Source organism: Spirosoma liriopis (genome assembly GCF_023196085.1).
Classification (GTDB): Bacteria; Bacteroidota; Bacteroidia; order Cytophagales; family Spirosomataceae; genus Spirosoma; species Spirosoma oryzicola.
Genome location: NZ_JALPRF010000012.1, coordinates 56,147 through 98,356, shown reverse-complemented (window position 1 = coordinate 98,356; position 42,210 = coordinate 56,147). Strand labels below are relative to the sequence as shown.

Here is a 42,210-nt window from a genome sequence, read left to right as displayed (position 1 = left end):
AGCTTCTCAACCCAAACGGCGACGGTCTTTACGTTTTACGTTTCCCAAACCGACGTCAACGGCTGCGAAAGCCCCCGCCAACCCGTCTCCGTCTCCGTCGTAGCCACGCCGTCGGCACCAGCAGTCAGCAGCGTTTCGCTTTGCCAGGGGGCTACCGGTCAGTTTTCAACCACCATCCCCGGTGCACTCTGGTACACAGCCGCAACGGGGGGAATCGGCTCGAACCAGCCCCCGACGCTCAACAACCAGACCAGTGGCGACCAGATTGTTTACGTTTCGCAGACTCTCAACGGTTGCGAGAGTCCCCGAACGGCCGTCAAAGCGACGATCTATCCCATTCCGGCAGCACCGGCTGTGCTAACGTCCCTGTCGCTATGTCAGAATTCGCCCGCTAGCTCGCTTACTGCCACCGGATCTGGGCTGATCTGGTACGGTCAGTCAGGCCAACTAACTGGTGCGCCGACACCCAACACGTCGATCGCGGGAACCCAGTCTTTCTCCGTCAGCCAGACGGTCAGTGGCTGCGAAAGCCCTCGTACACCGCTTACCGTCCGTATTTTGACACTTCCGGCTTCCCCAACAGCCGATCCAGCCCAGTTTTGCGTCGGTACGACACCAGGGTCACTCAGTGCAACGGGATCGTCATTGAAGTGGTATACGGGCTCAGTAGGCGGTGTTGGTTCGGCTGGCTCTCCCAGCTTCTCAACCCAAACGGCGACGGTCTTTACGTTTTACGTTTCCCAAACCGACGTCAACGGCTGCGAAAGCCCCCGCCAACCCGTCTCCGTCTCCGTCGTAGCCACGCCGTCGGCACCAGCAGTCAGCAGCGTTTCGCTTTGCCAGGGGGCTACCGGTCAGTTTTCAACCACCATCCCCGGTGCACTCTGGTACACAGCCGCAACGGGGGGAATCGGCTCGAACCAGCCCCCGACGCTCAACAACCAGACCAGTGGCGACCAGATTGTTTACGTTTCGCAGACTCTCAACGGTTGCGAGAGTCCCCGAACGGCCGTCAAAGCGACGATCTATCCCATTCCGGCAGCACCGACAGCCGCGACCACGTTCTTGTGTCAGTTTAGCAGTTCTGGCTCGTTGAGCGCGACGGGTCTTTCTCTGACCTGGTATAACCAATCGGGAAGACTGGCGGGTGCGCCTGTTCCTAATACGTCGCTTGCTGGCACTCAGTCTTATTCGGTCAGCCAAACGGTCAATACCTGCGAGAGTCCACGAACAGCGGTCAGTGTTGTTATCCGACCTGCTCCATCGACACCCACCGCTGGATCAATCAGTTATTGTATCAACGACGTTCCTCGATCACTTACCGCAGCAGGATCGAACATAAAATGGTACACGACAAGTACAGATGGAACAAGCTCACCTTCGTCACCCGCCTTCTTCACGGAAGCCGCGAAAGTCTATACCTTTTACGTAACCCAAACCGACACCAGTGGCTGCGAGAGCGTACGTCAACCAGTTTCCGTATCGGTTGTTGCTCCGCCTTCGGCACCCACCGTCACGGCCATTCAACTTCTGTGCCAATCGAGCCAGGCAAGTCCATTAACGGCTTCTCCTAACACAGGGCTGATCTGGCAGGGGCCGGGTGTTACAGCTATTGACAAGGCCCCTACACCGATCACCTCGCAGCCTGGCGCATTTACGTACTTAGTTAGCCAAAAAGCAGGCAGTTGTACCAGTCCAGCCGCTCAGATAGTTGTAACCGTATCTGCAACACCAGATGCTCCAAGCGTTACATCTTCCGTCGCGTTCTGTATTGGCGATGTACCGACTCCCCTATCTGCCACCGGCTCAAACTTAACTTGGTATACGAACGCGGAGCGCATGGGTCCGTCGTTGACCCAGGTAGTACCCAATACCAATCAGGCCAACATAACAACCTATTACGTTACGCAGAAAAATGCCAACAACTGCGAGAGTCCAACGAATCGGGTTGAGGTACGCGTATCCAAACGAGCAACGGCTTCCCTATCAGGCGATGGTTACATCTATCCTGGCGACAGTACAGCGATCCGAATACGCTTAACGGGTGATGCACGATGGACATTGCAAGCCGATTGGCTGTCTAAACCGATTGTTATTGATGATCCTAAAGATTCACTGCACGTAGAGTGGGTTCATCCAACTAAAACGACTACGTACGCGATCACGAGTTTGAGCACGGCCTGCGGTTTGGGGGAATCCGTAGCTCCGTATACAGTACGGGTCATCTCCCCGCTCAGTGCGCAGCCCATAGCAGAACCCATGTGGGTCAACGCCTATCCTAACCCGACGACCGGAGAAGTGTCTGTCAACTGGAGTTCGCCGACAAAACAAACGGTTACGCTACAAATCGTGAACGCCACCGGTACCATTATCAAACAGGTAACCCGACAATCGACAAGCACACCGCAGACCGAAGTTTTTCATATCGATACCCAGCCCGCAGGTATGTATTTCATACAACTCAAAAGCATATCAAATGGCGTAATGACAAAGCCAATTATAAAGCATTGATAGAACTTAAATTAAACAGTCATAATCGTATGATTAAGTTGCTTATAAATCCTCTAAGTTGGCTAGCTGAACTGATTAGCATTGTAACAAGTGGTCTTGCTAAATTATCTTCCGGACAGTTGGGGCTTACTCTCGTAGCGGCATTTGGTATAACAGCATTATGTGCATGGTTATGTCTAAATTATGTGCAGCTATGGAATAAACGTTTTCAACTTACAGTAACACACAAAACATTTACAGCTTTTGCGTGTACTTTAACCTTCTTTTTTGTTTTAGCTTTTTCTGCTTTGACATTTCTCAAGGAAATTACTCTTGTACGCATTACTATTTGGCAGGCAGCTATTAAGTTAGATCAAGGTTGGGCTCAGGAAACACTAGGTAAGACTTATGATGAGGTAAAAAAAAACGGCTTAGAAGACTTTTCTTTATATCCTAATGTAGATGCTGGTGTACCCATAACGAAAAGCCAATCAAGATTCATAGCAGCAAAAATTAATGCTGATGGGGCATGTCATCACTTCAGCCAGCAACATCCATTTTTAAGTAAAATTATTTGGACTTCGCCTACCCTTCCAGCTAAAATTGTCCAAGATGATGTTGAAGAGTATTTTTCTTCAACCCTGAATCGCTCATATCCACAAGAGCGAGCAGTAGATTTGGCGGCTGAGTATATTAAAACACAGCTTGTTCAACAAGCTCCACGTGTGGTTACACTTTCTCGAATTGGACTGGTACTAGCTTTTTTACTCGTACAACTAATTCCTTTTGGCTTGATTGGATATGCTGCATACACAGATATTAGAAGTAGCTTTTAACCTTATCTCATAACAGGATACTCACGCATTTACTTTGTTAGTCATGGCGAACCATTTACTTATTGTTTCAGGCGGTACGGGCGGCAAGATCGTCAGAGCTTTTAAAAAAACGGTCTATCAACAGTTTCGAAGTCATTCTCCGAACAACATTGAGTATCTATACATCGATTCCAGTGGCGACGAAATGAGTAAGTCGACAGAATGGGAAGTATTAGGCGAATCGATTGCTCTGGGAACAAGTAATTTTCTAGAATTAAAATCTGATAATCTTGCAACTAAGTTTGCAGAAATAGAACGATATCCAGGTGTAAAAGACTTTGTTGGTAACAAGCAAGATTGGATCGACCTGATTAATGATGCGAGAGGGCAAAAAACAGCTGGTATGCAACGTCGACGTATGGGCAGAATTCTTTATGCTAGCAATGCAAAAGAATTTAACAATGCATTAACCGATAGAGTCAGAAAGCTTCAAAGTAATACAAAAGAATCTGATGTCACATTTCATGTTTGCGCTGGGCTAGCTGGAGGTACAGGCAGTGGCTCTATAATAGATATTGTTACACAAATTCGTAATGCTTACCCAGCGAATAATACAGAGTACACAATACTACTATATGTCTACTTACCAGAAGATACAACAAATTGGAACACTGAGTTAGACTTTTATCATGCTAACGGCTATGCTGCTTTATTAGAACTAAATGCTCTCAGTACAGGTGCATTACGGCCATTTGATGTAACAGGGGAAAAAGGCCAACTTAGCGTAGATACTCCATTTACAGGATGTTATGTATTCACCAACCAAAATGAAAATGGAATTACAGTTAATAAAGAAACTGAATTGCCAGAGATTGTTGCTGATTTTATTTATCAAAAAACAATAGGCCTAAACCAAATTTCAGCCGAACTACATCGAATTGAATCAGGAGAGAATGGTGATCCAACTCCAGAAATGGCCACTGATAGTAAAATAGCAGAGCGCAGCAAACGGTTCTTGAGTTTTGGTATTAAGCGTATCGCCATTCCTGAACAAGAAATCAGAGAATACTTGACGTTTAACTTCGCTAAGCAGGCTGCGCTTCAACTACGATTTAACAATTGGATAGACGTATCAGGTTTTGTAGAGAGTCCGAAAAATATCAACTTTAATAGCCTTGTTCAACAGGTCGATAAACTCGATGGATGGAATCTCAGCTTGAAGCATCTTACATTATCGGAAGCGGTATTGATTGACGACAGTAGTCGAAGGTGGAAATCGTTCGAAATTCATTGGCGTGATAAACTTAATTTCTTCAAACCTTTAGCAAAGCAAAAAGTAAAAAAAGAATGGATTGATGCTTTAAAGTTATTGGCGTTGAAAGAGTATGAAGAAGATTTTAGAAAATCTAATGGAGTAGTTAAATTTTTTGAAGCTAAACGTAAGGATAAACGCGACATGGCTCGCGAAATACGCAGGAAGATCGAAGCAGAATTCTTCGAAGAATGGAGAAATGGCGATTTGTCAATTTATGATTTAGGAAGAAAAATAAACGCATTAATTGATTATATAAGAACAGATATATTAAGAAGTCTAGAAGATAAAATAGATTCACTTAGAAAATTAGAAGAAAGAGCAAAGGAATTGATCCGCCTGAATGATCAGAATTGGGCTAAGATTGGAATATTTTCAGATCTTCTTAATAAAAGAGATGAAATTTTTGAAGCCCAAGTATTAGCTATTCAAGATGAGTACCGCATTCGTACGGAAATAGATGGCCTTAAATTCGCTCGAGAATTTGTACCAGAAATTTTAGAGCAACTTGACTTATTAAACCATGAGATTATTACTGCTAGCGGGACAGTTAATGACGTAATAAATATCTTTGAGCAAAATATTTTGTCACGCTGTAATGATCAAGAATGGACCTCAGAAACCTCATCTGATAGTGTAGATGTGTTCAAACAGCAACTAGTTCCCTTTTATGAATCAAGCCGAGTAAAGGCTATTGTTCGTCGCTTCAATCGAGACCAAAAAGTTCAAGGTCCTCAAACAGCTAAAGTTCGGGAAGCATTGACAAAGGTGCTCGGGAATGATCGATTGAACTTTGTTGATTTTAATCATCGCTTACAGAAAAATGCATTCGCGACAGAACTTGAAAAAGTTTGCCAGGAAAACGCTATGGCTTTGGAAAAAGACTTAGCTAATCAAGAGCGATTACTCGGCATGAATGTGATTGAAAAATTACAGCGACATTATGAAGGCAATAAGCAAGCCCTTCGCAATTTAGCAGGGCAGCTAATGAAATATGCTGGTTGCTACGTGCTTTTCAATCAAAATGAGATTAGTAAATCAGGAGAAGGGCTATCAACTGGAGCAGCAAAACGAACACTTTTTGTCATTCTACCTAAAAATTCAACTACGAACTATAGTACCTTCATAGGAGATTTGAAAGAAGCATTTGAGTTTAATAAAAGCTCACAAATCGAACTCAAATTCTTAGAAGCAGATACAAGCGAATACCGTATAACACTTATGACTGTTACTAGTTTATTTCCGCTTCGTTATTTGACACAGACCGAACGCCTACGTGACAAATATAATATGCGTCTCCAAAAACATGATGCTATTAAAGCTAAGATGTTATTACACATTCAAGATGATTGTATAGGTTTGCCCAATCTATTTGCACCTACTCAGCAGGAATTAGCGGATATGATTTATAAGAAGCGTATCAGTGCAGTTTCAAATCTTTTACTGGCACACGCTATGGGGCTTGTAAAGGAAAAAGAAACCGAAGAAGGATATAAAAAACTAGCACTAGTTAAAATTGATATGTTTGGAGATGAGGACCCTGTGTTCTTTATGGACAAGAGTTTAAGTAACTCATGGAAGGTATTAACGGACAGAGACATAAATCAACTTTATACAGCCGTTCAACAAGAACGTTTAGTTAATTATAAACACAAAATCCGTAAAGAAGAATTATCCGAGCAAATTAAGAATATTATAATGAAACTAAAAGAAGAAGCTAGTGAAACTGATTATAAGATATTTAAAGATTCCGCTCTTAATTTAATTAATGAACTACAAAGAGACAACTAGTACTAACGAGCCTGTAAATCAAAAAAATAATGATTAGATACGGTATTTGTACAAATACAGATTATAACTGCCCCAATGCTAATTCAGGCGACGTTATACAAGTGGATGGAGCACAGGAGTTTATTTGCCCTGAATGTAAAAAAGAGTTATTTGAAGTATCAAAGCCTCCGTCTAGATATTCAAAATGGTTCAAACCGGCTCTGATAGTAGGAATGCTTTTATTACTATGTTGTCTTATTTGGGCTTTTTGGCCACAACCTTCAATAACAACAGTAGAAGTAAAAAGTTGGGACTGTCAGACAGGTGTACTTTCGTTAACATCAACGGGTGGTAATGGAGATCAAATAACATACAAGGTAGAAGGAATAAATATGGTTAAGAGCAACAATGAGTTTATTATTCCTAATGCCTTTCGAAATGGTAAAGTTCTTTCAGTTTTTGCCATTCAAAATGGAAATCGAGTTAGCAACTCCTTTACCACTACATGTATTAACCATACATCTCTTAATTTAGAAGCTGCCTCCGATTGCCAAAAAAGGTTGATAACATTGACTACTACTGGTGGCAATGAAAGTCCAATCACTTTTATTGCCAAAGGATTAAGTTCAGGTGAAAGTAATAATGTTTTTATAATCCCTAAAGACCAACCTGTTGGTAGCACTCTCACATTCTTTGCTGTTCAAAACGGAGACACAGCTAATGTTCAGTATAAAATAGAATGTCCGCAAGCCCCCCAGCCTCCGGGGGATGGGGGCGATAGAAAACCAGCAGCTTTAGTAATTAAATGGACTCGAGTAGATAATAGTGAATTCTGCGATCCTGGCACTTGCACGCTTCTTTACAGCGAAACAGATAAACTAGGTCATACTAGAGAAAGACGAATAGAAAACTATGCTAAGTGTTGTCCAGCAAACAAGTAATGTAAGTTAAAACTACACTTTAAATTAGACTCTAAACCTTTTCCATAAAATGGATTTCAAAGATCAAATTAAACAGCATGGCGAACGGGTTGCTCGTTTGAAAGAATCAATCCAAACCGAAGAAGCGACAAAAACAGCACTCATTTTACCCTTTCTACAAACGCTTGGGTATGATGTATTTAACCCATTTGAAGTAGTACCTGAATTCATCAGTGATATTGGCACGAAAAAGGGCGAGAAGGTCGATTATGCCGTGCTGAAAGAAAAACCCAATGGCGGTCCCGCTGAGCCCTGTATTCTCATCGAGTGCAAACACTGGAAACAGGCACTTACCCTGCATGATAACCAGCTACTACGCTATTTCCACGTAACCAAAGCTCGCTTTGGCGTTTTGACGAATGGGGTCGTTTATCGATTCTACACGGATTTGCAGGAGCCAAATAAAATGGATGAAAAGCCATTCCTGGAAATCAATATGCTTGATCTACGTGATAATCAGGTAGAGGAACTCAAGAAATTTCACAAGTCTTATTTTGACGTTGAGACTATTATCTCGACAGCCAGCGAACTGAAATACACGGGTGAGCTAAAAGTCCTTATTCAACAAGAATTGACGCATCCATCAGATGCTTTGGTACGGCACTTTGCTCGCCAGGTGTATGGAGGGACTCTTACAGCAAAAATGATGGAGTACTTCACTAACTTAGTACGCAAGTCTTTCCAACACACGTTTTCTGACCAGATTACAGACCGCCTAAAGACAGCTTTAGGACAGGAAGAAATGCCAGCCCCACAACCTGTTGCAGCAGATCCCCCCCTTGTCCCTAATGTTGATGAAAAGAAAGAGCCAAACATTGTTACAACGCAAGAGGAGTTAGAAGGCTTTTACATTGTTAGAGCTATTCTTCGAAGCGTGATTGATGCTAATAGAATAGTCCACCGCGATGCACAGTCCTATTTTGCTATTCTTCTTGATAACAACAATCGTAAACCAATCTGCCGACTACATCTGAATGGCAGTAAAAAAGCAATTACTGTTTTTGATGAAAACCGCGCTGAACAACGACACGAAATAGCTACCATAAACGATATCTTCCTTCACAGCGAGGCATTGACTAAATCTCTTTTAGCCTATGAAAAGCCGGTTACCTTGTAACCTTGTTTAAACTGAAGTATGAAAGCAGCTTTGTAGAATGCTTTCATACTTCTCTAAGTCATATGAGTGTTTTACATACAAAGTATTTTAAGCAGATTATTAATGTGATCCTTATTAATCACCTGGTGTATGCTTGTGGGGCTTCAAACCGGGGTGTTTCGGTTGAGTCTCTGGAGTAACCCGTCGTCTTTTGTCAGGTGTACCGTCTGGTTTGTTGGGTTTTGGGCCTGGCTTGAGAGGCATAATAATAGATAGTTTTAGATTGAAAATTTATCTGCAAAGTCTTGAAATAGAAAGACTTCTTCCTGTTAAGGAAACAAACTAAGATAAAAAACTTTTGGCAATATGAAAATTACTATCGCTCATTACCGTGTATCCACTAATCAGCAGGACAGAAGTGTTTTAGGGCTATCAGCCTAGCGTGAAGAATACGCAAATCTGAAACAGTTGTTAGCTGATAATCGCTAATCTGATTTGGCCATAATGAGTAGAGCTTACAAACCAGGAACGACCCATGCAGATTTGTTATCCCAATTGCATTTAGTCAACTTGCTTGTAGGCAGCTTTGTAATCCTTGCTTGTGAGTTTTAACAAGCTTAAACAATATTGAAAAACTTGAAATGGAAGTTTTCATAAGTCATAGTAACGAGGACGTAAAAATTGCAGAGGCGGTAGTGAATTTGATTAGGAAAGCTACCAATATTAGCCCCTCCGTAATTCGGTGTACAAGTTTACCTGGATATAAATTACCCGTTGGGGCGTCTACGGAAGAACAGTTAAGACAAGAGATAGAAACCTCAAAAATATTTATCGGCTTAATAACCAGCCGTAGTGTCAAATTAACATTCGTCCTATTTGAACTCGGAGCGAGATGGGCGACTAAGGCTAAACTCCTCCCCTTAATATGTGACCCGGCAGGAATATCCTTGTTAGAAGGTCCACTAAAGAATATCAATGCTCTCAAAGCAACTGATCCTTCAGATGTACTACAATTTATCGAAGAAGTTGGCAAATACTTAAATATAATACCTGAATCGGCCAGCTCATACATAAACGAAGTCGACTATCTAAAGAAACTTTCAAGCGATACCGATCAGAATGTGATCGATGATAGAGACCCGAAACAAAACGTAGATAGGGGTAATAACCCGAATAAACGCAGTGAAACTCACAGTCAGAAAGCGGATAAAGAATTTGACGAGATTGATGCTATCATTAAATCGGAAGCACAAAAGCTGTGGACTGACGACTACGAGATGCAGATAGACCATATTAAACGACATAAAAACGCCTACAAAAAATTGCAGCAAGGAAGACCCTCCGATGTATCGGAACAAGAGTTTTTTAAGATCAGGGAAAGAGCGCAAGCGGCTTGGCCACTTGACTTTGAAATGCAGCTAGACCAGGAAGAAAGGCAAATTGATAGCCTAAGGCAATTGAAAGGAATGTAAGTTAATAACCAGTTTTCTTAGTCCACCTCATGAAATTATTATTTATCATCTACCCTTTGTTTTTAGTTTTTGGTTGTTCAGATAAGAACCAACAGCAAAAAATTGATCAGCTTGAACAGACCGTACAAGACTTAAAAGCGCAAAAGCAGCTGGTATCACAACCTCCAGCAAATACTAGCCAATCCCCCCCAATCAGTGATGCCACCTGTCAGGCAACCAAAAAAGGTGGATTCTATCTTTTCGTTGACGCCCTGCCTGTCCGAAAGTATAATTTAGTGGGGGTTATTAGTAGCGAGGAACTCGGCCTTAATTCATTAGGCCGTCAGCAATATACCGACTTGCGAGACAAATTCATTGATAAGGCGGTGCAGCAATATAGCGGTCAGGCCGACGGGTTGATCTTCAACTTTTGCGCGGGTTGCATTGATAAAGTGAATGTAATTAAGTTCGAGTAATTGCTGTTCACGTTCTATAATGAACGCCTTACAAAGCTCTGTTTAAAGAGTGAATAGGAGCGGCGAAGGTATAATATAGAGGTATACATTATACTTTTTACTCTGTTCCTTGCTTTGTTAATACGTAGCCGAAAAGACACTCAATCTAGGCAAGCGGCAAGTGATTGGCAGAAAGATGGTCAACAATTTTATAAAATGATTCGGCAAATGGCTCTTTATGCGAAATTTGACGAAACAAAACGGAGCCGGACCAGTCCTAACGAAGTCATTGACGTGTCAATGTTCGAGTTCATTTATAAGTAGGTTAACGATGCATTTATCTTGGTGGAAAAGCAACTGTTTGGAAGCCAAGCCACAGTGCAATAGGCTATCGAGATTGCAGGAGCATTAAATGATGAATACGTATAACTCGTAATGCTCGTAAGCAGGATAGGAAGATGTAAGCTTGTGTTATAACCTAGCTTCATTAAGATAAGCAAACGCTGATATTTACTTTAGATAAATAAACTCAAGCAGGATACGTGTTTCTATTGTTATATACGGCAGTTTAGCAAGTTCATTCGATAGCCTATTTCACCATTAGTTTAAAGGGATGAACATAAAAGCTTTTCAGTCGATAGGAAGCTATAATACTAAACATGTGTAACAAAAATCTCTATGTTTTTAATAGAAGTTTTTGTTTTTTCGATTTCAGAATAATTTCAAATAATAGTTTACCCTTATCCACCCATGAGCAAAGAACTACCTTTACTGCTACAAAGCATTGCTTTAGGCGCACTAGCTAGTATCAATCAGCAGGCGGCAGCGAATACAGAAATCACACTACATGAAGCGATTCCTCAGAAAAATCGGTTAAGCCTGAAAACACTGAAAAGTACCCTGCAAAAACCGAGTTTTATTCTCCGGGCCATTGATGCCAGTTCCGGTACATTTGAGGGAACCTATCATACGTCGCATCGCTCGCATTCGTCTCATCGTTCGCACTCATCCCATTCATCGCATTATTCTGGTTATAGTAGTGGCAGTACCTACTCATCCGGTTCATCAACTAGTTCTTCGTCCTCTTATTCGTCAGGGAGCTACACTGCCCCAGCAGCTTCATCCCCCAGGCCATATGCCCCCAGTCAGATAAGTCCTCCACCTGCCGCAAAACCGAAACCTGCTCCCTTATCATCTTTGACTCCTGAAACTCAACCAGCGAATACCAGCCCCTATACCAAAGTCGTAACTACAAATCATCGACTTGGTAGCCGGATTCTATACTTAGGTATAAAGGGCGATGATGTGTATGAACTTAAGAAACGACTGATAAAAAAAGGCTACTATACTCCAACCAGTCAGACTACGTTAACCGATGTTTTCGATGAGGAGACAAGAACCGCGGTAGGAAAATTGCAGCACAAGTATCAGCTGCCCCAAAATTATATTGTTGAACAAAATGCGTTGGCTTACTTGGACTTGGACGATACGGTTGAAACAACTCCGTCTAAATCCCTTTTGGGCAATCGACTCCTCCAGTGGGGCATGACGGGAGCGGACGTGGTTGAGCTAAAAACGAAGCTTATTCAGAAGGGGTATTTGAAGGCAACACCTGGCCAAGCGGTTAGCGATCGATTTGACGAGATTACTGAACAGGCAGTGAAATCCTTGGAGCAGGCTAATGGGATGACCGTGACTGGTAAAGTTACGGATTCGGTTGTAAAGCTTTTGCGCTAAATCAGTTATGTTAGGCCCACTAATTTGCCATCCATTTACATTTACCTTCCTGGCAACACGTAACCAGATGGCGTGCATACGCACAGAAATGGATCAAAGTGGTGAATGAATGAGATCCTCAGTAAAGGGTTTGATGTACTGACTAGGCTTTTTTAAGTTCCAAGTGAACAGGCCTCCGCATTCGCTCAGCCGGGCGCAGCGGTTACATTCCGGCAGATAGCTGTTCTTCCAATCGGAAATTGATTTTCGGGCGTAAGGCCAAAGCGAGGTGGGTAGCAAACAGAGCTGCGTATTATAAATGGATACGTGCATACCACGTACCGCCAGGAATTCAATGGCCTCCTCTAACTCCTGCATATAATTAAAGGGGTCAATCCAGAGCTTATCAATATTATGGGGCGTATAGCCAATATATTCTAAACCCATGAAGGCTACGTGCTCAGCAAAAGGCAGGTTCTTATAAATATAATGGGCTAGTTTGACGAGCCGGGGCACCGACAGTTTGTGTAAGACGACGCGTATCTCGACGCGCTGGTCGTAGCGGGCTAGATTGTGCAGCCCCAGAACGGTCTGGTCAAAAGCGTCTTTTGCCTGTACAATGTAATCATGTTCCTGATAGTAATCCGAATATAGAGGGATGCCAAACATGACCCGCTGATGATTAATAGCAGCCAACCGTTGCGCTACCTGGTGCCAGGCGAAGGTTCGGCCATTGGTCAGTACATGAATCTCGGTATCCGGCAATTCCTGTTTGAGCTGTTCCAAAAGGGCGAAAAATCCCTCGCCCAGTAAGGTAGGCTCGCCCCCCGACACCCCTAATTCGGGACAATCTTTAGGAATCAGCGGAATCAATCGTCGGTGCAGTTCGGCCAGACGCGGAATATCGTTTTTATCCTTCGGTGGCTGTGAACACATCAGACAGTTGCTGTTACATCGTTCAGTAGTCAGCAAGCTATTGTGAGGAGAGTGAATACGGTAAAGCGTATTAATAATGCCGTCCCCATTCACCGAGACAATATCTCCATCCACCAAATGGTCGAAGGTAGGCACCTGATAGATGACGGGTAACCGGGTAGTACTCAGCACAGATGGCTGTTTGGTGAGAACTGCCTGATAACCCGCTTGAATCAGCGGATCAGCCGGGGCCTCCTCCTCCACAATTAGAAATGATGATCCGTCAGCCAGATCGGGGTTACGGGTGACCCGACCGACCATATCATACGCTACATTAAAGGGTATTCCACGCGTTTGTAATAGCATAGGTAGTTATGGGCGGGGTTTGATCCAGCTCTCAAAAATGGCCTTCACCGTTGGATCGGTTTCCATGAGGTCAATCAGGTAGCGAATTATTTCCATGTTTTTCTGACAGAAGGTACTGGTGGGCCGGTACCCCCACAGGTCCCCTTGGGTGGCATGGTTATGAATCGGGTCAGCCCCGCAGTAACTTTGAAAAGCGCATTCCGAGCAGCCAGGCAGGCTCTCATTGGTCCAGGCCTGGGTCAGCTGCTGGGTTTTGGGACCGTAAAAAATATCGGCGTACGAGTGGGTATCCAGATGGCCCAGCTGAAACGTAAAATCATTCATCTCTGCCAGCATCCGGCTCTCATCGCTGGCATATACTGCCCCGTCATAGTTAAACACAATCGCATTCGTAATGGAGCCCGACGGCGAACTCAGATCAACGTAGCCTACGGGAAAGGGCGTCAATATTTTACGCAGGAGAATTGTTGCGTAATCTTCCGAATAGAAATGACCTTGCCGGTTATACTCCAGGATCCGATCAAGCGCTTTTTTATAAAAATCTAAAAATTGCGCGGTCTCATAATGATTTTTCCGTTCGTTGCGCAGGGCAAAACCGTAAGGCGAAATTGGACGCAGGAAAATGCTGCGAAAGCCTTGAGCAGCATATTCATCCACAATCTCAGTGGGATAGTTGAGTGACAAACTCGTGGTCGTCATTAAAGCAGACACCCGATCGTGGCCTAATACGCTTCGCGCCAGTTCAATTCCCTGAAGGGTTAGTTCATAACTATTTTTACCGGGCCGCTTGCGGTTCTGATTGTGGACATAGGCAGGGCCATCCAATGACGTGGAAAGCAAAATAGTGTTGACCAGACAGTAGTCAACAATCTCCCGGGTAATAACCGCCATGTTTGTACAAATGACGTAGGTCACCTGTTTAGCATAGGTCAATGCCAGGCGTTTGGTGCGCTCAATCGCGTACACAATCTTATCAAAAGCCAGCAAAGCCTCACCGCCCTGAAACTCCATAGTCACCTGATCGTTTGGCGATTGCATCATCAGGTCAATACCCTGATCGATGAACCGTTCAGCCATATCGTATTTTGCCTTATCCTGCGTCACTCGTGAGACCTGACAATAATGACAGGTATGCTCGCAACGCAGCGAAATAACAAAAATATGAAGGGATGTAAATTGGTCTAGAAACGACTTTTTCGTTCGGTACCGGGTTGCCAGAATGTCAATAAGCGGGGGAATGGGTTGCTCCGAAATAAAAAAACCGCTCAGCAAATCCGCGTATAAGTCGTAGTGGCTTTTTTTAGTTATCTGGCGGGAAACGATTTTTTCCACGGTTCCGGTCGAAACCACCAAATAGTCTCCTACCTCATTAACCAAAATATCGCGGGTCTCATCAAGTCGGTGAAACCGGAAAGGCAATAAGTAATAGGCATTTTGCTGCTGGTCATAATCCGCGCGCTCCTTAAACTTTCGGGTTTGCCGACGAAGTTTTTCCTCAATCATGGATGAGCTGAGTTACGTCAAAACCAACGGGGTCCGTTAATTCGCCAGGTGGCTCTTCATCAAATTCACCGTGCGAGAAGGCCTTGGCCACCAAAAGGTCCCGAATGTTTCTGGTTTCGCGGGAGACGATATCCCGCAACCTAAAATCGATCAGGTCCCGCTCGAGCTTCTGTAGGATAGCTTCGGCCTCTTCGTCGGTTATAGGATTTGTCGAAAGTAGCTTGAGTTGAATCTGGTACGTTGAGGAATCCCGGCGTGACACGGTGGTGTGAAATCGTCCTCCATACCAATAAAGGCATTTGAAGATGGACTCTTGTGTATACAAGGTTGAATCAGCAAAGACAGTGATTATATCGTCCTTAATAGAATTCGTATTCATAAAAAGCCTAATTTTTCTAGCTATAGTTGGATGAACAATAGGAGGAATACGACAGGGACTGGACAAGTAACATACTTGCTTCTAGATTAAGAAAATTAAGATCTTAGTTATTAACTTTATTACTCATGTAGTTTTTTGTTGACTAAAACTATCTTGCATCGGGTTGAATAAAAATAAAGAATTAACTAATTTCAGTACTAATCCATCTAATAACATCCAAAAGAAGCTGTCACTAGTGGTTCGATTTTAACCTGACTGAGTAGGCTACGTATTGACTTTCAACGGAAAAATATCTTAAATTAATAGAAAATCACCTTATAGCACTACTATATTCATAGAAAATGAATGCGACTAGATCAGTTTCAATAATCTAATTATTTGAGTTAATAAACAAGGTATGAATCCGTTCATTTAATGGTTAAAAATACAAGTAAAATAGACTAATTAGTGTATTGATAATCAATTGGTTACATTATTTTTAGGGTTCGATTTAAAATCGTTCAGGAAAACCCTCAATGAATAAACAATCATTTGAAGCTAGATACGTTCTGAAGTCATTTGCTGAAAAGCCACAAAGCATCCACGCAAAGGGCAACTTTTCTGAACGATTACTATGAATAGTACAAAATATTTAGCGAACGTTTAGACGTTTATCACATTCATTTTCTTTCTTTAATACAATTGTGTATGGTATATAGCTTAGGGCTTCCACTTGATTCGGATGCTGTAGCCGCCTTGATGCCTCTAGACCTTGCAGCAGGAAAACTTGGTCGCAATTAGTTCAATAAAGGCCTCGACTAAACAAAGCGCCCAGTTAGCCAGTAGTGAGAGCAACTAGCCGCTCTTAAGCAACAACTTAATCGGAATCGGCGGACCTATCTACTCGCGATTAATTGCATGGGAAAAGGCACCAAACTCTATAGCATTTTATTCAATAAATGCCCCCGCTGTCAACGGGGCAACTTCTTTTTGGTCAATAACCCTTATAATCTTAAGAAATTTGATCAAATGAATCCCCGCTGTAGCTGTTGCGATGAACGTTTTGAGCGGGAGCCGGGCTATTATACGGGTGCTCTCTATGTGAGTTATGCTTATTATACGGCACTCATCGTGAGTTGCTTTGTGATCATGGAGGTGGTACTGGATTGGGATTTGGTTTATTTTCTGAGTGTCTTAATTAGCTTAATTATCGTTCTGACTCCGCCCGTTTTCCGGCTGGCTCGTTTAAGCTGGATCAATTTTTTTATTTCGTACGACGCGCACAAACCCACCCACTGCCCTGAATGAGCACGTAGAGCGATCGACTAAGTTGAGTGCTTAGACGGAAATACTTCGGCAATCAGCAATTACCCGCTTTTAACTATTTTGAAATTGTACTATTCTGAGGGGTGTTATATTAGTAATCTTATGTTAATGAACTATTCCTAGATCATGTGCCCTATACAGGCCGTGAGATTGGGCCGGATTGTCCCTTGGATAGTGGGAGTGAAAAGAGAGTATCAGGGTACGTTAAGTGATTATGGTAAACCGCTCGTAGCGGGTGGTAATCATTACTTCTTTCACGCCTTGTCGAGTGTAAATACGTCGTTTGTTGATCACGCGAAGTCGGTCATTAGCCTCAATGAAGACGGACTCAGGCTTGACCCACCGAATGGAGTCTGATTCGCCAACAGCTGTCACCACGATCTGGCTTAGATCATCACTAAAGGAGAACCGGTACGGACCCGCTTGATTCGCATAATTGACTAAGTGGGTGGGATTATAACTGAGCGTATCCCTCCCATTCCATTGAGTAGACCCTGAATAGGTGTTAATGTATTGCTCAGGCCAAAACTGAGAAAACAAGAACATGGATCCATAAACCGATTTGACCCGTAACTCCAAAAAAGCCCCGTAATTATTAAGCTCTAGGATCTCCTGGAGTAAGTTCGTAGACGAAACGCCATCTAAATTGACATCTAGCGGCTCACTACTGGTCGAACTAACGACTTTATATTTACCATGAAACCGTTGATAAAGTGCTTCTACATCCTCTTTGGGAGGGATAGAGTCCGATTGCTGACAACTAGCGGTTACAATACATAGTAGGACAATGAGCATTAAAGCCGTCTTCATAAGTTGAGTTTGTGCGGAATAAATTTATTAAATAAGCTTAGGATAGTGAAGTAGTTCATTTGAGTGTCAGCGTTTAGTTAACATAAAATCACTCATACAACGAAATTTCCCAACTATTTTTAGTCAGTGATAATCTACATGGGAAATGACTACTACCAATTGTAAATCCCTACTTAAATGAAAGCTACTTTTACTAGCACATTATTGCTTATATTGCTGTCGGCCTGTTCTCAAAAAGAGGAAGTAAAATTGGGGTGTGATTGTGAAGGTCCAACGGAAAATATAGTTCAAAACGCACTTGCTATTCACAATATTAGTGGAGTCCGAATTTTGGGTGATTCAACATCACAGGGTAGATATGCTATGTATTGTGACCCTAAAGTTATTGATGGTAAGACAATAATTACTCAAGACACGGTTAATGTTAGTGGGAAAATTCGTCCAGTTCGTAACTACGGTGACTGGAATTACAACGACCGAATTGAGGTGACAGAAATACGCAAGAAATAAGTGGTTCACTTTTGCATTTTTTGTTGCAGTGAGCAACCCATTTATACTTCTAAATTCTATCTTTTTTCTCATAACATAAGTTTAGTTGTACAACATAGCTAAGATTAGTACAATTTATGGGCTATTGAAGACTTTTTAGGAATTCACCAAAATTAATTGCAACTAAGAACAAGTTGTTCCGAGTTGGATTTCCTTGTGCATATTCATTTTCTACTTCGTGATCATAGAAATAAATTCTACCATAATTTTCCCCTTGGTTCGCATCTAGGCAAATATAGTTTCCTCCAGGATCCTCCCCGATAGGAATAATTCCTGGTGGAAATCTATCTTCGTAATAATCTAGCTGATAGTTAAGATTAAGAAAATCCTTGTCGAGAGATAATCCAAAAAAAAGATCAATGGAGTCGAAGCCTTGTAGCTTATTTATTAGAAACCTATTTTTTAAAGGTATTCCCCCGTTATAAACAAGTAAGAATGATTCATAGTCGGTAGGAAGTTTAAAGTTTATTTTTTCTTCAAACTCTTTAATACTTTTATGGGTAGTTCTTCCGAACTGCATTTTAAATTCCATATACTACTCTTAAAAAAACACAATCGAAATTTACAGTATTACTAGATTTATTTTGCACTTATTTTAGGGAGGTTGTATAACTACCGCTATGTAAAGGGAATCTTCCGAGAATACTTATCTCGCTTATTCTATCCTTTAAATGAAAAAGTGCAAATCTCATTTAATGAGCTAAGCGATTTAATTTAGCTAATTCTTTCCGATTAGTCTCTTTCGTTAAAGCACAGATGCTGGTATAAAACATACTTGGTGAAATTGCTTTCGTCGCTTTTTTGATAGTGCCCTTTGGCTCCCAATTAGTAGCGTATACAATGTACTCTTTGCCAATTTTGAACGCGTATCCACAGTCTGCCCCATCTCGACCAGTGACAATGGATACCGTATCAGGTGTGTTAACTGGAGATTTATACTTAGTCTTAATGACAAGCCTAAACAGCTTTTGAGGCCAAGGAAACTCAGGGTCTGTATAATCAGTCACACTAATGACCTTACCTTTAGCAGCAAGGCTTACAGAGTTCAGCTCATCTTTGAGTGTCCAGTTAGGATTTCTAACACAGCTACAAGCGTAGGCCGATATGTTAGCAGACAATAGAAGAACCGCTAGAACAAAGATAGAGTGGCTAAATTTCATCGATCTGACTGTGTTATATAAGTGCCGTGGCTGTTGCAAAAGTTTTGTAGGCCATTATGAAGCTCAGCAAATGGGTAGCTACAGGCAGCTTCACCCGCTGAAAAAAGAGTTTAAACAGGATGGTTCAGCCTCATTCAGGCTTTTGCAACAGCCACTGCCGTTATGTTAACCTAAGCCCTACTTTTTTGTCTCTAGCATGATCTTCTCCGCTAGATCCTTACATGCTCGCTCATTACTTTCTAACCCCAGTATTTTCTCCTCAAGGTAGATAAACCGGTCAGCAATTTCGTGTACTGCTGCTCCCTTGATGGCTAGACTAAACAGTTGAGGGGTATAAGACTGATACTCATCTCTAGGAGCGGAATCATTTACCCCGATTGGATCCCATTCTTCCCAAAGCAGTGCATCAATAAATTTGTAAAGTTGGTTTTGTGGCCCACTGAGCCTTCCCATACCCATATTTTCGTTATATAATCAAATGTTATGTTAACCAACGAGAAAAGTTTAACAAAACTCTAGTTCTGTTAAACATCTAAATTTACTAGCATCCACCGATTTTATAGTTTTTTTGGCGTTTTTGTTTCTAGCTGATTATTACCACATCTTGATGGCTAAGCCTTTATTGTAAGCTATCAAAAAAGTAGCTGCACCTTAAAAACAGACTATTAGTATAATGAATATCGTTTATAACGAATACCGATCAGTTTATTAGGAAAGTACAATTAATAAACTAGGCGTTTTTGTCCACGAAAACCCCAATCAGAAAGGGAAGATAAAGCTGATTTGTCTTCCCTTTCTCAACATCCAGAGCCAACAGACTATACAGTTAGCGAGAGTCTAGTCTACTTATTCATTCGGCGTAGGATGGTTGGTCGAGTCAAGAGTACTCTTCAGGGCTTCTTCGCCGTACTCGCGCTCGAGGTTACCTAGCTCCTTGTCCGATCGAGCATCTGTTTGGTCTGGGTTGCGGATGGCCCCCGGTGCTAAGTCATGTTTCTTTTCCAGATTACCGACTTGGATATCCGAGCGGTCTTTGCGGGGCTTGCTCATGATCGGGGAGATTTAGTTAGCTAATGCCTAGTATACTAGACGAATAGGGTATTTGTTTGGCATACACCGCTCATTTTCGGCAATTGTCATAGTCATTTTTTATTTTTCTAGGTTTGTTACAAATGTTAAACGGTCATTTATGGTTTGTAACAAACTGTACTTTTCCTGTATCTTGGGCTTTTATTCTGCCTGTTTATGGAAAGTCAGTCTCTTTCTTACATTGCTTATTATCGGGTATCAACCAAGCAGCAAGGCCAGAGCGGGCTTGGGTTAGAAGCGCAGCGAAATCAGGTGTTGCAGTTCATCGGTAGCAAGGCACGGCTCGTGCGGGAGTTTGTCGAAGTAGAAAGCGGCAAGCAAGACAGTCGTCCTCAGCTCACAGAAGCGCTGTCCTATGCCAGAAAGCACAGGGCCCGTTTAGTAATTGCCAAGCTAGACCGGCTGAGCCGCAACGCGAGCTTTATTTTTGCTCTGAAAGATTCGGGCGCTGACTTTGTGTGTGCTGATATGCCCGATGCCAACACGCTAACCATTGGCATTTTTGCGACGCTAGCCCAGCACGAACGGGAACTGATCGGCGAACGGACCCGCAAGGCGCTGGCTGCAAAGAAGCAACAGGGCTTTCAACTGGGATCACCGCAGAACCTGACACCACTGGCTCAACAGAAAGGTGTTGCTGCGATCAAGAAAAAAGCGGCTACGAATGAAAACAACCAGCGGGCGATGCTGACTATTAGAGGTTATCTAAACCAGGACAAGACGCTCCAGCAGATTGCCGATGAACTGAACGCAGCGGGATTCCGTACGGCGAAGGGGTATTTATTTCAACGGGTGCAGGTACTTCGTTTAATGAATAAACTGATTAAAAATTAGGAAATAGGACACACCGCCTTTACAATGAAAGATTAAACATATGGTATAGTTAGTCTTGAGCGGATGTAAGACAATACAGTAAGCCGTAGTTGAGGTTGGCAATAAGCCTAATTACAACCTGTTGAAGAAAGATGATAGATAAGCCTTCTCCACTCATCGGCTTCTTAGAAAGTTTACTCGTCTTTCGTAATTAGCATGTTCAAGTTGATCTACAATCCTTTCTTTGATATAACGCCTATGAAGAATATACATCAACGGATTGTCCATTGCTTCTACTTTTTCTAATATGTTTTCCCATTGCTTTGCTCGCAGCTCACCAATTATAGTACTAGTAGTATAGGTACGTACCGCACCTGACTTTATCCAATCAATTCTTGTAAAGTCCTCTACCAATGTATTGTAAGTTAAGAACAGGGTAATAAAAGGCTTTTCAGTAGGAGGGCCGGGTTTGGATAGGGCTAAATAAATTGCATTCAGTAGATCAACCTCGCGGCTATTTTCTTGGATAAACCGCTCGATGAATTTTCCGACTTTCTCAGCGTTCTTTGAGTCTAAACTTTCGAAAAAGCCTTCTACCTGTTGAGCATGAATTATGTAAAGCTCACGTTTCTGAATAAGTTGCAATCCCTCACTAACTAATTCGTAGTAGTCATCGCGTGACCAGACAAATGAGAGCTGGCCAAAATCATGGCGCAGGTAGCTGTTTTCGTCATAGTGTGCGATTAGGAAATCGTGCCAGAAGCTTCGTCGGCGGTCGAGCAAAACCGCTAACGCTTTCCGGTCATGATCGTAAGCTTCTTTAGTGAAATATTGGTCAAGATACAGCTGCTCCATCACATGTGTCAATGAAGAGTCAACCTGTGATCCGAATTTTTCTATAAAACTATCCCATAGCTGAATTTCCTTATTATGTTCTGATTTTACTGTATGTAGCAACTGTATAACCCTTGTCGGTAGTGTAAAATCGAATGACACATAACGTTCGAGAAAGCCAGGAATAGCGATTCGATTTAATTGAAAGATGGCCAGATCGGATAATTTCTCACTTAGACGAGAAAACCATTGAGTACTAAACTCTGAATCAGGTAGTGACCAAAAAAAGCTAAGTAACCATGACGCCGTTTTATCTGTAACAGGTAGGAGGGTTGTATATAAATCTTCGGGCTTGACGAAATGACGTTCCATAACAGTCGCCAATAATGGAGGATGATCCATATATCCATCGGGTAGCCCAGTTAATAATACATACTTGAGTACCTCATTGAAGAGTTCCTTATCTCGCTGCGCAATCGACAAAAAGAATTCGGTAAGCCCTTCACTAAGGTGCCAGACATCTCCTGGCCCAAAGACCAGTGACCACATCAATCGTATCTTCTCATATAGTGGTCTAAATTCATCTAAACTATTGAACGACAATGCTACTCGTATCTCGTCAACCTTGCGTTTTCGTAACTCTATTGATCCCGAGATATCAATTTGACGCCGTTCCCTTTTTTTAATATGCTCAAAACTCAGCGTACAATATAATTGGTATAATTCACCATTAAACTCGGTGGCCAGCCCTTGATACGTTCGCCGTTCAAGTGCTAAGTTGTTGAGTTTATGGACGTATTTATGTACGTTGCGGCAATCCAATGGGTCATCAGCCGAAAAATGTTTACGAACTACATTAGAAACTTCATCAACATCAGCCTGGATATAATCATTGTCTAAGCCTCTATAACCTTTAGGCATGTAAGCATACAGTGCTTGCTTAATGGTTTCTACCCCTGCTGACAAGCGGTGGTCAACGTATCCCCAAATTCGTTTTCGATAAACAGGAGGCTCACCTGGTTTATCATACATTAGGAGTAAGAAATGCTTCAAGTTATTGTCCATAACTAGACAATGTAGTGCTGACCCTTGCAAACCTCGTTCAACCAAGTAGGCACTTAACCAATCGTACTGATCAAAATGGGGACCATCATCTTCACTATAATTAAATGAACGAGTCAGATAACTTTCAATTTTTTTATTGACGTCTTCTACTAAAACAGACTGCTTATCAATTAGAGCAATCATTAATGCATACCCTACTAGTGCATTTGCTTTTTTGCTTGTATGCGCCAAAAACTCAAATAATAAAGCTACTATCTCCTTATTGACACTTTGTCCATAGCGGTTAGTTGTATTTGACGTAACGCTACCCTCTACGAATTGATAGATAAACAGTATAACTTCATCTAATAAAAACCGGTCATACCTTGACAGAAAGCTTAATCGAGACTGGTCATCTGACAACGTACCATAAAACTTGGCCAAAATTGGTTGAACCCATGCCTTAACTGACTCTTTGTTATAGCTTTCATAAATGGATAAGACAGCATCTTTAAGCCGGTAGCTCTGCGATTCGTTGAACGCACCCAAAAGTCTTGCTAAGTCCAATGCTTTTCTTTTGTAAGTGCATTGATAAAAGGCATATGTGGCAAAAACCTGCTCTGTAAACCGGAAAGCGTTGTCTTGATATACTTCAACGATTTCTAGTGTTTCCAAGTAACGGATATGCCCCCACAGTTCAGTTGCTGTAATCCCTAAAAAGGATAATATATGTTCAAAGTCAGTCAAACTAGTAGTGTCCACAACGCGCAGCATAGCAGTTAGCCCAAGTACTTGTAAACGTGTTGTGTTTGTCCAAACCGTTTGATCGGGCATGACTCGCAAGTAATATTCGTCATAAACGGCACTAACATCCGATAAAATAGTAATGTCACTACCCTTCTGGTTTGCTAATGTTGCCAGCATCACCGCTAATCGGACATTTCCTTCAGCTAGCCGATTTATTTTATTGTGATAGATACCGTTAAGAATGGTAAAAGTGGGCGACTTTAAAACCTCAGTAATTTGTTCATCGCTCATTTTCCCGACAGTTAGTTCGCTAAACCGGAAGTTATTAGTTTGTAACGACTGGCTAACTTCGTCAAAGGCATAACCCCGAACGGTAATCAGAATCTTATACGTAGAGGTTCGTAATCTATTAAAGTGGTTAAGCACTGTTAATAAGTTATCCACTTGCCGGTTAGCATCATCAATGAGAATAACGTAATCCTTGCCATCCGGGAAGTGTATCATTACGTCGTCCCATATTGCTGGAGGCTGATTGACAATACAGTATCCTTCACTGTCAGGTCGTTCACTTATATATCGCTGGATGTATTCTATTGCGAGCTTTGTTTTCCCACAACCGGGCTGACCTTGTATCACAAGGATTTCAGAACTGACTAATTGCTCGGTCATAGAATTAAATTCAGCTCGTTCTAAATAAGCGTTAGATAGAGGGGTCCCAACAGTTAATCGACCCCGTTCGTAATGGTCGATAAATTCAGCAACAGTAAGAATCTGACCGGTATCAATCGGCATGTTTAGCGCCTTAGCCAACCTTATATCGTCCACAACGGCGTTGACTAACTGGTCCAAACCGTGAAACGTTACACCAATTCCAACATTACGGGCAGGTTGAGCTAATTCATTCTGCTGACGGGCATCTAGCCGACCTGCATAAACTAAATCAATGTGTGTAATTTGCTCATGCTGAATACCATGTAGCTCCTCATCTAAGCATGAGTTAAGATCGTTCTTGAGTTTTGTGGTTAGATTATCTTTTTTCTTAGTGATTTCTGCAAGTTTGAATTTGTGTCCTGGCAAAGAGAAAAACATGTCTGGCTGACCTGCAACTGTACTGTTGTTGGCAATTTGAGAGCCTAGTTTGGTTTGTGGGTACTTGTTCTTGTAATAATAGCGGAGGTACTGGTTTCCGAATCGCTCAAATTCACTTCCATTTAAGTGCTTTGTTAAGCGAAACTCAATATCTATTTCACGCGAAATCATAATGATGTTCAATTGATCAAGCTACGCTTAGTGACGTATATATTCGTTTGACAAGCGTAGTAAGATGAGGTTAATGTAGTTAGTCTGAAACTTAATGAACAGCTACTGAATCAAACTAATGCTAGCAGGCACGTCACCTTGATGGATAACGGTGAGTGGCATCGGCTGGAGCTTCTTAGTGTTCATTTCACTTGGATACGTGCTGATCAGGTAGTTCTCAACCGCATTGATGGTACTAAGTCCTTCCTCGTCGAGCAGGCCGATGTATAGCTTTGCTCCATGCCTTAAGCAACCTTCGATCCAATGCCGATAGCCAACGTTATAGCGCCCGCTTATCTTCCCCTCATTGTAGGTGCGCATGTGGCCACCGAAGTAGCTCTTGTGTGCTTTACCCCAGTAGAAAGGCTTGTCGTTCCATTCATGTAAATAAATGATTCCCGTATAGTTTCGGGCCTCTTCATACATGAGGCAACGCTTCCAAGTAATAATCATAGAGAGTCGTAGAGGTAACCGTATTTAAATAACTGTTTTAAGATAAGGATATGGGTTAACACTTCATAGGTACATTCCGTAACGTTTGATAAAGATTTCGCTAGATTCAGCTTCCACAACGTATCCCAACACAACATGAGGAATCCAGCCTGGCAACGCGATGAGCTTATCCTTGCCTTGGATGTTTACTTTCGGGAAAGTTATAATAAGCTTGGCCCTACCCACCCCACGATCAAAGAACTGAGTTATATCCTCAACCGACTACCGATCTTTTCTACCGAGCTACGCAACCAGACGTTTCGCAATCCCGATGGGGTTTACATGAAACTGGGTAACTTCTTAGCAATTGACCCGGACGATGCGCGAAGAGGCCTACCTAGTTACGGTAAGCTGGACGAGCTTGTTTTTCGGGAGTTTTAAGCGGATCGAAACCGGCTTCATCAGTTAGCCTCAGTAATTCGTGAGGGCGTGCAAAATGAAACAGTGCTCAACGAAATAGCGTCAATTGAGGATACCGACGACGACGCCTATTCTGCTAAAGAAGGAACCGTTTTGCTTAAATGGCACAAATACCGCGAACGAAACCGGAAACTGGTGCAGAAAAAGAAAGAGTCTGTGTTAAAAAAAGAAGGGCATTTAGCCTGTCAAGTATGCGGCTTTCGGTATGATCGGGTGTATGGCTCGTTGGGTAATGGCTATATCGAATGTCACCATGTTCGACCTGTGCATCTGATGAAACCTGATGAACGAACCACGCTGAATGACTTGGCGTTGGTCTGCGCCAATTGCCACCGGATGTTACACCGAGACTTGACCCTAAGCCTAGAGGAATTGAAACGTAAATTGAAACAGGAAATCTAAAAACAGTCAACCTTTTCCATGAATGTAACGGCACTCAATCAACAACTTAAAACCATATACGAGCCTTACTTAGCGCATCTATACAGTCAGGAATGGCCTGCTGACGTATCAGCTCCCTTACTAATGCATGTATTTGAGGATTGGGCACGGATGCAAAGAAAAGTCTTGTTTGTTGGTCAGGAGACGCATGGCTGGAATTACTTGGCCACAGGGCCAACCGTCGAAACGCTACAGAATATGTATTCTAGTTTTGACTTGGGCAAACACGCTGATTACGGAGATGGCAAGAAACCACGCTATCTGCGGAGTCCGTTTTGGAATTTTTGCCGCTCCTGCTTCCATCGACTAAATTCAGATCCTGGCGTGGAAAGGAAAACGAGCGGGTTCTTATGGACCAATATTTCCAAATTTGATAGTAACAGTACCACGCCCCATCCTGATCTTCAAGAGCGGAACCGGCCAGGGTTTGAGCTACTTAAACAGGAACTAGCCATCAGTCAACCGGACGTGGTTGTCTTTCTTACTGGTACGAAGTATGATTCCTGGCTAGATCAACTATTTATGTTGGAACGGGAGTCTATTTTGGGCGACGGCTTGCTGAGCGTGCTGCATGATTCGACGGGACTATTACCCCGGTTGAGTTTCCAGACCAAACATCCCCGAACGCTCAGTATGCAGAAGAAATATTATGTTGTGCTAAATAAAATTGTAGAACGTTCACTCGGCTAGTTAAACGCTTCCTGACGATTGATTATACTTGATGCTATATCAACCTTAAATCCATGAATTCACTGGCCCATGTGCAGCGTAACCGCCGACTGATACTAATGATCCTGCTGGTGTTGCTCGGCTTTGCCGCAGGTTTTGTCTGGGGAAACCAGTACGGCTACGGCCAAGGCAAACTGGACACTGTTAAAGCCATTGAAAAGCGGTTCAATGCTCCAGAGCCGACCGCTCCCCGGATCTAGTGAAATGATAGAAACCTACAAACTTCATCGTATCATTTCCGGAGGCCAGACTGGTATCGACCAGCTGGGCCTTACTGTAGCTCAATCACTCGGTATTCCTACCGGGGGTACGGCTCCTAAAGGCTACCTGACCGAGAACGGACCCGACGAGCAGTTACGAGATTACGGTTTGGTTGAACATAGCTCGGCTAAGTATCCGCCCCGAACGCGCGCTAACGTGCAGCAGTCCGACGGAACACTACTGTTTGGAAGCTTAACCGGGGGCACTCAATTGACACTGAATGTTTGTATTAAGGAAGGGAAGCCGTATAGCTTAAATCCAGACGCGGATCAGTTGCGGACCTGGCTCATAGACAATCAGATTCGGGTACTCAACGTGGCCGGAAGCCGGGGGAGTAACCTGTCCATTGAGCAGCTTGAGCACTACCGGAAGGTACTAACTGATGCGTTGACCGGTTTCGTTAAATTGGGCTGATAAATCGTATGGACAATAAAGATGAACCACGACCAAACGACACCCCTGGTGACTACCCGGCGCTGAACGTAAGCCCGAAAACAGGGGAGGAGCCATTTTTACAGAATGGGCAACCACTACCAATCAGGCTGCTTGACTTCTGGCGGTGGTCGGCTTCGGATCTGGCCAGCAATGCCCTGCGCGGGCGACTGGCTGAGTACATCGTTGCGCAGGTACTAGGCATTAGGGCTACTGTGCGGGTTGAATGGGATGCCTACGATCTGCTGACTTCGCGTGGTATTCGGGTAGAGGTTAAATCAGCGGCCTATCTGCAATCCTGGTATCACAAGAAGCTATCGGCTATCAAGTTCAGCATCCGCCCCACCCTGGGCTGGAATGCCGGGTTAAACGCGTATGAGACCGAGCTGAAACGCCAAGCCGATGTGTACGTGTTCTGTCTACTGGCCCATAGGGATAAAGCAACGCTGGACCCGCTGAACCTGGATCAGTGGGTGTTCTATGTGCTGGCTACCCCTGTGTTGAGCAAGGCTTGTGGCAGTCAGAAAACGATTACATTGACCCGGCTTCAGCAACTTGGTGCGTTACGGGTACCGCTTGAGGAACTGGCAGCCGTGCTGGACCGGATCGCCTTTACTCAAAACGAACCGGGTTCAGCCCACTCAGCAGAGTAGCTGAACCCGGTTCGTTTGGCTATTTTTCCAGATTAGTTGAGGACCACCAGCCGGTTTGGCGTACTGGGCTGCTGGCTGCCCAGCGTGACCGTCTGCGTGGTGGTGTCTACCCCGTTGGAAATCTCCAGCTGATAAGCTCCGTCGGGCAGCTGATCCATATCCAGACTCAGCCGGGCTGTCTTTTCTTTCCTGGTCAGGTGCTGGGTATACAAGACCTTACCGTTTATGTTTTTGAGCTTTATATCGACTGCACCTGTTGTTTCTTTATCCAGGTTGATGTGGAGCTTACCGGCAGTACTGGTGTAGATACCGGTTTTGTAGGTAGCAACTGATGCAGGGCGTTTATCGGGGTTGGTTTTAGCCAGGGAAGCCGAAACAGTAACCAGGGTCAGCGTGCAGGCTAAGATCAGGGAGTTGAGGAGGGTTTTCATGGTATGTAGGGTTTGGGTTCTAGTTTTCGTTTTCTGTCGGATTATTCCCGATTGATGAGTCAAAGGTATAGGCTATAGATGGTACTATGCATAGCAAACTACCGGAGCGGTTGGGTGGTCTGATGAGTGGTAAAAAGCAAGGATCACTGAAGAAATGATGCACAAAGACGCAGAGCCGGCCTCCGGAGAGTATATCCAGCGAGCAGGGTTATGATTCCTAATTAGAAGAGATGAATAAAGCAGGATTCCGAAGCTGTGATACTGCCTTTGTAACAGAGGCCGAGCAGGGGTAATTTAGCTAGCGAGGTTTAAATAACATTGTACTTTTCTCTGTCAAGTTGTATAAGAGTTCTTATGTTAAGAAACTTTTCCAAGATCAAACACCCTGTACAAGCCCTTAAGACAGGCTAGATTGTCCGTTGGAAAGGGAAGGCAAAAGGTCAGTATTAGGTTAGTAAAATATTAGTAGATTGGCCTATGAGTAGAGTGTCCATGAGCATGGCTTCTAAGTTACCTTAACCTCACTTGTAGAGCGAATCTAGATAGTAGTTGAAATATGCAGAGCCGATTAAAATTCCTGCTTGTATCAGTTAGACCCATACTAATTGGTATTGCATTGATTGTTCTGATAATAGGGGCTTATTTAATCCAAGAATACAAAAAGGAAAGCTTAATTGAGGAATGCCCACGATATACAATTGCTTACAGTACTACTGTCAGCAGAAGAGAGGTCAACTATAGGTACACCTTTTTAAATCAATCCTTCAACGGTACTTGGACTGTTAATCCTCGAAGTTTCAGTGAATTTATTAGCTTTAATTTGTACCCGAAAGACTTCATTAACCAAAGATTTTTAATACGAGTTAACTGTAACAAACCGGACGTGAGCGAAATAGATTGGACACACTCAGTGCCTACAAATGTTGAAAAGGCTCCTGAAGCAGGATGGACGGTTATTCCTAAAGATTTTCCCAAAACCAGGTTCTCAGATTAACATAACAGCACTTATATAACAATTACATGGGCCAGAATCTAAAGTCTAGATGGAGATCTACAGAGATTCTTTTTAATCCTGTATACATGATAATTATTATTTTGAGTAGCCTATTTAACTGCTTTTTTGCAAGATTCTTTTTTCTTGGCTCGATGGAAACTATTCAGGACATGATTAAAGAGGATGGCTTACTACTCATATTCGTAAATCGATTTATGGCCTTTTCATTATTTGGTAGCCTTCTCTCTTTAGGACTAGCAATAGTTAGTTGTTTAATCGTCATACTTAGTCAGCAAAAAGATTGGTTTGAGCCTAGGTACGTTTTTGGAGCCGCTTTTATTTGCCATCTATTTAGTGCACTTACTGGTAGTCTCCTTTTCACTACATCACTTTTAGATTAAACAAAGAATTCTCGAGAGGTTAGTAATACTCTTTTATGAGTTTATTTTCTTAACATAAGAATAATTATAAAATAAATGTAGGAATAATGCTGGACTACAATAACGCAGAAATTCGTATTTTTCTAATCCGTACTCCAATCAACGTCTATTTCGTTAGACCAATTTTGAATATATTCTTCACTCAAGACATATACACTAATAGAAATAGATACCTTTAAGTTTGCTATTCTGCTTAATAAATCTTTGCTGAGAATCTCAAAATTGCATTGTCCACCATCAAAATATATTTCTAAAAAAAATGAGAAATCTTCAGCTCCTTTTTTAATAAATAATGAATGATTTTCCTCTAGAAAATCAACAAAATACTTTTCATATCTCGCGACATAGTTTTGAGTGGCAAAGTTTTTTACATACCAAAACAACGCGTTACCAAAATTATAAGTACCGTCTCTGTTCTCAAATTTATCATTGGGTCTGTTAGATGACTTTAGGATAAAATTGCCAACCATCTCATTAACAACACTTTCAGGAAAGAAATTATCGCCTGAAACAGAGAGACCAATTTTGTATATCATTCGTGTTTTTATTTCTTGGATATGCCATAAAAATAGTTCTATTTCTGGACACGTAAAACTTTTTAAATAATTTACACATTTCTAAGTTATAATATATAATTACACTTATGTAAAGAGATTAAAGTCAAATATTGACTAAACTATTCATTATCTAAATTCCTTGAAATTTACAAATGAGAATGGCCACTAAAGTATTTCCTGATGACTATGAGTTAATAAGTTTTTTCGAGGTAGAACCTGAGGTATTAGATGCAGAGATACCTTGGTTTTACAACACTGTTACTTTTCAAAAGCAGTATGCTGACGAACTGTTATACTGTACATTTTCGCCATCTTATGGGGATATTGATTTAACGTTAGTACGTGGTCAAAAGGCAAAAATCACTCTCAATCTACACAATATTGACAGTATCGAAGTTTTGAAGGGTCCCAACGGTGAGCATCTTAAAGCAACTTTTCATCCAGACACTTCTTTAAACGACTTTCTTCTTACTCTTAAACCAGAGGTCAGTATTATTTGGGGAATGTCTCTTGAGTAGTTGGAACTGTTGTATAAGTGCCGTGGGTGTTGCAAAAGTTTGAGTCGGTATCCCGAGGATCTAGCAGGGTTAAGCTGATACAAACCAAGGCATCATTTTATCTGAGTAATACTCGTCTATGCTATTAAAATCGCCATTTTGATAGCATTTTTGCACATAGTCAAAGGCTTTTTTAGACTCCTTATTCTGTTGATTTTTTAGAAACTCAAGCGTCTGAATAACACCTGCAAATGGCACTAATTGAATGTCCAACCCACAGTAGGTATCAAAGTCTGTATTCTTTGTTTCCCATATGGTTAAACTATCTTCAACTTGTTGATGGAGTCCCACTAGATAACAGGCAAGCATTAAATCTTCAGTAGGCATTTCACCATTTGGTTTTTGGCGGATGACGACAAAGGCATTCAAAAGAGCTATAGCAAATTCTCTATAGTTATGTTCTCTAAAGTAATTTACGAGGTCAATTCGTAAGACACTGTTATTTTGAATTGAATCAATTACTTCGTCAGAGATAGTCTTGTCTTTTTGAAAGTATCCAAGTATTGTGTTAACATCCATGTGACTTTGTCGCATTTAGCTCCGCTAATGTATCATTACTAAGTCTATTGCAACACAGATAGATTGAAGTTTAAATTTTCAAGACGAGTTTTGCAACAGCCACGCCACTTATATAACAAAATACGAATTGTTAACATGTGTACAAAGATGCTCATATGCCTTTTTATCAAGTACTCTTAACATAGTGTAGAATTAGTTCTGAATATGTTTCAACCTTTTGAGGAAGGATGAATAGTCACTGGAGTGTATAGTATTTCCATTAATTTTTAATATTTTGTTATCGAAGTGAATTTTGATCCACCTGAGTCGATAAAATCTCGAGCTAAAAGTTACCACAACAAAAAGATTTCCTATCCTGTTTGGCATATTCTTATCTATAATTTCAATTCCGTTTAATTGGCTTAAATCGTACGAGCGTGGAAATAAACCAAACATATAATGTGTTGTTAGCTGATCATTGTTGATAGCATACTGTCTCGTTGAAAAGAACGATAAGGCCAAAAGCAGTAGAGGGAACCATCCGAAAAACATACACAGACCAATTGTTGATTGGAAAGGATTTCCAGGATAAGCATCTCTATTAAAATAAGGAGAAAATAAGCATACAGAAAACAACAAAGCTGAAATAAATAAGCCTCTTGATAACTGATAGTTTACTCTAAATTTCATTTTATTTATAAGAGAAGATTTGTCTATCTCTGCCATCACCTTAAAAATCACATAATATAAAGTTAGTTATACGACATAGCTAAGATTAGTACAATTTATAAGCTATTGAAGACTTTTTAGGAATTCACCAAAATTAATTGCAACTAAGAACAAGTTGTTCCGAGTTGGATTTCCTTGTGCATCTTCATTTTCTACTTCATGATCATAGAAATAAATTCTACCATAATTTTCCCTTTGATTCGCATCTAGGCAAATATAGTTTCCTCCAGGATCCTCCCCGATAGGAATAATTCCTGGTGGAAATCTATCTTCGTAATAATCTAGCTGATAGTTAAGATTAAGAAAATCCTTGTCGAGAGATAATCCAAAAAAAAGATCAATGGAGTCGAAGCCTTGTAGCCTGTTTATTAGAAATCTATTTTTTAAAGGTATTCCCCCGTTATAAACAAGTAAGAATGATTCATAGTCGGTAGGAAGTTTAAAGTTTATTTTTTCTTCAAACTCTTTAATACTTTTATGGGTAGTTCTTCCAAACTCCATTTTAAATTCCATATGCTATTCTTAAAAAAACACAATCGAAATTTACAGTATTACTAGATTTATTTGCACTTATTTTAGGGGGGTGTATAACTAAGATTGTGTAAAGGGAATAATTTTATAAGGTGGATACAATATGTATCAAGGTGCATCATAGAATAATCTGAAACTAGCGCAGTGAAATAGTCTCTATTGATAAAGAATAATTACGGTCGCCGACTAAATACATTGGCAACTCTTTGTAGTACTCATAGTACCGACCACTGAAGCAAACCTGTAGTCCATTTTGCTGATACTTTGCATCCGGCGCGCAGAGATAGCCTACATCATGGGAATCCATGCTATTCGGAACTCTAATTATATACTTAGTTTGTATAGAGTCATAGTAAACACTGCCAATTGCATCATCCACTCGTTTAACAAACTTTCCTCCCTCAGCACAATCAGCAGGAGTATCTTTCTCACAACTAAAAAGTGAGATAGGTATACAAAATAGCAGTAGGAAGTAGAAGCGTTTCATAAACGACGTTGTCTTTTAACCACGACGCTTTTTAACCAATAAGGGTTGGAATTGCTGTTATATAAGTGCGGTGGCTATTGCAAAAGTCTATTGGTCTTTGGTCAGTCTTACTAGTTGAGCCATATTCGACCCTATTTTGCTTCGAAAACAGGGGACTGACAAGGGCGATTCAGGTCTGTATCGACTTTTGCAACAGCCACTGCGTTTATGTTAATGAATATATCTTAGAAACAGGAGCATCTGTCCCAATAAGCCAAATTACTTTCGTCTAATTTCAGTGACTTCAAGACGTGAATGGTAATTCCAGTCGCCATAGCCACAAGGGCCCCGCAGCTTACCACTCACCTCAACTGTATCAACCTCGTTGACTTTGCCCTGAATAAAGTCAGGATTACAGTAGATTGCTGTGTAGAGCTGCCAGCCCTGTTGGAGGTGTTCAGGATCTAGAATAGTAATCAGAGTTTTGTTATGGATAGCTAAGGCGTGATCTACTACCTTAAGCGGTTCCCCTTGACAATCACATCCCAGCTTAATGGCCGGGTCTTCTTTGCTTTCACAGGAGTTTACTAATGCTAGCAAAGACGTTAATGAGACCAAAAGTAGTAGGGTTTTCATCATTTATTAAATTATCCCTTATACGATTCAAAAGGCTTTATCATAGTTGGAAAGCCAAAGAAATCTGTTGTATAAGTGGCGTGGCTGTTGCGAAAGTCTGAAGGGTGCTGATTCAACTGGATGCATAAGCCTTAATTGGGCGACTTTTACGCTCACATGTAGCCCTTGAAACGGGAGATTCTGATCAGCACCGACTTTTGCAACAGCCACTATTTTTATATTAATAAATAAACCTTTATCTACAACTATAACTTGAATTGTAGGCTATCAGAATTTTACAATTTAGGCTAGTCTGAAATTGACGGTATTTTCGTCCCAGCTAAAGCTAATAATTCAGGGGTTATTGTAATATTGATTGAGTTTGAAACCACATCGTGAGTAGCTGTTTTGAAGCGTACTCGATAAGGAACCTGCTGAGAGCCATGCCGTATTGGATTCTCTATCTCAAGGTAAATGTAATGATTAGACTTAAGGGACATAGTCCAATAGCTGTTGCCACAGGAAGCGTCTATATTTGCTTGAAGTAGCTTCCATTTACCGTCCACATATACTTCACTGGTTATTCCTCCAACGGTGGCATCTTGCCTAGGAAGGGATAGCTCTTTCGTTGTGCTGTTAACTAAATAGAGCTTAATGTAAGCGTTTCCGTTTTCACGCTCGACAAACGCGTTAGTTTGAGGAATCAGTATTTCAATCTTTCCTTTTTTAGCTTTTAAAACCGTTGGGAGATTATTTGTAGCTAGTTGTTTATTGTCGAACTTATGATCTTCGCCACTAGCCCAGGTACTGGCATACCTTTCATAGACAGGGGTTGTCTGTGCTTTACTGAAATGGCTAGTTCCAATTAGCATAAGGACATATAAAGCTGATACCTTTCTATTTCGCATCGTTCTTATCTGTTATATAAGTGCCATTGTATTATTCGATTTTATAAGGAAAAGTAGCATTCTGACCACAGGGGTTATTAACAGAAAAATCTAGTTAGTCACTATTCGGCTATAACCTGAATAGCATCCTTTCTGGAGCTCACTTTCTCATTAAACTCCCAAGGCTCTACCTCTCCAAAGCTGATATTAGGATTCTCCTTTGTGTGAAAGGTAAAACTTCCGGTGGCTGGATAGAAAGTTACCTTGTCGCCATCGCAGACAACCCATAACTCTAAGATCGCATCTATACCAGCCATCCGTTCGCTGATAATGCAATTCGTATCGGGCAGGGACGGTTTAGTATGGATACCATAGGCATACGCAAAACCTCGATAAAACGGATTACTGTATTCAATTTCTGTAATTGAAGCGTTAGGACATCCTTTAGGTTTTATGACTCTGTGCTTGTAGGTAGTTGGCTGTAACAAGCCGATTACAATTACTACTCCGACTAGTATTACCAGTCCTACATAAAATTGTAAAACTCGCTTCATTGCTGTTGTATAAGTGGCAATATGTTAACCTATCGTTGTAATAATAACTATCGAACAAAATCTGTTTCCTCGCTTTTGTAGCTGGCTATATAGTCGATCAGGTCTTTAACTTCTTTTTCGGTCAGGGTAGGAAAACCAGGCATTAAAACAGGAGCAAATGCTTTAACCATATGGTTCGCGTAAACATCACCTGATTTAAGCACCGCCGAGGGGTTTTTGATCCATTTTATGAGCCAAGCTCGATCAGGTACCCGCTCAGCTACCCTAACAAGCCAGGCCCGACAACTCGAGCAACTGATATTTCATGACATGTCTCGCAATTGGTAGCAAAGAGCAATTTACCTTTTTTCAAGGCAGGCGTTAGAACCGCAACAGACTTCACTGTTTGGATAGGGTAATCTATAATTTGAGGCTCAGTAGACGCTACTGGCTCGCTTGACATAATCAGACAGATTAAGCCGACTAAGAGTAAAGCAAAGCTTAGACTAACTAGCCCAATCAGCCACTTTAGAGCAGCAATAAGCAAACCAATTTGGGAAAAGATCATATGACATAAAAGTTACGCCCATCTGTTGTATAACCTATGTTATGTAAAGTAATACAAGTTGTAAGACAAAATTTATCTTCTTTCTTACAACTGTAAGACAATTTACTTCTAATACTATTCATTCAGCTACCTGATTTCCTGTGCCAATCAACATGAACTTGGGTTCCATTTTTGATGGCGTATGACTGGTGTTACGAAAGAGATTGGCAAACCAGCGCCTATCGACTGTGCAAAAGGGTCCTTTTGTTGTTACTTAAGCTTATCAATCGCATCGGTCAGCAGATTCTTTACTGTCCTGGGTTGCCCTTTTCGGCCTGGTGCCGCTTTCTCAGCCGGTTCCGTGTTTGCTTTTGCTTTGCCGAAGCCAAGGGCCTGAGCCATGTAGGCAGTAGGGTTCTTAGCCACGCGCTTGCCGTGATGGAATTCGGTGTGCAGCCGGATAAAGATGTTCATCAGGTTCATATCTTCCAAGACCAGGTTCTGCTGCTGCCTGGTGAATGTATAGGCATGGATGAGATTACGGGCAATAGCCATGACTTCGTGGGGCTGCATGGACTGGGCGGTGCGCAGATCGGTTTCTACGTCGGTATTGATCAGGTCGTTATCAGACACTACCTCAAATCGTAGTTCGATGACGGCTTTTCCACTCTTGAGGGAAGGCGTGAAAGCAACGTGTAAGCCAACCTTGCGCGCCAGTTCCGATTGGGCAACGGTCAGGGCTTTGCGTTTGAAGTCGTAGTAATCATGTTCGGCGGGGTAGTTCAGGGCCGCACGCAGTTTGTTTACTTCGTAGGAAAACACTTTCTGTCCTCGCCCGTAGAACATCATGATGATCTCATACATACGCTGGGCGTAGATCGACGACAGCGACAGCATGAGCTTTATGCTATAGCTGGTGTAGCGTTTTCCCAATTCAATAAAGGCAGGGATCACGTCGGCAAACATGACTAGTTCCAGATACCGCTTACCGTTAATCTTTTTAGTGCGTATGCGGGGGAATGGAGTTATATAATCGAATTCGCGTCTGTTCGCTTTTGAGAAATTTTGAGGAATGATGCGTTTGCCGCTTAAGGTTTTAGCCGCTGACGATATTTTATTATGTTGATTGTTGGTCAGTTCATTATACGGGATTAGTACAGTAACATTCCGCCCCGGCCTCCATGCTTCTGCTATGTGACGCAACTGATTGATTGCCATTACAACGATCCTCTTCTCAATTTCAGTGAATTCCTGTCTGCTCTCAGTGATGGCATTAGGCTGATAATTGTTGGTACAGATCTTAAAAGCGATGTGCAACTGTTCAGATTGTTCATCCATAGAATGCAGGATTTCGTTATGAAGAAATTGATTGGTATCAAATCGACCGCTTACCGTTTAGTCAGTTTACCTTAACAGTCAGCTCGTTATAAGAAATAGACCCTGTTAAAATTTGCGATAAAACGTAGTGACTGAAAATTAAGTAAAAGTCACTAATTTATTAAGTAATATATACTTATTCGCAATAGGGTATGAGTATATTGCCTAAGTAGGATAGATAGGAAGTGAGTATATCTAGTCTCTTACTGTCGATACCGACCTCGAAGCATATAAGTCGGTTTGAAGAACTAAAATTTTACTCCAAAAGTCGGTTTACTTTATTCCAGAAGTCGGTTTTGTGCCTCTATATTTCACTCTGAAAGTCGGTATTGTTTACTCTAAAAGTCGGTTTGTTTTACTCCAAAAGTCGGTTTTCTCTTTGTAGCAATTTGACTTTCAATCAGTTGCAGGTCCCTAATCAATACAAATCAATCAAAACAAAAATATTGATAACTTTTTCAAAATTTGATCACCTGCCCACAACCTGCATTTAGGGTAAAAAAAGATCAAAAAGTAAATCAAAAGAGCGGAGGAAAATCGGTGAAGGAAGTTAGGTATAGATATTTACTTTAAAGGTAAAAGCATATACCCTCTCATATTTAGCAATTACTTCACGTTAAATACCGTAGCCGTGTAGGCACCAATATTGGCAATGGTTTCCTTGTTATTACTTAGCCGAATCTCGTAGAGTTTCTTGTAAATAAATGGTACGTCGTATTGCTCGGTTATGCGCTCGGCCTGATCAGGACGTAGCCCAAATTCTGTTGTCAGCCGGATCTGTAAGTCGGAGGGAGTAGGTGATATAGCATGGGTTCTTGTAATGGCGATGGTCCACTTGAGAATGGCTACTTTACGCCCTTCCCGCTCGGGATACATTTTTACGTGCAGGTCTGTTTTTTCATTAATCTCCTCGATTGCCTGCAACAACACCCGTCTACGAAACCCGTCCCAACTCGGATACTGTTCCTGATCGGTCTCAGGGTCGTAAAGCGCCAGACGAGTCTTTAACTCACGCACCGTAATCTTCATGAGTTTCATATGCTTCCACTGAGAAAGCATTTCGTAAATACGCTTGGTATACTTTCCTGACAGGGTTAATGCTTCTGTATGCCCAAAAGTGGTAAAACGGGTTTTAAGATTAAACAGATACGGTCTTAATGAAGGATCAATACGAATAGAGAGTGTACCTTCCTTCGTGTTATAAAGCACAGACGAAAAAGGAGCAACTTGCAGATAACCATCTTTGAGCTTAATGGTGAGAATTTTCTGCATCATGGTTTTGGTGGCCTCCCTAAGACTGGTATACATATTGGTATTTCCCTTCAGGCCCATGATATCCCGTACACGTAGCGTATACTGCTTGTCTGGGGCATCATCCGCGCCCAGCTGGGACTGCACCATGTAAAAGATATTTTTTTGCACTTCACTCATTTCATACTGTGCACTGGTAAGATCATTACCCTGGAATAGAACCTGACTACCTTCAAAGTAGGTTAGTAGCGATAGCTGGTTTTCGGGAGCCTTTTTATTCATAATTATCCACATTTAGTGCTTAAAGCTACCAAATTACAGCATTCAGAAAAAAGTGTTGTACGTACTTCGCTAACAATTTGCACGTACTTCTACAGCGTTCACTAATAATCTGTACGTGTTTAGATCGCGTTGTTACTAACAATCTGTACGTAGCTCACTAACAATCTGTACGTAGCTCACTAACAATCTGTACGTATAAGAACCATTAAGACCTTTGATTTTCAATAGATTATAAAGACCATAAAATAGTAAAGAAAAAAAATAGATGTTTCCCAAAATATTTTGATAGACCCAGTTTATAGGATAAAAAGAAGAGCTGACGCCCCGGAAACGTAGTTTGTAGCTGGAGCAATGTGGCGAAAAATCATCAAGCACTTATGAACTGCTACCGTCACTAACAATCTGTACGTGTTTACCCAGTTACGCTTTGGTCTACTCACTTACATAGCCAGATAAAAATTACACCGGCAAAGACACTTACTACGACTGTATTGAACCCAAGAATAGAGACCGAGATGACGTTTGTTAATCACAACAGGTTGGAACTGGAATAGCTGGTCAAATTGATATAATTCGTACAACAGCTATGCGAACATTCTTCTACGACTCGGCTAACTCATAAAAGGGCATTAATGATTTCAATTCGAGAAGTCCTGAAATTTAAGCCTGCCAAATGCCTCTAAGTGGGCCTTATTGCTGTTAAACACCGTTTCGGTAGAAGGAGGACTATTGACCGCTTTCATGTGACTAGCGTCTACGTACTGGCACTCTATCGTGTAATAGTTGACTATTCCTTTGTCATCGTAGCTGGGCCGCTGTTTGACGACAATGTATTTTTTGTTGTAAGCGACTGCGAACACATAACCGGGGACCAGACCGATGAACGATCCGTTACCGAGCGCATAACCCAACGTTTGCTCCTCTTCTGAATCGGTCGCTATCAGATAGTACCTGCCGACAATATGCTCCTGAACAACCAGGTCCTGACAGCTCAATAGCGTAGCCCAGAGCAACGCAGCTAACAGGTTAAATTTCATGGACTGCTTACAGATCATATCTGGCGTAACTGCCACCTTTAACTTGCCGGGTCGTCAGGTTTAACGTAAAATCAACCCATTCCTCCCCCATCGGATCATAATTTTTACCGGAAACGATTTCTCCCTCTACACGTAAATCCTGAATGCCATCCCAGGAAATCTGTCTGGATACCCATACCTGTCCTTTGGCATTAATCACCTTTATGTCTGTATAATCGGCTGCGGCTACCTGCTGACTGTCGGCTCGAACAGCCATCCTGATCCCGTAACCGAAGGTATCAATCGGCGTAATGTGATCTCTGTTCATAGTGTAGCCAGAACCACCAGCAATCACGATTATAATGTCTGTGTCTGGAAAATCGAAGACCGCGTTATACGGCGTCATTCCTGGTTTGAAGTTGGCAACCCACGTACTGCCATCCGATTTGAAAAACCGGACGACAAATCCCTGACTATAGAAATCCTGAGATCCCGACTTGTTCCGGGTAACCGGAATGTACATCGGTCCGTAAACCGGCAGGGCCTCCAGAAGTTCGTAGCGTTTCTGATTCGTGAGCATGGCTACCAGGATAGAAATGGTTTCATGGTCTTACCGGTAGAAAGGCGTTTGTTTTATGCTGGCCAGGGCTTCTCTTGTCGCGGTAGTATAGCCAGACCGAAAAGTCATTGCTGTTACGCCACTGACCCCGCAATAATAACCGACTCGTTTTCCCTCGCTATCTGTGATAGTCAGGCAAACGGTATCCCGTTTAAACTTCCAGTAGTTTTCTGTATGTGACAGTGTACACCGGTAGTAAGTGCAGTTGGTATCAGTTGAATCCTGGTGTTCGCTGGATAGTCTAAATCCCTGTTGCTGAAAATGCTTTTTGACAAGCTGGGTCAGGTTAAATGGATCAACTTCACCTTTTCGGGTCGTGTAAGGAGTGATGCGGATCTGGCGACAGTCGGAAGGATGGGGTACGAAGCTACTGGAAATCAGCATAACAAGTAGCAGCACGTACGATAGAGAGGCAGGGGGCATAGCGAATTACCTGAGATAAATACCGGTTCAGGAACGAGATAAATATAGCACAAACGTCCCGGTTGTCCAAGACCTCTGATGACCAAGTGAAGCCCAGTCTACACTTTGATTTGATAACAAATCCCCGTCCCAGTTGCAGTGTCGGCTACTACATTTCCTTTACCGGTAATTAATACACTCCTTCCTGTTCCTAGTTAATGTATCCAAATGATATATTTTTGTGACATAACATCTTCCTTTTATCTGTCGCCTTATCACGGAAATGTACAACAGATCGATAGCACTCAACACCGTACACAAATGCCGGATTTACGTACACACAAAAACACAATTATGTTCACCCCCCGTACCCCCCGCCCCTTTTTTCTACTGCTGGCTCTAGGCGCTGGACTGAGCATCGCCAATCTAGGAAAAGCACAAGATGTCAAACTGCTGCCTTTGTCTGTCTACGAAACGAGTTTAGTTACTTTTCACGCGCAGAAAGTCAAAACGGCTTGTCTGGAATACCAGGCCAGTACCAAAAAGAAGTGGTGGTACTATCTGCCGACACTTGGCTACAGTTTCGGGCTGCCGAGCGTGAACGGAGGCACGAACCAGCTCATTCAACTGGACCAGACCAGACAACAGAACTGGGCAAAGCTGGAAGCAATCACGAGTCAGGCCCAACTCGACTACCGAACGGAGCTGCACCAGCTACGGAGCCTGTACCAAGCACTGGAGATTGAGCAGGCCACGATTGCTGACAGCTATACCACCGAACAGATGGAGAAACGCATTTTCAGTATTTCCGCCGAGGCCCATGACAAGAAAGAAATCAAACCCGTTGAGTTCCACCAGGCGCAGCTCCTCTACCAGCGTCAGGTTACGGGACACGAACAGCAACGAAGAAGCTACCGGCTCAGGATCGTGGAACTGGCCCGATTTGCCCGGTACAACTTTCCAGAAGAGACATTACCAGGACTCGACTCACTCCGGTCCATGACCGTGAACCTGTCCACTCCCCGATCTCAGCATTAATCCAAATTCACATATTCTCTACCATAAACAGCCGTACCTTGACTATGCAAACCATTACCCGCCTGGTTGCCTTATCCTTTATTGTTCCTCTACTGGGGGCCTCCTGCCAGCACG

General features: G+C 42.2%; 42 protein-coding genes (1 of these 42 running past the window's edge). 20 read left to right on the top strand and 22 right to left on the bottom strand.

Going from position 1 to position 42,210, the window contains the following annotated elements:
* The 8 genes from M0L20_RS28825 to M0L20_RS28790 form a co-directional block, all read left to right on the top strand.
* A partial coding sequence (locus M0L20_RS28825) for a T9SS type A sorting domain-containing protein (protein WP_248480706.1) occupies positions 1-2,511 on the top strand: 2,511 nt, incomplete at its 5' end.
* Positions 2,512-2,540: 29 nt separating this feature from the next.
* A complete protein-coding gene (locus M0L20_RS28820) occupies positions 2,541-3,326 on the top strand; it encodes a hypothetical protein (protein ID WP_248480704.1) in 786 nt (261 codons plus the stop codon).
* Between the two features lie 43 nt (positions 3,327-3,369).
* A complete protein-coding gene (locus tag M0L20_RS28815; protein WP_248480702.1) occupies positions 3,370-6,408 on the top strand; it encodes a tubulin-like doman-containing protein in 3,039 nt (1,012 codons plus the stop codon).
* Positions 6,409-6,437: 29 nt separating this feature from the next.
* A complete protein-coding gene (locus tag M0L20_RS28810) occupies positions 6,438-7,328 on the top strand; it encodes a hypothetical protein (protein WP_248480700.1) in 891 nt (296 codons plus the stop codon).
* Between the two features lie 49 nt (positions 7,329-7,377).
* Positions 7,378-8,484: a type I restriction endonuclease gene (locus tag M0L20_RS28805; RefSeq protein WP_248480698.1), complete on the top strand. Its 1,107-nt coding sequence runs from the start codon at positions 7,378-7,380 to the stop codon at positions 8,482-8,484.
* A gap of 620 nt (positions 8,485-9,104) precedes the next feature.
* Positions 9,105-9,935 (top strand): toll/interleukin-1 receptor domain-containing protein, encoded by an 831-nt coding sequence (locus M0L20_RS28800; RefSeq protein WP_248480697.1) that lies wholly within the window; start codon positions 9,105-9,107, stop codon positions 9,933-9,935.
* A gap of 29 nt (positions 9,936-9,964) precedes the next feature.
* On the top strand, positions 9,965-10,390 hold the full coding sequence (locus M0L20_RS28795) for a hypothetical protein (RefSeq protein WP_248480696.1): 426 nt from the start codon (positions 9,965-9,967) through the stop codon (positions 10,388-10,390).
* A gap of 729 nt (positions 10,391-11,119) precedes the next feature.
* The gene (locus M0L20_RS28790) at positions 11,120-12,106 is read left to right on the top strand and encodes a peptidoglycan-binding domain-containing protein (RefSeq protein WP_248480695.1); all 987 of its coding nucleotides are present in this window, start codon (positions 11,120-11,122) and stop codon (positions 12,104-12,106) included.
* A 93-nt stretch (positions 12,107-12,199) separates the two neighbouring features.
* Here M0L20_RS28790 and hxsC read toward each other — a convergent pair whose 3' ends face one another.
* The 3 genes from hxsC to hxsD are packed head-to-tail and all read right to left on the bottom strand — an operon-like array spanning position 12,200 to position 15,248.
* Positions 12,200-13,366 carry a His-Xaa-Ser system radical SAM maturase HxsC gene (hxsC, locus tag M0L20_RS28785; protein WP_248480694.1) on the bottom strand — a complete coding sequence of 389 codons (1,167 nt, stop codon included), beginning with the start codon at positions 13,364-13,366 and terminating at the stop codon, positions 12,200-12,202.
* Between the two features lie 6 nt (positions 13,367-13,372).
* Entirely contained in the window at positions 13,373-14,869 is a 1,497-nt protein-coding gene (gene hxsB / locus M0L20_RS28780; protein WP_248480693.1) for a His-Xaa-Ser system radical SAM maturase HxsB, read from the bottom strand.
* Complete coding sequence (hxsD, locus tag M0L20_RS28775; RefSeq protein WP_248480692.1) at positions 14,862-15,248, bottom strand: His-Xaa-Ser system protein HxsD; 387 nt, start codon at positions 15,246-15,248, stop codon at positions 14,862-14,864. Before hxsD ends, hxsB begins: the two co-directional genes overlap by 8 nt.
* An 897-nt stretch (positions 15,249-16,145) precedes the next feature.
* Here hxsD and M0L20_RS28770 point away from each other — a divergent pair.
* A complete protein-coding gene (locus tag M0L20_RS28770) occupies positions 16,146-16,535 on the top strand; it encodes a DUF983 domain-containing protein (RefSeq protein WP_262924057.1) in 390 nt (129 codons plus the stop codon).
* A 222-nt stretch (positions 16,536-16,757) separates the two neighbouring features.
* Here M0L20_RS28770 and M0L20_RS28765 read toward each other — a convergent pair whose 3' ends face one another.
* Positions 16,758-17,363, bottom strand: coding sequence for a hypothetical protein (locus M0L20_RS28765; RefSeq protein ID WP_248480688.1), 606 nt, complete (start codon positions 17,361-17,363; stop codon positions 16,758-16,760).
* Between the two features lie 177 nt (positions 17,364-17,540).
* On the opposite strand from M0L20_RS28765, the gene M0L20_RS28760 reads away from it, so the two are divergent.
* The gene (locus M0L20_RS28760; RefSeq protein WP_248480686.1) at positions 17,541-17,873 is read left to right on the top strand and encodes a hypothetical protein; all 333 of its coding nucleotides are present in this window, start codon (positions 17,541-17,543) and stop codon (positions 17,871-17,873) included.
* A gap of 121 nt (positions 17,874-17,994) precedes the next feature.
* Here the strand turns inward: M0L20_RS28760 and M0L20_RS28755 are convergent, their stop codons facing one another.
* The 4 genes from M0L20_RS28755 to M0L20_RS28740 all read right to left on the bottom strand — a co-directional run bounded on the left by M0L20_RS28755 (position 17,995) and on the right by M0L20_RS28740 (position 20,122).
* Positions 17,995-18,444: an SMI1/KNR4 family protein gene (locus M0L20_RS28755; protein ID WP_248480684.1), complete on the bottom strand. Its 450-nt coding sequence runs from the start codon at positions 18,442-18,444 to the stop codon at positions 17,995-17,997.
* A 160-nt stretch (positions 18,445-18,604) separates the two neighbouring features.
* The gene (locus M0L20_RS28750) at positions 18,605-19,072 is read right to left on the bottom strand and encodes a hypothetical protein (protein ID WP_248480682.1); all 468 of its coding nucleotides are present in this window, start codon (positions 19,070-19,072) and stop codon (positions 18,605-18,607) included.
* Positions 19,073-19,249: 177 nt separating this feature from the next.
* Entirely contained in the window at positions 19,250-19,525 is a 276-nt protein-coding gene (locus tag M0L20_RS28745; RefSeq protein WP_248480680.1) for a hypothetical protein, read from the bottom strand.
* Between the two features lie 393 nt (positions 19,526-19,918).
* On the bottom strand, positions 19,919-20,122 hold the full coding sequence (locus tag M0L20_RS28740; RefSeq protein WP_248480678.1) for a hypothetical protein: 204 nt from the start codon (positions 20,120-20,122) through the stop codon (positions 19,919-19,921).
* Positions 20,123-20,317: 195 nt separating this feature from the next.
* Between M0L20_RS28740 and M0L20_RS28735 the strand changes: the two genes are divergently transcribed.
* Entirely contained in the window at positions 20,318-20,995 is a 678-nt protein-coding gene (locus tag M0L20_RS28735; RefSeq protein WP_248480676.1) for a recombinase family protein, read from the top strand.
* Between the two features lie 153 nt (positions 20,996-21,148).
* Here the strand turns inward: M0L20_RS28735 and M0L20_RS28730 are convergent, their stop codons facing one another.
* Positions 21,149-24,859, bottom strand: coding sequence for an nSTAND3 domain-containing NTPase (locus M0L20_RS28730; protein ID WP_248480674.1), 3,711 nt, complete (start codon positions 24,857-24,859; stop codon positions 21,149-21,151).
* Positions 24,860-24,961: 102 nt separating this feature from the next.
* Complete coding sequence (locus M0L20_RS28725; protein WP_248480672.1) at positions 24,962-25,324, bottom strand: hypothetical protein; 363 nt, start codon at positions 25,322-25,324, stop codon at positions 24,962-24,964.
* Between the two features lie 162 nt (positions 25,325-25,486).
* Here M0L20_RS28725 and M0L20_RS28720 point away from each other — a divergent pair, with 162 nt between their 5' ends.
* Genes M0L20_RS28720 through M0L20_RS28695 form a run of 6 tightly spaced genes read left to right on the top strand, consistent with a single transcriptional unit; the run spans position 25,487 to position 28,326 of the window.
* Positions 25,487-25,771, top strand: a complete 285-nt coding sequence (locus M0L20_RS28720; RefSeq protein ID WP_248480670.1) for a hypothetical protein — start codon at positions 25,487-25,489, stop codon at positions 25,769-25,771.
* 48 nt (positions 25,772-25,819) lie between these two features.
* On the top strand, positions 25,820-26,212 hold the full coding sequence (locus tag M0L20_RS28715; protein WP_248480668.1) for an HNH endonuclease: 393 nt from the start codon (positions 25,820-25,822) through the stop codon (positions 26,210-26,212).
* A gap of 18 nt (positions 26,213-26,230) precedes the next feature.
* Positions 26,231-26,941, top strand: coding sequence for a hypothetical protein (locus M0L20_RS28710; protein WP_248480665.1), 711 nt, complete (start codon positions 26,231-26,233; stop codon positions 26,939-26,941).
* Positions 26,942-26,994: 53 nt separating this feature from the next.
* The gene (locus M0L20_RS28705; protein ID WP_248480663.1) at positions 26,995-27,180 is read left to right on the top strand and encodes a hypothetical protein; all 186 of its coding nucleotides are present in this window, start codon (positions 26,995-26,997) and stop codon (positions 27,178-27,180) included.
* A 4-nt stretch (positions 27,181-27,184) separates the two neighbouring features.
* A complete protein-coding gene (locus M0L20_RS28700; RefSeq protein WP_248480661.1) occupies positions 27,185-27,655 on the top strand; it encodes a putative molybdenum carrier protein in 471 nt (156 codons plus the stop codon).
* A gap of 8 nt (positions 27,656-27,663) precedes the next feature.
* Positions 27,664-28,326: a hypothetical protein gene (locus tag M0L20_RS28695; protein WP_248480660.1), complete on the top strand. Its 663-nt coding sequence runs from the start codon at positions 27,664-27,666 to the stop codon at positions 28,324-28,326.
* Between the two features lie 32 nt (positions 28,327-28,358).
* Here the strand turns inward: M0L20_RS28695 and M0L20_RS28690 are convergent, their stop codons facing one another.
* Together M0L20_RS28690 and M0L20_RS28685 are read right to left on the bottom strand one after the other, a co-directional pair.
* On the bottom strand, positions 28,359-28,757 hold the full coding sequence (locus M0L20_RS28690; RefSeq protein ID WP_248480659.1) for a T9SS type A sorting domain-containing protein: 399 nt from the start codon (positions 28,755-28,757) through the stop codon (positions 28,359-28,361).
* A gap of 1,517 nt (positions 28,758-30,274) precedes the next feature.
* Positions 30,275-30,727 (bottom strand): hypothetical protein, encoded by a 453-nt coding sequence (locus M0L20_RS28685; RefSeq protein WP_248480658.1) that lies wholly within the window; start codon positions 30,725-30,727, stop codon positions 30,275-30,277.
* Positions 30,728-30,906: 179 nt separating this feature from the next.
* Here M0L20_RS28685 and M0L20_RS28680 point away from each other — a divergent pair, with 179 nt between their 5' ends.
* Complete coding sequence (locus tag M0L20_RS28680; RefSeq protein ID WP_248480657.1) at positions 30,907-31,266, top strand: hypothetical protein; 360 nt, start codon at positions 30,907-30,909, stop codon at positions 31,264-31,266.
* A gap of 69 nt (positions 31,267-31,335) precedes the next feature.
* Here the strand turns inward: M0L20_RS28680 and M0L20_RS28675 are convergent, their stop codons facing one another.
* The 10 genes from M0L20_RS28675 to M0L20_RS28630 form a co-directional block, all read right to left on the bottom strand.
* A complete protein-coding gene (locus M0L20_RS28675; protein ID WP_248480656.1) occupies positions 31,336-31,824 on the bottom strand; it encodes a hypothetical protein in 489 nt (162 codons plus the stop codon).
* Positions 31,825-32,595: 771 nt separating this feature from the next.
* A complete protein-coding gene (locus M0L20_RS28670) occupies positions 32,596-33,045 on the bottom strand; it encodes an SMI1/KNR4 family protein (RefSeq protein ID WP_248480655.1) in 450 nt (149 codons plus the stop codon).
* 154 nt (positions 33,046-33,199) lie between these two features.
* Complete coding sequence (locus M0L20_RS28665; RefSeq protein ID WP_248480654.1) at positions 33,200-33,550, bottom strand: hypothetical protein; 351 nt, start codon at positions 33,548-33,550, stop codon at positions 33,200-33,202.
* A 902-nt stretch (positions 33,551-34,452) separates the two neighbouring features.
* Positions 34,453-35,016: a hypothetical protein gene (locus tag M0L20_RS28660; RefSeq protein ID WP_248480653.1), complete on the bottom strand. Its 564-nt coding sequence runs from the start codon at positions 35,014-35,016 to the stop codon at positions 34,453-34,455.
* Between the two features lie 137 nt (positions 35,017-35,153).
* Positions 35,154-35,585, bottom strand: a complete 432-nt coding sequence (locus M0L20_RS28655) for a hypothetical protein (protein ID WP_248480651.1) — start codon at positions 35,583-35,585, stop codon at positions 35,154-35,156.
* Between the two features lie 796 nt (positions 35,586-36,381).
* On the bottom strand, positions 36,382-37,449 hold the full coding sequence (locus tag M0L20_RS28650; protein ID WP_248480649.1) for a replication initiation protein: 1,068 nt from the start codon (positions 37,447-37,449) through the stop codon (positions 36,382-36,384).
* 645 nt (positions 37,450-38,094) lie between these two features.
* Positions 38,095-39,021, bottom strand: coding sequence for a replication initiation protein (locus M0L20_RS28645; RefSeq protein WP_232564150.1), 927 nt, complete (start codon positions 39,019-39,021; stop codon positions 38,095-38,097).
* Positions 39,022-39,659: 638 nt separating this feature from the next.
* Entirely contained in the window at positions 39,660-40,058 is a 399-nt protein-coding gene (locus tag M0L20_RS28640; RefSeq protein WP_248480647.1) for a hypothetical protein, read from the bottom strand.
* A 7-nt stretch (positions 40,059-40,065) separates the two neighbouring features.
* Positions 40,066-40,617: a hypothetical protein gene (locus M0L20_RS28635; protein ID WP_248480645.1), complete on the bottom strand. Its 552-nt coding sequence runs from the start codon at positions 40,615-40,617 to the stop codon at positions 40,066-40,068.
* 30 nt (positions 40,618-40,647) lie between these two features.
* The gene (locus M0L20_RS28630) at positions 40,648-41,079 is read right to left on the bottom strand and encodes a hypothetical protein (RefSeq protein WP_248480643.1); all 432 of its coding nucleotides are present in this window, start codon (positions 41,077-41,079) and stop codon (positions 40,648-40,650) included.
* 333 nt (positions 41,080-41,412) lie between these two features.
* Between M0L20_RS28630 and M0L20_RS28625 the strand changes: the two genes are divergently transcribed.
* Both M0L20_RS28625 and M0L20_RS28620 read left to right on the top strand, forming a co-directional pair.
* The gene (locus tag M0L20_RS28625) at positions 41,413-42,096 is read left to right on the top strand and encodes a hypothetical protein (RefSeq protein ID WP_248480641.1); all 684 of its coding nucleotides are present in this window, start codon (positions 41,413-41,415) and stop codon (positions 42,094-42,096) included.
* Positions 42,097-42,140: 44 nt separating this feature from the next.
* Positions 42,141-42,210, top strand: the beginning of a protein-coding gene (locus M0L20_RS28620; protein ID WP_248480639.1) for a hypothetical protein. Its footprint extends 671 nt past the window's final position; the window shows 70 of its 741 coding nt (coding positions 1-70); its start codon is at positions 42,141-42,143; its stop codon lies off the right edge, out of view.

What these genes read in the sequence shown, in the direction of transcription:
- M0L20_RS28740 (WP_248480678.1), bottom strand. Translation starts at nt 20,122, where the DNA reads ATGAGCAAGCCCCGCAAAGACCGCTCGGATATCCAAGTCGGTAATCTG.
- M0L20_RS28685 (WP_248480658.1), bottom strand. Translation starts at nt 30,727, where the DNA reads ATGATATACAAAATTGGTCTCTCTGTTTCAGGCGATAATTTCTTTCCT.
- M0L20_RS28720 (WP_248480670.1), top strand. Translation starts at nt 25,487, where the DNA reads ATGAGGAATCCAGCCTGGCAACGCGATGAGCTTATCCTTGCCTTGGAT.
- M0L20_RS28695 (WP_248480660.1), top strand. Translation starts at nt 27,664, where the DNA reads ATGGACAATAAAGATGAACCACGACCAAACGACACCCCTGGTGACTAC.
- M0L20_RS28760 (WP_248480686.1), top strand. Translation starts at nt 17,541, where the DNA reads ATGAAAGCTACTTTTACTAGCACATTATTGCTTATATTGCTGTCGGCC.
- M0L20_RS28650 (WP_248480649.1), bottom strand. Translation starts at nt 37,449, where the DNA reads ATGGATGAACAATCTGAACAGTTGCACATCGCTTTTAAGATCTGTACC.
- M0L20_RS28640 (WP_248480647.1), bottom strand. Translation starts at nt 40,058, where the DNA reads ATGAAATTTAACCTGTTAGCTGCGTTGCTCTGGGCTACGCTATTGAGC.
- M0L20_RS28725 (WP_248480672.1), bottom strand. Translation starts at nt 25,324, where the DNA reads ATGTATGAAGAGGCCCGAAACTATACGGGAATCATTTATTTACATGAA.
- M0L20_RS28660 (WP_248480653.1), bottom strand. Translation starts at nt 35,016, where the DNA reads ATGCTAATTGGAACTAGCCATTTCAGTAAAGCACAGACAACCCCTGTC.
- M0L20_RS28690 (WP_248480659.1), bottom strand. Translation starts at nt 28,757, where the DNA reads ATGAAAACCCTCCTCAACTCCCTGATCTTAGCCTGCACGCTGACCCTG.
- M0L20_RS28805 (WP_248480698.1), top strand. Translation starts at nt 7,378, where the DNA reads ATGGATTTCAAAGATCAAATTAAACAGCATGGCGAACGGGTTGCTCGT.
- hxsC (WP_248480694.1), bottom strand. Translation starts at nt 13,366, where the DNA reads ATGCTATTACAAACGCGTGGAATACCCTTTAATGTAGCGTATGATATG.
- M0L20_RS28625 (WP_248480641.1), top strand. Translation starts at nt 41,413, where the DNA reads ATGTTCACCCCCCGTACCCCCCGCCCCTTTTTTCTACTGCTGGCTCTA.
- M0L20_RS28645 (WP_232564150.1), bottom strand. Translation starts at nt 39,021, where the DNA reads ATGAATAAAAAGGCTCCCGAAAACCAGCTATCGCTACTAACCTACTTT.
- M0L20_RS28705 (WP_248480663.1), top strand. Translation starts at nt 26,995, where the DNA reads ATGAATTCACTGGCCCATGTGCAGCGTAACCGCCGACTGATACTAATG.
- M0L20_RS28710 (WP_248480665.1), top strand. Translation starts at nt 26,231, where the DNA reads ATGAATGTAACGGCACTCAATCAACAACTTAAAACCATATACGAGCCT.
- M0L20_RS28770 (WP_262924057.1), top strand. Translation starts at nt 16,146, where the DNA reads ATGGGAAAAGGCACCAAACTCTATAGCATTTTATTCAATAAATGCCCC.
- M0L20_RS28665 (WP_248480654.1), bottom strand. Translation starts at nt 33,550, where the DNA reads ATGAAACGCTTCTACTTCCTACTGCTATTTTGTATACCTATCTCACTT.
- M0L20_RS28755 (WP_248480684.1), bottom strand. Translation starts at nt 18,444, where the DNA reads ATGGAATTTAAAATGCAGTTCGGAAGAACTACCCATAAAAGTATTAAA.
- M0L20_RS28800 (WP_248480697.1), top strand. Translation starts at nt 9,105, where the DNA reads ATGGAAGTTTTCATAAGTCATAGTAACGAGGACGTAAAAATTGCAGAG.
- M0L20_RS28745 (WP_248480680.1), bottom strand. Translation starts at nt 19,525, where the DNA reads ATGGGAAGGCTCAGTGGGCCACAAAACCAACTTTACAAATTTATTGAT.
- M0L20_RS28675 (WP_248480656.1), bottom strand. Translation starts at nt 31,824, where the DNA reads ATGGATGTTAACACAATACTTGGATACTTTCAAAAAGACAAGACTATC.
- M0L20_RS28730 (WP_248480674.1), bottom strand. Translation starts at nt 24,859, where the DNA reads ATGATTTCGCGTGAAATAGATATTGAGTTTCGCTTAACAAAGCACTTA.
- M0L20_RS28810 (WP_248480700.1), top strand. Translation starts at nt 6,438, where the DNA reads ATGATTAGATACGGTATTTGTACAAATACAGATTATAACTGCCCCAAT.
- M0L20_RS28655 (WP_248480651.1), bottom strand. Translation starts at nt 35,585, where the DNA reads ATGAAGCGAGTTTTACAATTTTATGTAGGACTGGTAATACTAGTCGGA.
- M0L20_RS28790 (WP_248480695.1), top strand. Translation starts at nt 11,120, where the DNA reads ATGAGCAAAGAACTACCTTTACTGCTACAAAGCATTGCTTTAGGCGCA.
- M0L20_RS28765 (WP_248480688.1), bottom strand. Translation starts at nt 17,363, where the DNA reads ATGAAGACGGCTTTAATGCTCATTGTCCTACTATGTATTGTAACCGCT.
- M0L20_RS28630 (WP_248480643.1), bottom strand. Translation starts at nt 41,079, where the DNA reads ATGCCCCCTGCCTCTCTATCGTACGTGCTGCTACTTGTTATGCTGATT.
- M0L20_RS28635 (WP_248480645.1), bottom strand. Translation starts at nt 40,617, where the DNA reads ATGCTCACGAATCAGAAACGCTACGAACTTCTGGAGGCCCTGCCGGTT.
- hxsB (WP_248480693.1), bottom strand. Translation starts at nt 14,869, where the DNA reads ATGATTGAGGAAAAACTTCGTCGGCAAACCCGAAAGTTTAAGGAGCGC.
- hxsD (WP_248480692.1), bottom strand. Translation starts at nt 15,248, where the DNA reads ATGAATACGAATTCTATTAAGGACGATATAATCACTGTCTTTGCTGAT.
- M0L20_RS28670 (WP_248480655.1), bottom strand. Translation starts at nt 33,045, where the DNA reads ATGGAATTTAAAATGGAGTTTGGAAGAACTACCCATAAAAGTATTAAA.
- M0L20_RS28700 (WP_248480661.1), top strand. Translation starts at nt 27,185, where the DNA reads ATGATAGAAACCTACAAACTTCATCGTATCATTTCCGGAGGCCAGACT.
- M0L20_RS28820 (WP_248480704.1), top strand. Translation starts at nt 2,541, where the DNA reads ATGATTAAGTTGCTTATAAATCCTCTAAGTTGGCTAGCTGAACTGATT.
- M0L20_RS28680 (WP_248480657.1), top strand. Translation starts at nt 30,907, where the DNA reads ATGGCCACTAAAGTATTTCCTGATGACTATGAGTTAATAAGTTTTTTC.
- M0L20_RS28735 (WP_248480676.1), top strand. Translation starts at nt 20,318, where the DNA reads ATGGAAAGTCAGTCTCTTTCTTACATTGCTTATTATCGGGTATCAACC.
- M0L20_RS28750 (WP_248480682.1), bottom strand. Translation starts at nt 19,072, where the DNA reads ATGAAATTTAGCCACTCTATCTTTGTTCTAGCGGTTCTTCTATTGTCT.
- M0L20_RS28815 (WP_248480702.1), top strand. Translation starts at nt 3,370, where the DNA reads ATGGCGAACCATTTACTTATTGTTTCAGGCGGTACGGGCGGCAAGATC.
- M0L20_RS28795 (WP_248480696.1), top strand. Translation starts at nt 9,965, where the DNA reads ATGAAATTATTATTTATCATCTACCCTTTGTTTTTAGTTTTTGGTTGT.